The organism is Coleofasciculus sp. B1-GNL1-01, from assembly GCF_040220235.1.
Lineage (GTDB): Bacteria > Cyanobacteriota > Cyanobacteriia > Cyanobacteriales > Coleofasciculaceae > Coleofasciculus.
The window spans coordinates 1-52173 of record NZ_JAVJTO010000020.1; the positions used below are offsets into that span (position 1 = coordinate 1).

Consider the following 52173-nt stretch of genomic DNA (forward strand, 5'->3'; position numbering starts at 1 on the left):
TAAGTAGTCGGACAAAAGAAAACGGTACTGTGTTAAGTTTTGCAAATTGCCCTCAAACCCTTACTGTTCCCTGTTCCCTGTTCCCTGTTCCCTAATCTCAACCGTTCACTTTAATTGTGTCCACCTACTTATGACTAATAAAGGCTTTCTTGCATTATTTTATATTATAAATAATGGGACTATTATAAACGCCTCTTGGTGTTTAATGCATCATCGGCAACTCCTCACTTGGTAAGGGCACGGCAATGCCGTGCCCCTACAGGGATACATTTCTTACAGAGTTAAGCGAGTTTGAGAAGCGTAACGCACCTTAACCAGTATATCTGGTGTGGCTGCGTAAGTCCTGTTATTAATAATTATTCCTTCTTGCTCCCCTCTCCCCTGGTGGGAGAGGGGCTGGGGGTGAGGGGGTTGTGGCTTAAGTTAACACCTTGCGTTGCCTCTACAGGGATACATTTATTACAGAATTGATCAAGTTTGAGGGTAGGATTTGTATCATCACCGACAAACGCCTTGATCCCATTTCCCTAGACTATTTTGTATCAAGTCAGCTAATCGCAGATGTAGTCGATTGGATACGTGCGATCGCGGCAATAAATTCAAGTCTTTTAACTGAACTCAGACACGATCACACTCACCAAACTTATGGCTAAAATTCGCTGAGTTTTATCCTTGGATATACCCTAATGAATTCCTGGGTTCTCGCGCAATACTGCTTGGATAAGCGGTAATTTTGAATAGTTTACTCTAGCTTGCCTCAACTGAACCGTTATGGGGTACTTAGACAAAAAATTGTGCCAGAAACTGTCTAAGTACCGCCGTGATGGTGTCAATTACAAATCTCCAACGTAGGTGTCGAGGGCTTTAGCGGTTTCCACTAGAGGATGATGACTATCCACTAAAATCGGACTGTTGCCAGTCACCTCATCAATGGGAATGTTGACAACCACTCCATTTTGCCAAGCGACCATTTTTTGATAGTCATCCTTGGCAATTAAATCGACAGCCGCTTTGCCAAAGGAGGTAGCCAGCAAACGGTCTAATGCAGAGGGCGCACCACCCCGTTGAACGTGACCTAATACCGTCACCCGCGCTTCAATTGTATCCCCACTGAAGTGAGAAATCTGATCCGCGACATAATCTCCGATACCCCGCAGCCTGACTTCACCGAGGGCGTCTGTGTAGTAGCGTTCTTGACCCTCAATGGTTTTCGCCCCCTCAGCCACAACAACGATCGCAAAGCGGCGATTCCAGCGATCGCGCAGGTCGGTGATATGCTTACAAACACCACTAATAGAATAGGGAATCTCCGGGATCAGGATTACATCAGCACCGCCAGCAATCCCGGCATTTAGAGCGAGATGTCCGGCTTCGCGCCCCATCACCTCAACCACCATTACGCGATCGTGACTGGCGGCTGTATAGGAGAGGCGCGATAGGGCATCAACAATGGTGTTCACCGCCGTATCGAAACCAACGGCTAAATTGGTGAACGCCACATCATTATCAATCGTCTTGGGGACGCCCACAATATTCATATTCCCTTTATGGGCAAGCTGATTCATAATCGCCAGACTCCCATCACCCCCGATGACAATTAAGGCGTCCAGACCTAATTTCTGATAACCAGCAATAATCTGTTCGGCTTGAGCCTCGGTATCCCCTTTATTAACTGAACCGAGGATAGTACCGCCCGTACTGAGGAGTGGGTCGATCCCCCGACTATCTAGACCATGAACATTCAGTGAGACTGATTTGCCCTCCAATAACCCTTGGGTGGCGTAGGGAATGCCTAAAACTTCCCAATCATAGCTCAGGGTAGCATGTCTAACGGCAGCGCGAATGACCGCGTTTAATCCGGGACAGTCACCGCCACTGGTGAGTAGACCAATCCGTTTGCGAGTTTCCATAGGTCAATCTCAAGTTGTGTTCTATTGTGGATGTGAATCGTTTGAACGAAGGCTGTTTGATGCATCAAATCCAGATTTACTCCCCAGACAGTCTGACGACACCCTAGAACCACAACCACAGTTTTACTGTTTGGGATTAGAATCAAGCTGAATTAGGATTGAGTGCAAGTCCGCTTGAGTGGTGCAGTTGTGGCACTCGTCTTTTGAGAGTCGTTTGCCTCAAAAATGCTTGATCAGTGGTACGTCTAGGGTAGTCAGCGTTAACCCATATTGGCAAACAGGGTTCTAAATCCCTTCATGGCAAAAACCTCAACCTTTCCTGTGTTTGTGAACATCTAGTCCAAGATAGCCAATTTTCTGTGAGCTGAGAGTATCAAGCAGCACTGTGATTAAGACAATGATGATTAGAAAGCCCTGCTTCAATCCAAAACATGGCTCAACCAGGTCTTAGAGGAATTTCCTTTGTCATTAGATTAGAACCGCTTTCTTGACAAATGCACTTTATTGTGCATACATAAATACTCAAACTTTCTTCAAGAGATTTATGACTTGACAAAATTATCGGGCTTGTGTATTTTCTAGAGATTGAAAGAAAAACAAAAAGCAAAGACGTTAATGGCTTTCAGTACAACGACTAAGTGGAGAATAGTGATAGCCACAGGAATGGCTATTCTTACCTCCTCCATTAATTTAGGTGAAGCAAAGGCTCAATCCATCCCTAATCCCCAAACTGTTTTGCTCGCCCAAACCTTTGGCGGAATTGAACGACAAATAGCCCTTGAGGACGTACCCCTTCCAGTTATGGCGGCTGCGCGAACGGTAACGGGTGGTGAACCCACAGCGGCAAATATTGAAATGAAGCCGGATGGGTCTATTGTTTATGAATTAAGAGGTCAAAACCAGCAAGGCTTTGAATTCGTTGCTGATGTGACTCCCAATGGACAAATTATTGAGGTAGACGAAGAAATTGAGCGGAGTGCGGTTCCCGAAGATGTGATCAAAGCACTCAAACGGTGGGAACCCAACGCCTCCATAGTCAGTACGTGGCGCAGTACCCGTCTAGGACAATTTGTCTATGAAATTGTGCTTGATAATGATTTCTGGTTTGAAATTCCGGCGGATACGCAGCAAATCACTATTCATAGAGTACAGCGTTCATAAGTCGGCGGGAAACATTAACGTTAAAGGCTGGGGAGTGTCATTTATTCTTTCTCCTTTGTCCTGGGTAAGGATTTGAGGAGTATTGACTTTCCCCTACTTCGGTGAAAAATTGTTGCTCACGACACCAGAGACCTATGAAGACATTTACATTTGCGAATTGGTCGAAATTTATAGCTGTGACATTAACCGCAACGACTATTCCTTTGACGATAAGTGCTGTTTCTGCTCAAGTTCTTAAAGGGTTTGGCGCTTCGTTTCCTGAACCCCTTTACCAACGCTATAGCACTGAATACGAAAAGGAAACTGGCAAAACGTTTGAATACACAGCCATTGGCAGTGGCGGTGGGATTCGCAAATTTATGGAGCGAGCCGTAGACTTTGGGGCAACCACATTAATTCCCACTCCGATTGAGGAAAATCAAGTGGAAGATGGATTGCTGATGGTACCGACTGGGGGAGGGGCGGTTGCTATTGTTTATAATCTTAAAGATGTCCCCACGAATATTAAACTCTCTCGCGAACAACTTGCCAAGATTTTCACGGGTCAAATTGGTAATTGGAAACAGGTGAATCCCCGCTTTCCGAATAAAGAAATTCAAGTTATCGTGCGCTCAGACAGTAGCGGTGCTACCTTTGTTTTGACGAAATACTTGAATAAAATTAGTGGGGGAAAGATAGAAGCCAGCCGAGAACCCGATTGGGGATTTGATATTTTCGCGGCGCGTCCCCAAGATAGTGGTGTGGCGGCAGAAGTGCGGCGCATTGATGGGGCAATTGGGTATGTTCAATCGGGTGTTGCCCAGAGAAATAATCTGCCTGTGGCTCGGTTGGAAAACCAAGCGGGTCGTTATGTTAAACCGACGTTAGCAGAAACCAAGAAAGCTCTGGCAAATGTCACGTTTAACCAGGATTTTACTACGGACAATATTAATGATCCAGAGGAGGGTTATCCTTTAGTCAGTTTAACCTGGCTACTTATCTATAAAAGATATCCAAATCAAACCCTTGTCCAAGACACTCAAGACGTGTTGAGATGGATCATGACGCGGGGACAAGAGTTGAATCAAGAGCTAGAATACACCAGAATTCCAGAAGATGTCGCCCAAAAGGTGATCGAAAGAGTGAATACAGAATTGAAGGTTCGCCCCTATTAAAAACCTGACTTTTCAGCAGAATAAATTAGGGAAATGGAGAAGGTAGGGGCGGGTTTTACTACTATCTTTTCGGTTGCACCCAGATGGAATTAAACCCGCCCGACACAGGCGCCAAGTTCCCTCGATAAGCGCCAAGTGTCTGGCATTATAGGCAGTGAGTGAAACGTCAGATGAAAAACTCGGGTTGGGGATGAGGAGGACTAAAGGAAAAATCATGAACAAACAGAGTGCGCTATTGCCAGTAACATCAGCAATACTGGGTTATCATCTCCTAATTGTATCCCCAGTTTCAGCACAAGCTGATCCGATTAATCTGCCATTTCCTGATCCGCCGACAGCCTCAACACTTGGGTTGCCCATTGAAGACGATCGCCAACCGGATTCTTCCCTGGCTCAAATTACCCCAGTGAGTGAGTTGCGGGATGTGAGTCCGAGAGATTGGGCGTATGAGGCATTGCGGAGTTTGGTGGAAAAATACCGTTGTTTAAGGGGTTCAACTGACCAAACCTTTGAGGGCAATCGGGCGTTAACCCGTTATGAATTTGCGGCGACACTGAACCTTTGTTTGAGTCGGATTGAAGGGTTAATTAATGACGCCAAAACCAGTGGAATTACTGAAGACGATTTAGCCACGGTGCAACGGTTACAAGCCGACTTTGCCACAGAATTAGAGACAGTGATTACAGAAGTAGATACTCTAGATGCAGCCGTTATGCGTCTGGAGGATCAGACATTCAGTACGACAACAATTTTACGCGGCAGTGTAAATTTTAATATAGCCGGAGCGTTTGGCGATCGCCAGGCGGTTCCTAGGGGCGAAAAACCCTCAGCAGACTTGGATGAAACGCTCACCCTCTCATCCCGTGTTAGCCTTAGCTTCGATACCAGCTTTACGGGTAGAGATCGATTGCGAACCCGGATACAAGCTGGGAATGTGAATAATTTTGGCAGTAGCGTGACGGGAACCGATATGACTCGTCTGATTGGTGCGACAAATACGGGCAATGATGTGAGCATTGGTACCCTATTTTACGAATTCCCCCTCGGCGATCGCGGCATCGTGGCGATCGCGCCAGCGGCTGATTTTCCGACTCGGATTTTTCCGGCGCTGAATCCGGTTTCCTCTATTTCTAATTTTGGTGCGGAAAGCCCGATTTACTCCTTTGCCTTTGGTGCAGGAACCGTCGCCTACTACCAATTTACCGATGAACTTGCTGCTGGGGTGAGCTATTTAACCACGTCGGGTAGCAATCCAGATGAGGGACTTTTCAATGGTCAATATACGGCTTTAGGTCAGGTAACGTTTACCCCATCAGACGAGTTAAGCATGGCGTTAACCTATGGTCGATATTATGCCCCTGAACCCGGTTCAACGGTTAATATAACCGCGTCGAAGGGCAGTGAATTGGCTCAGTTACCTTTTGGTGAAAGTACCGCTACTTCCTCCAACGCTTTGGGCTTACAATCGACCTATAAGTTAAACGATCAGATGATTCTAGGTGGTTGGCTGAGCTACTTTCAGGCAAATGCGGAAGGTTCACCGACTGTGAGTGGTTTGAGTGGTTCATCCGGCGTCGATGCAGAGATCTGGAGTTGGGCAATTACACTGGCTGTGCTGGATGTGGGGAAATTAGGTAGTCAATTAAATTTTGTGGTGGGGATGCCGCCGAAAGTGACCGATAATGATATTGTTGAGCGAGAAGATGAGGATACCTCGTTGCATTTTGAATTATCCTATACTTATCCTCTAAGTGATCGAATTTCGATAACTCCCGGCTTGGTGATGATTACCAATCCTGAACATAATGCAAATAATGATACCCTTTGGGTGGGATTGATGCGAACCAGTTTTAGTTTTTAGGTTGACGGGGTGATATTTAGTCCAGAATTGTTAAGACTAGCAGTAGATGAATGAGCTACGCGGCAAACAGGCATTTATCTGTGATATGGATGGCGTGATTTATCACGGCAACCGCTTACTACCAGGAGTAGAGGAATTTGTGGACTGGTTGAAAGCGTCGGACAAGAAATTTCTGTTTCTCACCAATAGTAGCGAGCGATCGCCTCGGGAGTTGCGGGAGAAGCTGAAACGACTCGGTGTCGAAGTCCCAGAGGAGAATTTCTACACCAGCGCCTTAGCAACGGCGGCATTTTTGGCTCAACAATGTCCCGGTGGAAGTGCCTTTGTGATTGGGGAAGCGGGGTTGACAAATGCGCTGTATGATGCTGGCTTTTCCATGAATGATACCAACCCCGATTATGTAGTAGTCGGCGAGACACGCAGTTATAGCTTTGAGAAATTAGAACAGGCGGCGCGGTTAGTGATGAAAGGGGCAAAACTCATTGGTACCAATTCTGACTTAACTGGACCGAGTGAGAAAGGAATTGTCCCTGCGACAGGGGCGTTAATTTCCCCTTTGGAATTATCGACGAGGGCAAAAGCTTACTTTGTCGGCAAACCAAATCCCTTGATGATGCGTCACGCCCTGAAAAAGTTAGGCTGTCGTCGCGAAGATACAGCCATCATTGGCGATCGCATGGATACTGACATTATTGCCGGAATTGAGTCAGAAATTGAGACGGCGTTAGTATTGTCTGGAGTCACCCGCCATGAGGATTTAATCCATTTCGCCTATCGTCCCCATTATGTTTTGGCGGGAGTAGGAGATTTAGTCCCTTGATTAGCTATATCGCAAGTGATCAACCGGACACGATATAATGCCCAATCAGGGTTAACTATCCCCGTTATAATCCAGTCCGCGCAGGCGGACTACCCTTCGGGAAGGCTTCGCATACATTTGTGTAGCAGCGATTTCAATCGCTTACTGCATTCAGGTTGAACTTAATCCCATCACATCAGCGACAGCAGTTGTCGTTGGCTCAATTCCTCGCTGTAATTGGTTGTTGCAATGTTTAATCGCCGTATCCGGATCTTTTAGCCCATTCCCGGTTAGCACACAAACCACCGTTGCTCCCGTGGGAACTTGATCTTTCACTTTCAATAACCCCGCCACCGATGCAGCGCTAGCGGGTTCACAAAATATTCCTTCTTTTGATGCTAAGAGGCGATAGGCTGCCAGAATTTCCTCATCAGTAACGCTATTAAACTGTCCCTGACTGGCATCTTTTACCGCAACAGCTTTCTCCCAACTGGCTGGATTACCAATCCGAATCGCGGTGGCGATTGTTTCCGGATGCGCCACGGGTTCACCCAGAATCAACGGTGACGCGCCAGCCGCTTGGAATCCCATCATCCGAGGTAAGCGATCGCACTTCCCATGTTGATGATACTGGCAAAAGCCCATCCAGTACGCGGTAATATTTCCGGCATTTCCCACCGGAATACACAACCAATCAGGAGCATTCCCTAAATTATCAACAATTTCAAACGCGCCCGTTTTTTGACCTTCCAATCGATAGGGATTGACCGAATTCACCAACGTTACCGGATAATTTGCCGCTAACTCCTGGACAATTCGCAAGCAGTCGTCAAAATTTCCCTCAATTGCCAATACCTGCGCCCCATACACCAAGGCTTGCGCCAATTTCCCCAAGGCGACATACCCATCCGGAATTAACACAAACGCTTGCATATTACCCCGAGTCGCATAAGCCGCAGCCGAGGCAGAGGTATTCCCAGTACTGGCACAAATAACCGCCTTTGCCCCGGCTTCCTTTGCCTTAGAAATCGCCATGGTCATACCCCGGTCTTTAAAGCTACCTGTAGGATTAAGACCATCATATTTAACCAATACCTTGACTCCTTTGCCTACCGCTTCTGAAAGGGCAGGGGTGGGGATTAGAGGCGTATTTCCCTCCAAGAGAGTCACTACGGGAGTTGAGGCGGTGACGGGTAAATAAGACCGATACGTCTCAATTAGACCCGACCATTGACTAGGTTTAGTAAAAGTATCTGTAGTTTGAGGGGTATTGGTAGCAGACAGAGTCATGGGTAATTTTTTACTTGATGTTGGTCATATAATACAAATGACCCGAAAAAACGTTTGAGTGACCAGACATGCCATAGCACATCTGTAGGGGCGGGTTTCACCATTATCGCTGCTTGCCACCCAGATGTCACTAAACCCGCCCTAACTAAGTGCAAGAACTCTTCGACATAAGACGTAGCTTGCTTCTCGCGAAGCGAGTATGACATAAGACAAATGACAAATTCATCCCACGCCTATTGGTCATGGGATGAACTCAATCAATTACCGAGAACGGTTATGAGTGACCGATTCTTTGGATTTGTTATTCCGACGCTTCACCAGTTTCGGACGTTCTACTTTATGTTCAATCTCGATGGCGGCTAACTCCGGTTGCGTGTGATCGTAGACCATTTGCAAAGCGGCGGCAGCGATCGCGTGAGGGTCGTATTCTTCACTCAACTCCCGCACAATCGGCAGGAATGATGCCATACGTTCTCCGGTGAGTGCCTCGCGTAACTCATCTTGCAATTTCTCCAAGCGCCGCGCTTCGATCTGCGATCGCGTGGGAATCCGAGACACTTGTAAGTTCTGCCGGACTTTCCGTTCAATCTGGTGCAGTTTGCGCCGTTCAAAGGGTTGAATCAAGGAAATCGCGGTTCCGGTTTTCCCAGCACGTCCGGTACGACCAATCCGGTGAATATAACTTTCCACCTGATCTGGCAGGTCATAATTAATCACATGAGTGAGGTGGTCTACATCCAGACCGCGTGCGGCAATATCCGTCGCCACCACCCAGCGCACCTGACTCTGGCGGAATCGGGACAACAAACGCTCCCGTTGGCTTTGGCTGAGGTCGCCGTGATACTCATCCACACTATGACCAGCCGCTTGTAACTGGCTAGTGAGTTCCGCTGCTGACCGCCGCGTCCGCACAAAAATTAATGCTGCTTCCGGGTCTTCCAGTGCCAAAATCGGCTGTAGGGCTTTGGACTTTGAACAGCCCCGGGGGATCATATAAACCCGTTGCTCAATCCGTGCTGGGGTGGCTTTGGGTAGTTCTACAGTTACCGTCACCGGGGATTTGAGGAACTGATTGACTAAATCCCGAATCGCCTTCGGCATTGTTGCCGAAAAACAGGCAGTCTGGCGTTCTTTGGGGGCTTGCTTGAGGATTTTCTTGACATCATCGATAAAGCCCATGCTCAACATTTCATCGGCTTCATCTAAGACCACCCATTTGACTTGATCTAATTTCAGATCTCCTCGATCCAGCAAATCAATCACTCGCCCTGGCGTCCCGACAACCATTTGAGCATTACGTTGTAACAGACGAATTTGGCGATCAATGGATTGTCCTCCGTAGACGGTGACTATACCGACACGGCGCTTGCTGGTCAAGTCCCGAATGGCATCTGCCACTTGTCGGGCTAATTCTCGTGTTGGGGCAAGAATTAAGGCTTGTACGCCTCGGGCATTAGGATCAAGCTGTTCCAAAATCGGCAAAGAAAAGGCAGCGGTTTTCCCTGTACCGGTTTGAGATTGAGCGACCACATCTCGCCCTGCCAACAGTTCCGGAATGGCTTGAGATTGAATTTCCGTTGGTGTATCAAAACCTAATTTTTCCAGTTGATGGAGGCACTCTTCAGATAAGCCCAGATTATTGAATGAAAGGGTCATAATTTAACGGTTGTTGTGAGTTTTTCGTGATGGTTAAGGTCAGTCGTCAGTGATCAAGAATCTGGGTTAAGCCGTTGGCAATCGCCAACATTCCCTTACCCTGAATCGACTCTAGTTAACCGACAACTAACAGTGGACTAGGGACTACAGAACCATAGAGGTCATAGATGCCAGCATCGGTGATTTCTACTTCCACGATGGTCCCCAAGGGGGCTTCGCCTTGGACGTAGACTAATCCATCGACCTCGGGGGCAAATCGAGCTGAGCGACCGATCTGTTTTCCGGTTGAGGGGTTCTCTTGCTCAATCAGAACCTCAACGATCTTGCCCACTTCACCTTGGTTTTTCTTCAACGTAATCGGCTGTTGAACTGCCATCAGCGTCTGGCGACGCTCCTCCATGACGGCTTGGGGGACTGGATTGGGCAAGTTGTAGGCTGGTGTACCCTCTTCGGGAGAAAAAGTAAAGACACCAACGTGGTCAAACTCGTGATGCTGGACAAATTGCAGCAAATGGTTAAAGTGCTGCTCTGTCTCGCCAGGAAACCCGACGATAAAGGTAGTCCTCAGCACCGCATTTGGCAAGGCGGCTTTAATCTGATCAATAATCTGATCATTCACTCGCCCCTGCCAAGGACGGTTCATTGCACGCAGGACTTCTGGATGGGAATGCTGTAGGGGTAAATCCAAGTAAGGCAGAACATTAGGCGTTTCCTGAATTGCTGCTATCACTGGCTCGGTTAAACCCGTCGGATAGGCATAGTGCATCCGAATCCAGGGGATATCCACCTTACCTAATGCTCGCAAGAGTTCAGCTAACTTGGGTTCTCCATACAGATCGACGCCATAGTTGGTTGTGATTTGAGAAATGAGGATTAATTCTTGCACGCCTTGGGACGCCAATTGTTCAGCTTCCGCCACAATTGATTCAATCGTGCGCGATCGCTGGTTTCCCCTCAGATACGGAATGATGCAGAAGGCGCACCGATAGTTACATCCTTCTGCTACGCGCAGGTAAGCGACTCCTTCTGAGGTTGTGCGATAGCGCGGCGTTGTTTCATCCGCAATATAGCTGGGTTCGGCTGAAACGGCTTTGACCCGTTCTCCTGCTTCTACCCGTTCTATCACTTCGACGATGTTCTGATAATCGCCCGTTCCGACTACAGCTACAGCTTCTGGCAATTCTGCCAACAATTTCTCTTGGAAATGTTGTGCCATGCAGCCAGCAATAACAATTTTCTTATTGGCTTCTGCTAGCTCGACTAACGTGCGAACCGATTCTGCCCGCGCTGCCTCTATGAAGCTACAGGTATTTACAATAACATATTCGGCTAAATCTTCGTTGCTATCGACTGGGTAGCCCGCTTGAACCAGCAGACCCAGGATATGCTCCGTATCAATACGATTTTTTTCACAGCCTAAATGAGAAATGGCAATGGTTGGCTTGTTGCCCATGCGGTTATCTACTACAATCGGCACTAGAGTGGAGTAGCGCTTGATTTCCAGCGCTCCTAATCAGTAAGCATGAGTCGTGAGCAGTTCCCTGTAACCCTTGTGGAGAGAACCTCTCCTGAGTTCAGGCTGATTCAATCCTGATCACTTTATTTTTTCCCAGCTTTACTTGATTCATAGGGGCATAGTCTTAGAGTTTACCCACGCTCCACCAGTCCGGATGTTCTTTGGTTGCTCTAGTTTAACCCCGTTACTTATTTATATAAAATTTTATTAATATATGCAATACACTCGGTAACTTAATCTAACTTGACGCTTGACTGGGGGAAGGGCGACTATTAGCGAGCGTCTGCTGACGTTACCCTACTGAGCGGTTGGTGCTTAAGAATTAGGCGATGGTTAGGATTCTGAGAGATTTATGCTGTCATTTACCATGGTATATTTCATTTGTCAATCCATCGAATTAGTTAGATAGAGAATCTCTGTGGTTGTCAAACCTGAGTATATTCAAATTCTTGTGAACGGTTTTCAGGTAGATACGTGAACTTACAACAAATTTTCAAGACACCCAATCCCATCATTGGCGTTGTGCATCTGTTACCCCTGCCAACGTCTCCCCGTTGGGGAGGGAGTTTAAAAGCGGTGATTGATCGAGCCGAACAAGAGGCGACAGCACTGGCATCAGGGGGAGTTGATGGGGTAATCGTGGAGAATTTTTTTGATGCTCCCTTCACCAAAAACCAAGTCGATCCCGCTGTCGTCAGTGCGATGACCTTAATTATGGGACGGTTGATGAATTTGGTCACATTACCTGTGGGGATCAACGTGTTACGTAATGACGCCCAAAGCGCGATCGCGATCGCCAGTTGTGTCCAAGCCCAGTTTATCCGGGTGAATGTTCTCACTGGCGTCATGGCAACGGATCAAGGGTTGATCGAAGGACAGGCTTATGAACTGTTGCGGTATCGCCGAGAACTCGGTAGTGATGTACAAATTTTAGCCGATGTCCTAGTCAAGCATGGACGTCCCTTGGGATCACCCAATTTGACCACAGCGGTACAAGAAACCATTGAACGAGGGTTAGCCGATGGCGTCATCCTCTCCGGATGGGCAACGGGGAGTCCTCCCAGTCTAGAAGACTTAGAACTCGCCTCAGCCGCCGCCAATGGAACGCCCGTGTTTATCGGTAGTGGTGCTAACTGGGAAAATATTCCCACCTTAATGCAAGCCGCCGACGGAGTAATTGTCTCCAGTTCCCTGAAACGACGGGGACGAATTGAGCAACCCATTGACCCGATTCGCGTCAGTCAATTTGTAGAAGCGGCACGACGTAGTGTTAACACGAAAGCATCGCCGCAACCCATGTCTTCGGTCAAGTTACATTCTAAGTAAGAGTGAATCGTAACCTTTTCGATTGCTCCTGAAATTCCTAGTGCTGATTGATAAATATGAGACGCCGACGTTCTGCTCCCTGGATTCATCGCCAGTCTCGCCCGCTTATTGGTGCGATCGCGATTCTTGGTGCTTTAGATACGGCTTACCTTACCTTGGTGGAAACTGGGGTATTTAAAGAAGCCGTATGTCCCACAGGCGGTGTAATCAACTGTCAAGCTGTCTTAAGTAGTAGTTATGCTTGGCTTTTTGGTGTTCCCCTAAGCTTGTTTGGCTTTTTAGCCTACACTGCGATCGCGGTATTTGCCTTTGCGCCCCAACTTGTCAAATCCTCAGATAACAAAGACTTTCGCCGACAAGTAGACGATGGGAGTTGGCTGCTGATGTTTGCTGGCTCAACCGCCATGGTTGTCTTCAGTGGCTACCTTGTCTATCTCATGTCCGTTGTCATTGGAGCATTTTGTATCTATTGCCTGGTATCCGCCTTCTGCTCAATTGCCTTATTTGTGCTGACGATTATTGGGCGTGAGTGGGAAGATGTGGGACAACTGTTTTTCACAGGCATTGTTGTCGGTATGGTAGCGCTGATTGGCACCTTGGGTGTTTATGGCATGAGTGGTGAACAGACAACGGCTAGCGGAGTAGACAGCGGCGTGATTCCTCAGATATCCACTGCGCCTAAAGCCCCCTACGGCTGGAAAATAACCACCACCTCTGGCGAAGCGGAAATGGAACTCGCTCGTCATCTTACCGCCGTTGGTGCTAAAAAATATGGTGCGTTTACTTGTCCCCATTGCCACGATCAAAAGGAGTTATTTGGCAAAGAAGCCTTTAGCGAAATCGATTATATCGAGTGTAATTCGGCTGGGAAAAATCCGCAGCCTAAACTGTGCCAAGCCGCAGGAATAAAAGGGTATCCGACTTGGGAAATTAATGGTCAGTTGTATCCTGGGGTTCAGAGTTTGGAAACATTGGCAGATTTAACGGACTACCAAGGAAAACGCGACTTTAAGTATCGATTGCCTCGGTGAGACACATCCTCGTTCCCAGGCTCAGCCTGGGAACAGTCCTCTTGAGGCTCTGCCTCCCCTACTGGCTCAGGTGATATGATACAAATCGATTAATCTGATGACGCAAATAAATCGAGGGGGAGATGACCGTACATGTCATTAATACCCCCTTCAAAAGAAGATTGGCAGGAAACTAAAACACCACGATGCTCACCCGTATAGGAATCGATATAACACAATCCTGAATTGCCGTTATATTTGATATACACCGCTCCCTCAATCGGAGTCAGGTCAAGATTCGGTTGATACCCTAAAGCTTGAGCATAGGTTTTGAGCGCCGATAAACCCTGAGCCGCTGTATTCGCGCAAATACCAAAAATTTGATAATCTGAATGTTCGGCAAGTAACCCTAAGGCTTGCCGCAGTTTCTCTTTTTCGGAGTCTGACACCACAGGTTGACTCTCAATACAGTTGAAGGGTTCGAGGAGTGCTTGAGCGTCTGAGATGGTGAGAGGGGTAGAGTTTTGGGTAGACATAACTGGCGATGACACTAACGTGATCGATGATATAGCAAAAGGCTTCAAGGCAGAGGGTTCCCAGGCAGAAAGGGTGACAAAAGCGGATTTGGTATCACTTCAACATGATATTGATCACTCAATTTATGTAAAACCAATCACATATTTTTTGATTTATTATCACAAGTTATCAGAGATATCGATCAAGATTTAGTAAACATTTTTACGTAAAAATAATATTTATACATAAAAAAACATCAAAAGAAAAAATCTGCAAGATTTATGAATACTTGTCCCTGCTGCTCCCATCCCTTACTCCGGCACATTAGCCACCATCGCCTCTACTGGTTCTGTTCACACTGCTGGCAGGAAATGCCCAGCGTTGATACCACTCATCGTCAACCTGTCCAAGAACTAGAGCGGCTATTTAATCTGCCGACTGTCTCCAGTAAGACTAAATTAGTCAGTCACCTGTAGTACATATTTACTGAATTTATGCCCATTAGTCCAGGTAATATTTACTGTTCATGGCGTATTACCAGGAAACCTTGAGGGTATAGATCTCCCCAGAGGAGTTCTTGAATTATGGATTACCTACCCATCTGTTCATCAATTGCCGAAAACCTAACCACTTTTTTAGACAATCTTTCTTACCAAAATCAGTCAATCATCAATGGAAAAGCTGAACATGAAATTAATCACCAAGCGGGTGAAATTATCTGTTCTTGTTTAGCCGACTATCCCATCAACCTTTATCTCCAAGGAGAACACCCGAAGCTAAATCCTTACGCTGGCTATTCTATATTTGTCGATCCGATCGACGGGACATCCAACTGGTTACGTCAAGTGGGTGACCCGTCTTTAGTGATTGCCATCACATCAAAAACATTGGATGTGACTTTAGGAGATTTAGAATTTGCTTATGTACAAGGATTACGCACCGGAGACTGCTACTATGGAACCCGGAGCGCTGCCTATTTCAGAAGCGCTCACAGTCAAGACTACACTCAGATTTACTGTCACTCTCAAATCTCCCTAGAGGATGCGATCGCCTATTTGCGTCCCGGCTATCATCGGGCAAAAGAAGCATTGAGCGGCAGTTTCCCCTTGTGGATATGCTGTCGGGATATTCGCTCAATCGATAACTCAGCCATGGAATTTTGTGAAATCGCCCGAGGCGCTGCTGATTTCATGGTCGAATGTCGTCATGTTTCAGATAATTATAGTTTGCTCGCCTATCCAATTTTAAAATTAGCCGGCGGTTATCTGGTTGATTTTCGTGGCAATTCTCTGGCATCTCTCAGTCTGGAATCGGAATATATTGTCGATTATGTTGCCTGTGGTTCCGGCTATCTATTACGAGAAATTCTTCATATTATTCAGCGTTGGGAGCAAAACCACGAAAAAACGTTTTGTAACTTCTTGGGGGAAATTGAGCGAGAAAACCAAGTGTGGGGAAGTCAAATTGCTTGATTAGTCATTAGTCATTAGTCATTGGGCGCTGTAGGGGCACCATCCTTGCGCCCTGCCCCCCACATAAGATGAGAAACGCTATAGTACAGTCTAGATTGGGAAATCATAATCCGTAATTCGTATAATTCCAATGCTCAAACCCCTGTCCTTGACGACTGCACTATCCCTAACCCTGCTAACCTTTACCGCCGGATGTTCTCCTCAATCTAATCCCTCCCAACCTTCCGCCAACGAAAACGAGATCGATAGTGTCTCAGTCACCGAAAGTCCACCAGAAGCGGAATTGACACAAAAACCAGCGATTCCCTCACTCGCTTCCCCGGATAATCCTAATCCGGCGATTCAAGCGCAAATTGAGCAGTACATGAATGGTTTAGCCGCCAAAGGATTTGCCAAGGAAAATCATGGGATCTGGATTCAAGCGGGGGATACTCTGCTAGCGAATTATCAAGGTACGGTTCCCTTACCTGCGGCTTCTATCACCAAAGTCGCCACCTCCCTGGCTGCATTGCAAACCTTTGGTCCTGATCACCAATTCATTACCCTGATTGGCGCAACGGGTGCGGTGGAAAACGGCGTTCTCCAGGGAGACTTAGTGATTGAAGGGGGAGACGATCCATTCTTTGTCTGGGAAGAAGCGATCGCACTCGGTAATCTCCTGAATCAGATGGGTATTCAGCAGATAGCGGGGAATTTAATCATCACAGGCAAATTTTACATGAACTTTGAGTTTGACCCATTCAAATCAGGGACACTCCTCAGACAAGGGTTAAATGCTCAACTGTGGACACCTGAAGCCCAAACTCAGTATCAAACCCTACCCCCAGACACCCCCAAACCTGAAGTTGCGATCGCGGGTTCGGTACAAGTCTCCCCCACCCCTCCTAGCAACGTCCAACCCCTGATTCGCCACTATTCCTTCCCCCTGGCTGAACTGATCAAAAAAATGAATCAATATAGTAATAATAAAATGGCGGACATGCTCGCCAACTCCGTCGGGGGAGCGAATGTTGTTGCCCAACAAGCCGCCGCCGCCGCAGGCGTTCCTCAAGCGGAAATTACATTAGTTAATGGTTCTGGATTAAGCGATCAAAATAAGATTTCTCCCCGTGCAGCTTCCGGTTTATTTCTCGCCATTTCCCGATATCTTCAACCTTATAACATGAGCCTTGGCGATGTCTTGGCGGTTGTTGGACAAGATGAAGGTATTTTAAACGAACGTCCACTTCCCCCATTTGCTATTGTTAAATCCGGAAGTTTAAATAATGTCAGCGCTTTAGGCGGAGCTTTACCCACGCAGCAGCAGGGAATTATCTGGTTTTCGACGATGAATAGGGGTTACAACTTAGAAGGATTTCGCAACCAACAAGAAGCACTGCTGCAAAGTTTTATTAGCCAGTGGGGAGGCGTTCAATCATTGCCCGAAACCTTACAACCAAATCCAGAACGAGTCAATAAAACCTCTAGCAATGAAATTGTCAATGAATTATGAGCAAATAGAGAATGGGAAACAGTGACAAAGGACAAATAACAAATGGCAAATGACTAACTATGACATCCCAGCAACTTGACAACCGCTCTCAAGGTCTCGAAGCGCGAGTTGCAGCCTTAGAGTCAGAGCTAGCCCAGTTGAAGCAACTACTTGCTGGCTTGCTTGAGCAGGAAGAGCAGGAAACTCCTTGGTGGATGAAAGTGGCAGGCAGCTTTGAAAATGATCCCACCTTTGATGAAGCCGTTCGTCTGGGTCAAGAATGGCGGCAATCTATTGAGTAGCGAACGGGTAAACGGTAACAAAGGACAAATGACGAATGACAAATGACGAATGACGAATGACAAATGACTAATTTTCAGATTGGTTCGGCAATAGGGAAGAAGGAGAATCTGGGGGAAGGGGATGTTTCCAGACATTGCGATCGCGAGATTGTAGCTTGCTCACCTCAACCGTAGCCCCTCGCTGTTCTAATTCTCGCCCCTGAGCCGCCGACAACCCCGCATTTTGCTTAAATATTGCTCCCTCAACCTTCGCACCACTCAGATTAGCATTGAAAAGATTTGCGCCTGTGAGATTCGCTTGTCTTAAATCTGCATTCGTCAAATTGACATGACGCAAAAACGTCTGACTCAAATCGGCTCCCCTGAGATTTAAATGACTTAAATCAGCACGACTCAAATCAGCGCGGCTCAGATTTGCCCCTTCTAAATTAGCATGACTGAGGATAGCACGACGCAATCGCACCTCCTTTAAATTAGCTCCCCTTAACATCGCCTGATTCAATTGAGCATTGTTAAGATTAGCTTGGCTTAAATCAGCTCTGAATAGACTGGCTTCGCTTAGATTCGCCTGTTCTAAAATTGCTCCCTCTAAAGTGGCTTGATCCAACTGGCTGTGCTGTAAATCTGCACCCGTTAAATTCGCCTGACTTAGGTTCGCCTCACTCAAGTCAACCTCACTTAAATCCCCTTCCCGGAGGCTAGTTTGTCGTAAATTGGCATTTTTGAGATTGGCACCCGTGAGAATTGCCTGATTCAAATTTCCATGGCTGAGATCCGCCTGTTGGAGGTTGGTATGTCGCAGTTTCGCCCCCATCAGACTGGCGCGACGCAGATTAATGTTTTGCAAATTGGAACGACTCAAATTGGCGTTATTTAAGTTAGCGCCATTGAGATTGGCAGAATTCAAGTCAGTAACCGTTAAATCAGCCCCCATGAGTATGGCACTACTTAAATTAGCGCCTCCCAATTTAGCTAGACTCAAATTTGCCTCACTCAGATCCGCACTGCTCAGATTCGCTTCCCGTAGATCCGCCGCACTCAAATCACTATTGCGAATGTCGGCTCCCTTGAGATCACTCCCCCGTAAATCAGCGCCTTTCAACTGGCAAAAAATACGGTATGCCTCCAACTCAGAAACCTCAGATTCGCCCTTCTTAATTTTGACAACATCAAATTGCACGTTCTCGGTATAAATGGCAAATACAACATTAAAAATGTCCAAAAAATGAATAAACAAGCGACATTCTGTTTCCGGATATTTTTCGTAATAGCGAATTAGATTGGCAATACAATTATCTAAATGAGTGCGAACATAATTACACAATAAAATAATTTTGAGCAGGAGAATTACAATTGTCAGAGGACTACCTTGGCTGGTGAGAGTGATAAAGAGCGGGGAGGGTTCCTGCCCATTTTCTGTGGTTAAAAATTCCAAGGTGCGCCGACAGGTTCGCAGTAATAACTCCATGGTCGTCGTTTCCTCATTGTATGACTCATAGAGGATCTCAAGTTTTTCAGTCAGGGTCTTTTTGAAAAAATCAATCGACTGGTGAGGACTCGTTGAACTGAGTAAATAGTCGATTAATTTCTGCTTAAAGTCTCGATAAGTAAGCGTTTTGCTCTGCTGAACAAACAAATCAGCCGTATGAGAATAACTGTGCAGAAACTTACGCGATATCAGTTGTTTGAGCAGGCGAATGATTCCATTGCCCAGTCGAGTAGGATTCGGCGGCGGTTCCTTTTTAAAGGTTGGCGAATTACAATGCACGGTGTACATTGCTAGCTCAAATTTAAACTTCTCTTTTAACCGTTTTGCAGTTTTCTTAGCTAATTCCCGCTGCTCAACTGGATTTTGAGAATCTAAATATTGCGGTAATAATAAATAATAAGCATAGCGATGACTCCACCCTCGACGTTCGGTACGGCTTGAGGTAAAGACTTTAAGTTCTTGATAGTCCTGGCTTTCAATAAAATTAGCAATCCACGTTCTCAAACGATTCAGGATCTGAGATACAGTAGATTTAACTGAGTCCACCTTAGCCAGCGTTTGAATCAACTCCTCTATCGAGTCTGAGCGCCGACTTGCCAACCAATTGTTAATTAAAATATAGCAAGACCGTTTCAGAGTATTTCTGAATTCTTGCTCATTCTTTTGCTCAAGCAGCTCATACATTGAGCGAGCAACGTCTGGATTTTGTGTACACTCACTGGAAAAAAATAACTGCTTAAAGTCCTGCAAAACAGTTTCAGGAGGGTCATTTTCCACTCGTTCGAGTAGGAATTGAAAAATAACCTCCTGAGCTTGCTGAATCCGTTGCTGCTTTGATTCTCCATCAGCCGAAGAATCGATTTGCTGATTGTCTGGTATGATGCGCCCCTCCATAAAATAGGCAAAATCTGAGTTGGCTAATCCTGGTGGTTATTTGTCTCTACTCCTCCATAGCGGCGACAGTCTCTGCCTCTAGTTTAACCTTTTCCCCAAATATCCTTTATCGGAAATATTTATTCTAACCAAAATCCGTAGCATCTTGGGGAGCAGGCGTACAGGGGAGATGGGGGAGATGGGGAAGATGGGGAAGATGGGACAGAGAATTTACAAAGGATGAATGACCAATGACCAATGACGTCCTCACCGTTAACTTTAAATTTTCCCACCTACTTACCCAATAATTGCACCCTGTTGTTTGAGTTCTCGCTTCATTGGCTCAGAGAGTCCAGAATTATTTCCAAATCGAGTTCCCTTAACCTTCACATCCGTGAGATTTGCATTAAACAGGTTGGCACCAATAAGATTAGCATGATTGAGATTTGCCCCCGTCAAATTAACGTGACGTAGCAAAGCTTTACTCATATCGCTTCTACTGAGGTTACTATTGCTCAAATCTGTGCGAGTTAAGTTCGTTTTCTGAAGATTAGCATGACACAAACTGGCATAACTGAGATCCGCCCGATCCAAGTTAGCACTACTTAAATTGGCGTGGTTTAGCTGAGTCCAATTGAGTTGAGCGCATCTAAGATTAGCATCCCTGAGATCTACATCCTTAAGATTGGCTTTACTGAGATCAGCATTGCTCAGATCAGCATAGCGCAGGTTGGCATTCACTAGATTCGCAGAATTCAAGCTAGCATTACTTAAGTCAGCACTACTCAGATCGGCTTGCTGGAGATTAGCACGACGTAGTTTAGCACTTTTTAAAGTTGCACAGCATAGATTAGCTTGTCGCAAGTCAGAACAACGTAGATTGGCTTCACTGAGACTCGCACCGCTCAAATTAGCCTCTTGAAGCATCGCACCGCTTAACTCCGTGCGATCAAGCATCGCACCGCTTAAGTTTGTCTGACTGAGTTTGGCAAGACTCAAGTCGGCTTTGCTCAAATCAGCCCCCGCCAAATCAGCCTCCCGTAAATCTGCTGCTCTCAGATCCATATAACGGATATCTGTTCCTCTTAAATCAGCGCTCCGCAGATCCGTTCCTTTCAATTGAGAAAAGACGCGATAGTTATCAAGATCCATAACATAAGCATCTGGCTCATCGTCATGATCACTAAGTTTAACGATGTTATATTGAGTGTCTTCGGTACAAATAGCAAAAATAATCTTGAAAACTTCCAAGAAATTAATCAGCCACTGACAGTCTTTTTCAGTAGAATTTTCGTAATATCGGATTAATTGAGCAATACAAACATCAAGATGCGTTTGAGCATATTTACAAATTAAAATGATTTTTAGGAGAATCACGACTAAGGTTAAAGGGTTGCCACGATTCGTTAACAAAATAAATAGAGTCGAAGGTTCTCGACCATCTTCAGTTGTTAGAACCTCAATCATTCGCCGACATGTTCGTAGTAGTAAGTCACCACTAATCGGTTTAAGATGATGATTTTCATAAAGACTATCTAATCGAGCAAATAAATACTGATCGAGTATTTCCGAATAAACAGGAGTATTAATTAAAAACAACAAATACTTTTTTAAATCCTGTTTAAAGTCTTGGTAGCTTTGATTTTCAACGTATTGGTTTAAATGATCAGCATAACTTCGGCAATTAACCAAGAGTTGCCGAGAGCTTATTTTTTTAATCAGTTGGATGACGTGAGGACCTAGACGAGTTGGATTACTAATTTTTTTATCGGAGTTAAAATTAGGAGAATCATATCGAGCCGTATACATGGCTAGATCAAACTTAAATTTTTTCCTCAGCCGTCTAGACAAATTTTTGGCAGTTTCTCGCTGTTCAATTGGATTGCGAGAGTCCAGATATTGAGGAACTAATAAATAAGATGTATACCGATGACTCCAGTGCTGTTGTTCGGCTTCAGATTCAGCCGTATAGGGAGCCGAAAATAATTTCAGTTCTTGATAATCGTGGCTATCAACAAAATTAGCAACATACCCTTTTAGCCGACTCATGGAAGGGGATAGAGTTGTCGGCTTAAGCGGAGGCTCACCAACTAAGTGAATCAGGTTTTGAATAAAATCATAACGGCGTTTTGAAGACCAGTTATTGATTAAAATATAACAAGATCGTTTTAAAGTATTCCTGAATTCTTGGTCATTTTTACTGGCAACAATTGTATCAAGTGCCGTTTTTACATGAGATTCACTCGGCTCTTTACCAAATACAAATAATTGGCGAAACTCTTGTAATACAGTTTCTGGAGGATTGTGATGAACAATTTTGATCAAAAATTGATAAATAACCTCCTGAGCCTGCTGAATATTGAAGTCAGACCCAGAAATGTCCTCACCTGATACATTCAATTGTTCGCCTTCTGGCAAGATGCGCCCCGTCATGATCCAAAAAAATGTTGACAATAATTATAGGATTAAAATTTTGTCATCGTTATAGTTTAGTAGCATACGGAATAGACAATACAGCTCGGATCAGCTCTAATTCTTCTCCCTCTCCTCCTCTAGTGCAAGAAGATAGAAATAACTGAACAGCTACTAGCTCCCCCAGCGTCTTAGAACTCTCTTCTTAGCCGAGCAGTATAGGGGCGTGCAAGGGAGATTTTCGCGGGTCAGTACTGACCACCCCACTGCACTAGCCAAATTTTGCCGACGGGAGAAGGAGCAACTGCGATCGCATAAGTAAGTTAGCTAACCCTTGCTAAGACAAGTCTATTCTTCATCATACCTTAGTCTAGCTTTCTGGAACGTCGCCCAAAAGCGGCTATCCCTCCCACCGTCTTGGCTGGGGTAGTAAGGATAGCCATTGTGTACTGTCTTCACCGTTGATGGTTCAGACCAGATTCTTCGCTTCGATATCATACGACAGGTTAGAACGCAACTTGGTATCAAATCCTATAGCCCGGATGAAAACTGTTGCTTGGGCCACTGATACTTCGTTCTTGACTTCAGGGATTCAGCTTGACGACTACCTCCCACATTTCCCAAGGCGGTATTTCCTTTGCTCTTACTACTTTGTAACAACTGGTGAGCCATTAACACCATTAATGATTCAAAAACTGACGTTTTTTCATTCGGATTTAGTGTAACAATGGGCGGTCGGTTTTTGTCATTCATAAAGCCGAGGGCAAAGGCAACATGCTCTTGTCCCAAAGCGCCAGGTAAATCCATACAAGTTAGACCGATTATCATCGGAATTTGGACTCGGCTGTTCATAAACGAGATAATTTCGCGAGCATCATTAAAAGAGCTAGAACGATTGGCTGCTACCAGTAAAATATAGGCATGAGCGCGACGAATCAATAAATCCCACATAAAATCAAAGCGCGATTGACCGGGAGTCCCATAAACTTGTAACTCCATATCCCGACCTAAAATTCGCGTACCAAAATCGAAAGCAACAGTTGTGCGTTTCTTCATTAACGATGTGTTATCTGTCGCTTTGCGTTCTGTGTCAATTACTGTCGTTTGACTAAAAGTTCGCACAAACGTCGATTTACCAGCACCTACTGTTCCGGTTACGACAAGACGCATTGTTTCCATTATATTTTCTCCGCAGTATTTCACCTAAGTTTATGAACGTCAGATCCGTTAAGCGAGTAACTTCCTTACAGCACACCACTGTAAAAACATATAAAATTACCCGGAATTGCACTACAGCCGAAATTAATTAGCTAACCTTTAGTGTTGTCTAACCATTTAAACGGAACTGGCTCCGGCGGCAATGAGTCGCTTAAATAGACGTTCAGTCCAGCCTGTTTCTTGAAGTACGGCGGCTGCACTGACTTCAATGTAGGCTTGCTCAATGAAGGCTAAATCGATCATACAAATTCGACTGAGTGCTTCTTGCAATTCAGCAGGTTTGTCATTGGCTTTGAGTCGTTTGTCTATATCTCGTATCACCGTTGCCATCGCCGGAACAACATGTTGAGGTCCAATGCCAATTCGCACATGCACTAAGCCAATCCGCCAACGACGTTCAGCATAAGCATTCCCCCAGTCATCCATACCCGTAAACATTTCGTAAAACCACTGAACAAAGGTTTCCCGGAGCCGATGGATGCGATCAGGTGTGTGATTTAAAATTGCATTCATTTCTGGATCGCTGCCTAAGTAAGCGTAGAACTGTTCGGCTACCTCTGGTGCAATTTCTTTTCCCCAATCAGCATGGGATTTCAAGAGGGATTTATCGGTTTCAGTGAAATGAATCCGAAATTCCATCTTTTGCAAAAAATCATAAGCGTTCAGGGTCATATTTTTCTCTGATCTGGAGTTTAGGGTAAGTCTCAAAATAGAGTCTTCTCTAGTTTTAGCAATTTTTCTAGAGTATTGTCTGCTTGGTTTATGATAAAACTATGAATATTTTGAATGAATGGTAAAAGGCAGATAGCATCAGGTTTATTATGTGTACGTGCTTGTTTAAGCCGTTCAATCTATCCTACTCTTTATGGCGACAGCTATCCCATTCATGCTATTCAAGCTTTTCCATAATTTTCTCCCAAATCCGGACGATCTGGTAATTTTTTGGCGTTAAGCCTGTATAGTTTTATGAAGCTAATTTTTAGAGTTGTGTAGCTCTAAAAACGAGCCAGTAGATTAGATGTTTCACCCTGTTAACATAATGATAGACAGAATTAAACTCATTATCAGGATAAATGCGCCCCCCCAATAAAGAATGAGACGCTGAGGCTGAGGCGTCTGAGTAGAAGAAGAAGTTTCAACGCTTTGTCCTTTAATCGACTGTAACCATTCAGCGACTCGTTGAAACTTGGGCAAGTTTGGATGAAGTTTTGTTAGCGAGTCTTGCCATAACTGAATAGCTTGTTCTGGCTGATTATTTTGAGCAGAGAAAATACCCATATTGGCTAACGTCTGACCTTCTCGGTAGCGATCGCGTAACTCTTGGAACATGGACAGACTCTGCTGATAGCAATCGATCGCGTCCTGGTTCTGCTGCTGCTGAAAATACACATTCCCCAGATTACTGAACGTCTTTGCCATTCCGGGGCGATCGCTCAACTCGTTAAAAATACCCAAACTCTGCTGATAACATTGGTTCGCCTTTTCCCACTGACTGGCTAACGAATACACATTTCCCAAATTAATCAGTGTCTGCGCCTCTTTGTCGCGATCGCCTAATTCTCGGCTGGCTGCCAAAGCCAATCCATGAGTGCGTTCCCAGTCTCCCCAGTACCCATGGGTATTAAAGAAATTAACCAAATTCTGAGCTAGAGACACCACCACATCCCACGCCTCCGCTTGATGCGCCCACTCCACCGAGGCTAATATATTCGGTCGCTCGATTTCAAACCAGTATAGAGCCGTCAACAACCAACGACGCTCCGTAGGTACTTGCTCTTTACCCTTAACCACAGATTGAACCAACTGGCGACGAGTTTCTGGATTAATCGCCAAATCCACCATTTCAGCCGTCTCCAGATACCAGCGACTCAGGCGTAATCGAGCCGCTTGTCGCACATCCGCAGGTTCTTGCTGCGCCAACTGTCCTCGGGCAAACAAGCGCACCACATCATGGAAACGGTAACGCCCTGGACTCACTGGGGTGACAAGCTGCCATGCCACTAACGTATCAAAAGAGTGCTGCGCGATCGCAGATTCCACCTCTAACAACCTTGGCGCAACTTCTGCCTTAAAATTGACACCGACTAAAAGTCCCAGTAAACGGAACAAACGCGCCGATGCTTCATCCAGTGACTGATAACTGAGGATAAGGCTAGGGCGCACCGACAAATCACTCAGGTGCATTTGTGCCAGTCGCCGTTTTTCATGCTTAAGTTTACTAGCATAATCAGCCAGTTGCCAGTGGGGGGATTGGCGCAGAAAACCCCCTGTAATCCGTAGCGCCAACGGCAGATAATCGCACTGAGCCATAATCTGTTGAGTGGCGTCTGGTTCAGCCGCGATTACCTCTGCACCAATAAGATTTTCCAGGAGCGATCGCGCCTCGGGTTCACTCATCATCGGTAACTCGACAATCGTCGCCTCCTCCAACCCGTTAATCTGGCGGCGAGTCGTAATTAAAACCGCACAAGTGGAACATTTAGGGAGTAAAGGACGAATCTGAAACTCATCGCGGGCGTTGTCCAGGATAATTAATACCCGTTTCCCTGCTATCACAGAATGATACAGTTGAGAACGTTCACTCAAACTTTGAGGCATCGACTGATCCTCCACACCCCAAACCCGCAGAAACCCCGCAAGTACGTCTAAGGGGTCGAGAGGTTGTCCTTCACTTCCACGCAGGTTGATATAGAGTTGAGCATCGGGAAACTCAGATTGTAACTCATGGGCAACTTGCACTGCTAAAGCCGACTTGCCCACACCTGCGACACCCGTGACGAGTGCGATCGCCGCCTGGGATTCTTGACCCAATGTTGCCTGTCTTAGCACCTGGGTTATGCGTTCGAGTTCCCCTTGGCGACCTGTAAAATCAGCCAGTGGCAGCGGTAACTGATAGATCGAAGTCGGGTGAGTCAACGTTTGCTGATAAATCTGTTTTGCTTGACTGGGGTCAACCGTCACCGCATCTTGCACTAAACCATGAAAGTGCAATTCATATCTTGATTTATTTCCACTCATCGATTGCTGCTATATAAAACTAACAATGACCCTCATACTTCAGCCTAGTCACCCTAACCTAAGCTGGAAATTGGTTTGGTCTTACCGATAATACAGACTGACAACGACCTGTTATCACCTGCCATATCCTCAGTTTTTTCTCCGGGCAAAAATATAGACATTCCCCTAAATCTATCCTGACTCAATTTTTTATAAAACGCCAGATATAAGTGTTACATCACTCAAATTGGTTTGATTTTTATCTTCAATCAAATAAAATTAGCGGACGACCCGGTAAGATTAATGACCAACTGAAGTCTACTCAATTTACTCGGATCGCCCGATACTAAAGCTGGCAAGTTTTAATGTTTTGCCAACGTTAATTCGTAGAGTAAAGCCGCCGCAGCACCTCCTAACAATGGACCAACCCAATACACCCAAATATTACTGAGTCCTCCCCCTAATAAAGCCGGTCCTAAGTGTCGTGCGGGATTCATTGCCCCCCCACTAATCGGACCGCCAGCGAGGATATCTAGAGCTACCGTTAATCCGATAAATAATCCCCCAATTTGGGGGGCGCGTGGATCAATAGCTGTGCCGAAAATAACAAAGACTAAGAAAAACGTCAGAAAAAACTCCATCGTTACTCCACCAATCGGACTGACTCCCGATCCCAAAGCTGGCGTACCCATACTGACAGCATTGAGAACCTGGTTGGGAATACTCAGCTTGATCAAACTAGCGGCGAAAATCGCGCCTAAACACTGGCAGAGAACATATCCACCTGCATTCTTGGGATCAATTTTACCGGTTAGCCATGCTCCAAATGTCACGGCGGGATTGAGATGTCCACCACTGACGGCGGCTGTGGCGGTAACCATTACAGCGATGGTTAAGCCATGGGCTAAAGCAATACCCGTTAGTCCGGCGGCTCCTTTAGTGATATGGTTCGCTGCGATCGCGCCAACTCCAATGAAGATTAAGGCAAACGTACCAATAAATTCTGCAATGAATGCTTTTCCTTTCATCGCTTTAATTTCTCCTACAGTACATCGTGTTAGCTGGCTGATCAACGTTGGCTTGATTTGATGATGCCAACGAGAACGTATCTAGTCATAGATGTTTTGTGATTGATGTCCCTGTAATGGAGATGTAACACCTCGATTGTTTTCGCAACTGAGTGGGTGAACCGATGTTCAACTCAGGTTAAAACCCATCGTGTAAAGCTTGAAACTGGATTGGTACACGGGTTTAGGTAAAATCGAAAGAAAAACGAATATCCTCCTAATTGGTTAATTTTCAAGAGAGAGACGCTGATTTTTTGCGTCCCACTCGGAAAATAGTTGTACCGATTCACCTGGAAACTTACTGTAATTTTTATCGACATCCCACTCATGAATTGAGTTGTAAGACTAACTCAGGCTACATCTTAGCTTAAGATTGGGGTGATAATAAATTACAGTTCCTTTTTAAAAGTCATCGACTTATAACGGAATAGACTACCTCATCGCCACTTTCAAGTCATCAACGATACGCTGAATCTCTAACTGTAAAACACCCTGTTTGGCATCTTTCCCGGCGAGGACGATTAAAACAGCATCGTTACCACAATTGGTCAAAATGCTAAACCCTTCACCACTGGCAACGCTGATTTGATCCATGCCGCCTTTAGCGAGTTCAGCTCCAACTTTCTCACCCAGAGACAGCATCGTAGCTGACATGGCAGATACCCGCACATCATCAATACCACCGGGTAAACTGGATGCAAGTGGCAAACCATCTGGAGTTACCACGGCAGCTCCCTCAACATCAGAGACTTTATAGACAAAGTTTTGGAGGATACGAGTCATTTTGTCAGCATCAATCGGCATTTTTTTGCTCCTACGTATTTTCAGAGATTTAAGTTCAGTAACTTATTAGTCTTTGATTGACTGAAACAAACTGACAATGTTTATTTCTATTAAGTTCTTCATTAAAACAATCTTAATTCCGGATGTTTTTTGTTAATTTACAAGTTCTTTAAAGATAGTTTTTTAGCAGTAATTAACGCCCAAGTGAGTCTATCATTGGCAATTTTTATTGCCAATAATAACCTTGTATTAAATACTACAATTAAGCTAATTAAAATCAGTAGTTTGAAATTTTTATCGGCATAACACTAAGACGTTTAAGAACTTCTGAGTGAGAATTACAGCACTTTCCGCTCTTATGGGATACGTTTGATCCCCCTAAATCCCCCTTAAAAAGGGGGACTTGAACGGTAGCAGGGTGTGTTAAGTGGGTGGACACAATTAAGGTTAACGGTTGAGATGAGGGAACAGGGAACACCTCGACCCTTCGACAGGCTCAGGGCATCGCTTACCTCGACTCCGCTCGGTAACACGCTCGGTGTGTCACAGGGAACAGAGAACAGTAGGGTGATTTACTTGCACTTAATACAGCCATTACCCCTGTATTTTGCCGATTGAGTCGTTCAAATTCAATTGATCATTCCATAAGTAAGCGAGGGTAATTTGGGCAGAGAGAACAGTTCCGTAGTATTCACCCTGAAAAAATTGACGAGACAAAGCTAACCTCAGCGCAAGTCGGTGAGGTTGGCGTAAGGGAAGCCTACCGTTCAAACAAATAAGCTTAACTTAGTCATGACAAAAGACGTTTGGCTTTTATCGTGACGTGAAATAGAACATCTTTACTGATGTTTTACTTCCGCGTAGCGGTACTTGTTAAGTGACCTAGAAGCTAAAAACTATTTGGTCAATAAGTGGGTCGTTTATGTTTGCCAATTTACACTAGCGAACAAATTTTATTACCTGAGAAGTTTAGGTTTGTACTACATGTGTATAACATGTTTTACGTTATCTAAACCCTAGTGCGATCGCTAAACAATTGTCAATACAGTTAAGTATTCTTTTTTTACTTAAAGCCATAATTTTTTTTTATTTATAAGTGTTGTCATAAAGCTTACTCCCCTCCCCGTAGAAGATTACCTATTTTTATCTCCCCCAACTCTCCAGACGCTTCTTGCATCGCGAAGGGAACAGGGAACACCTCGACTTACCTCGACTTACTTCGGACTTCGGCGTGAGGCTTCGACGGTGAGCGCTCAGCCGAACCGCGCTCAGTCGAACGCTTCGCTCAGTAACACGCTCGGTGTGTCACAGGGAACAGGGAACAGTAAGGGTTTGAGGGTCATTTACAAAACTTGTCGGAGCGTGCTGTTTTCTTTTGTCCGACCACTTAGCGCTCCCCAAATGCTCCCCGTTCTCTAACCAACCCATGAAAAAACCCGGTTAAAACCGGGCAACACTACCATTTGATGGAAAACTTATCCAGTCATTAAGCTATGTTGACAAATTTTTGAATACCAAGTGGAGTACTACTTTGTAAGTTCATAGTCACAGGTGAGTGGGCAAGCTGCAAAAATTGACTTATGAAGAATATTCTGCTCACCATGTAACCAGCTTAACCAACGGACTTCCTTCGGATTGACGCCCTTAAAGGTTAATACAGCAGCGCCGAACAAAATACCAAAAACATTCGCGCCAATCAAACCAACGGCGACAAGCAAAACGGCACTAATTGGCAAAAGTGATTGTAAGGAAATCGCCATAATTGCTCCAAGCGCCACCATTAAGACAATCAGCGGAAACCCTGCCACTAAGAGACTTACGGTTAGGGTAAATGTCCAAATTAAGAAGCCTGTGACCTTTTCGTTGAGTGAATACGTCTTTGTTAAGTTTTCACGGGTTGTCATTTCCATGGACGTTCCTCCTATCGGGGGTAAAAAATGGTCTTTATGTAACAAACCTTTAATCAATTTCTGTAATGTAAGAAATTACGAAGGTAAAAACCAGTATAGTGAACTTCTCCGGAGAAATGAGCTTTTTTTTAAAAAAATTTACAATCAGGGTAGACTATTTATGGATCGCTGAGAAGATCAGACCGACAAGTGAGTTCAAGCCTTGATTCCAGTTCATCTCTGCCTATAGATAGATATTACTGAGCTGTTTAGCCTCCAAACCCTTCAAGGGTATGCCCTTAGCGCCTTCATAACTTGAATATGACCAATCCCCTAGATTGATTTTGTTAACATTTCTTATGGTTTTGTGCCATGCTTCTCATAAACGCTCGGCTAACTTCAAAATTAAGTATCTGGACATACAATTCTGTACACTGTACTAAGAAATGTTAATCAGCGTCTACTTCCCCTCAATCCAAATAAGCAAGATCCCCGACTTCTCCAAGAAGTCGGGGATCTGTATAACTACCTAGATAGGCGAATCCATTAAGACAGAACCATCCGCAATTCACCCAGAGTGCGCTTGATGTCCAGCATCAACAGTCCTTGCTTCGCCGTTTTCGTCGCCAGGACTAGAAACACGGTATCTTCACCACAACTGGTGAGGATACTTAAGCCCAGATCACCCTCGACATAGATACGATCAATTGCACCGCGAACTAATTCTTTACCAATCCGTTCCCCTAAGGAAAGCATCGCCGCCGACATTGCAGAGACTCGTTCGTCATCCATACCACTGGGTAACGTTGTCGCCAGAGGTAAACCATCAGGGGTGACAATCGCAGCCCCTTCCACATCAGACGCGGCGGAAGCAAAGTCTTTGATGATCATTCCTAGTTTTTCGGCGTTAATCGCCATTTGCATACTCCTTATTAAATTTCCAACAGTCTTTGCAGTAATAGATACTGAAAGCTGAGACGGCTCCCGTTCCTCCCGACACTGTTACTCTTTGAGTTCAGGACGAACATTCCTGTTGATTTCACCCATAATGGTGTACTCAAACAGATCACAGCTACCACCTTGTAAGAGTGATTCAATTTGATTTCCCTGCAAGCGCTGATCTAAAAAGGCTTCGAGAAATCCTTGAATCGCCCCCATGGTGAAAGAAGCTACCCGGGTTGAGCCTTGAAGTTCACCGACGGAGTCAAAGGTTTCGCGAGTATAGACTTAGTAGACATCGCCGTCTTTGATTATCTTGTCAATGACGCACAAACGAGATCCCTCTTTGCCCAAGGCTAGCTGGGCTTTTTCCGTAATGTCTTCCAGGGACACGGAGGCATCCTTGTCTACCAAATTGAGCTTTTCGGCTAGCTCTTTACCCCGTTGGCGACCTGCAGAAAGCATGGCGATCGCCGCCGCTTTGTCACCTAGGGCATCCTCGATACCACTAACGATCGCCTTCATTTCTCCAATACTGCCAAAGTCTCCCAGTTCTTGACGTGGATCTTTCGCTGAATCTGCCATAGTATTTTCCTCATTTGATGTTCAATTTTCGTTGTAATTAAGAGTTCAACTGTTCAGACAAAAATATGTTTCAACAGCCAAATTCTGGGAGGGGTCTTAGGAAATAATTCCTGTTCTTGTTATAGCAGTTAATTACCGAAATATCTGAAGAATAAATGGTTTCTTAATTAATTTATGCAAATAATTTAATTGTAAATAAACTCCCTAAATAAAAACAAATAAAACAAAAAAATAGCAAACAATCGAAAATACACCAAAAACAAATTAAGCAACAGAAAGATAATATAGCAATCCTATTTAGGTCGTGGCAATTTTCAAAAATGAAACCCTTGCTATACCTGGGTTTCGAGCATTTTGCTTGTTGCATCCTATTTAGGATTGCTATATAGCAATTCTAAATAGGTCTTGAAAAAGAAGAAAATAGAAAAAAGCTTTGAAACTCTTTCCCATTGCCCATTCCCCATTCCCCATTCCCGAAAATTATCAGATTTTTGGACACGACTCAAATAGGATTGCTATACCCGATTCAATGGTAAAATCTATTCCATGATTTTAGCTGTGTCACACCAGTAGGGACACGACATGTCGTGTCCCTACTAATGGTGATTGAGAGGCTAAGATAGGCTTGCAGCCTTATGCTTTTCTTGGTTAGCTAGGTGATCAATCAATCACGATAGAACCATCCGCAATTCACCAACGGTGCGCTTGATGTTCAGCATCAACAGTCCTTGCTTCGCCTCTTTCGTCGCCAGAACCAGAAACACGGTATCTTCACCACAACTGGTCAAGACACTAAAGCCCTTTTCACCCTCGACATAGATACGATCAATTGCACCGCGAACTAATTCTTTACCAATCCGTTCCCCTAAGGAAAGCATCGCCGCCGACATTGCAGAAACCCGTTCGTCATCCATACCACTGGGTAACGTTGTCGCCAGAGGTAAACCATCTGGAGTGACAACCGCTGCTCCTTCGACGTCAGACGCGGCGGAAGCAAAGTCTTTGATGATCATACCTAGTTTTTCGGCGTTAATCGCCATTTGCATACTCCTTGTTAAATTTCCAACAGTCTTTGCAGTAATAGATACTGAAAGCTGAGATTTTTTTGGTTCCCCCCAACGCTGTTACTCTTTGAGTTCAGGACGAACATTCCTGTTGATTTCACCCATAATGGTGTACTCGAACAGATCGCAGCTACCACCTTGTAAGAGTGATTCAATTTGATTTCCCTGCAAGCGCTGATCTAAAAAGGCTTCGAGAAACCCTTGAATCGCCCCCATGGTGAAAGAAGCTACTCGGGTTGAGCCTTGAAGTTCACCGACGGAGTCAAAGGTTTCGCGAGTATAGACTTTGTAGACATCGCCGTCTTTGATTATCTTGTCAATGACGCACAAACGAGTTCCCTCTTTGCCCAAGGCTAGCTGGGCTTTTTCCGTAATTTCTTCCAGGGACACGGAGGCATCCTTGTCTACCAAATTGAGTTGTGTTGCTAGCTCTTTACCCCGTTGGCGACCTGCAGAAAGCATGGCGATCGCAGCGGCTTTTTCACCCAGCGCATCCTCGATACCGCTAACGATTGCCTTCATTTCTCCAATGCTGCCAAAGTTTCCCAATTCGTGACGTGGATCTTTCGCTGAATCTGCCATAGTAATTTCCTCATGTAATGATCAAAATTTGTTGGCATTAAGAGTTTAGCTGTTCAGATACGAACAGGTTTCAACAGCCAAATGCTGGCAGGGGTCTTAGGAAATAATTGCTTTTTTTGTTTTAGCAGTTCATTTTCAATATGTCTGCATACTAAACATTTTTTAAATTAATTAAATAAAGAATTTATGGTCAAATTAACTCTCGCTGTGATCCCCAAATATTTAAGGTATTCATTTTATTAAAAACAACTATAAAAACAGTGTTTTTTATCCATATTCTCTCATAATACAATCATTATAAATTAATTTTAGCGATAGTTTGTTTAATTTGTAATCTCAACAGTGGAATAGCTGATCGGTTGAGTTGACGTCTGTTAAGTCATTGGACAAAAGAAAACAGCATGCTCACTAAGTTTTGTAAACAAGGCTTCCCCATCTCCCCCAGCTCCCCCAGCTCCTCTTAACCGAGAAGTATTGGGTAGGGTGGGCAATGCCCACCCTACATTCCTGGAGCCTTCTGCCTTGCTGCGGTCAGCTAGGGTCAATTACGACAGAACCATCCGCAATTCACCCAGGGTGCGCTTGATGTCCAGCATCAACAGTCCTTGCTTTGCCGTTTTCGTCGCCAGAACCAGAAACACGGTATCTTCACCACAACTGGTGAGGATACTTAAGCCCAGATCACCTTCGACATAGATACGGTCAATGGTACCGCGAACTAATTCTTTACCAATCCGTTCCCCTAAGGAAAGCATCGCCGCCGACATGGCAGAGACTCGTTCGTCATCCATACCACTGGGTAACGTCGTCGCCAGTGGTAAACCATCAGGGGTGACAATCGCAGCGCCTTCAACGTCAGAAGCTGCTGAAGCAAAATCTTTGATGACCGTTCCTAATTTTTCGGCGTTAATCGCCATTGTGATACTCCTTGTTAAATTTCCAACAGTCTTTGCAGTAATAGATACTCAAAGCTGAGATTTTTCCTGTTCCCCCCGACGCTGTTATTCTTTGAGTTCAGGACGAACATTTCTGTTGATTTCACCCATAATGGTGTACTCGAACAGATCATAGCTGTCACCCTGTAAGAGTGATTCAATTTGAGTTCCCTTCAAGCGCTGATCCAGAAAGGCTTCGAGAAACCCTTGAATCGCCCCCATAGTAAACGTAGATTGCCGATCTGAACCTTGGGATTCACCAACAGAATCAAAGGTTTCGCGAGTATAGACTTTGTAGACATCGCCATCTTGGATAATCTTGTCAATGACGCACAAGCGAGTTCCTTCTTTACCTAAAGCTTTCCGGGCTTTTTCTGTGATTGTTTCTAGGGATACGGAGTCATCCTTGTCTACCAAGTTGAGTTTTTCGGCTAGCTCTTTACCCCGTTGACGACCCGCAGAAAGCATCGCGATCGCCGCCGCTTTTTCGCCCAGCGCTTCTTCGACACCGCTGACGATTGCCTTCATTTCTCCAACGCCGCTAAAGTTGCCCAGTTCTTGACGTGGGTCTTCTGGTGAGTTTGTCATAATACTTTCATTTTTTGACAGCACAATTTGTTAGCATCCAGAGTTTAGCTATTCAGATTAATCCATGTTTACATAGCTAAATCTCGTGAGGAGTATTGCCTAACAACTTATGGTTTTACTTTAACGTAAAAACACTGCAATTCAATGTATATGTTAGATTTTTTTAATTAATTTAATATAGATTTTATGCTTAAATATACTTTCAATATAATATTTTTTTGATTAATTTATTTTGCCTATAAACAACCATTATTTTACTGTCACACATCTCAATTACTATGACATATACGATTAACAAATAACAGTAGCCAATAATTAAATAAGATTGTTTTTGTGTACTAATGAACGATGATTTGGTTTCGTGAATGACTTAAATTACTAGAGCAAACCCCCTTTTTAATTTAAAAGAGGGGGGTTTTGGAGAGAGATTCCGATATTAAATTGGTGAACAGTAAGCTATTATGCATTTAAATGAGGTATAGGTAGTAAGCAAAATGCTTAATCTTAATGTAGTGAGCAAGATGCTCACACTACGATAAGAATTTTGCAATTCTTGACATTAAGGTTTAAATAAGTGGTCAGACAAAAGAAAACGGCACGCTCATTAAGTGCAAGTAAATCACCCTCAAACCCTTACTGTTCCCTGTTCTCTAATCTCCACCGTTAACTTTAATGAAAGTCCACCTACTTACCAAATAGCTTATTACTCCTCACCTGCAAGGTGGATATGTCAATCAACTACGACAGAACCATCCGTAATTCACCCAAGGTGCGCTTGATATCCAACATTAATAATCCTTGCTTCGCCGTTTTCGTCGCCAGAACCAGAAACACGGTATCTTCACCACAACTGGTGAGAATACTTAAGCCTTGATCACCTTCGACATAAATACGGTCAATGGTACCGCGAACTAATTCTTTACCAATCCGTTCCCCTAAGGAAAGCATCGCCGCTGACATCGCAGAAACCCGTTCGTCATCCATACCACTGGGTAACGTCGTTGCTAGAGGTAAACCATCTGGGGTGACAATTGCAGCACCTTCCACATCAGACGCAGCTGCTGCAAATTCTTTGATGATCATTCCCAGTTTTTCAGCATTAATAGCCATTGTGATACTCCTTGTTCAATTTCAAATAGTCTTTGTAGCGATAGATACTGAACGAAAACTCGAACCCTTTTAACGATTTAATGCAGGAAGATCCGCGTACTCTAACACATCAAAATCCCCCCCCCGTAAGACGGATTCAGATTGAGTTCCCCGTAGGCGCTTACCCAAAAATGCTTCGAGAAATCCTTGAATTGCCCCCATGGTGAATGTACATTGCCGTGATGAGCCTTGAGATTCGCCGGCTGAACAAACAGTTTCGCGAGTATAAACTTTGTAGATATCACCCTCTTGGATAACTTTATCAATGACGCATAAACGAGTTCCATCTTTGCCCAAGGCTTCCTGCACTTTTACGGTCACATCTTCCAGGGACATCGAGGAACCCTTGCCTACTAAATCTAGGTCTTCGGCTAACTTTTTACCCCGTTGGCGACCCGCAGAAATCATCGCGATCGCGGCAGCTTTTTCGCCCAGCGCTTCTTCGACACCGACAACGATTGCCTTTAAGCAAACAATGCTGCTAAAGTCTCCAAGTTCTTGACGTAGTTCATTCTGTGCAATTGCCATAATATTTTCCTCGTTTGATGCTAAAAATGTTGACACCGAGAGTTTAGCTGTATAGAAACAATGTTTTTATACAGCTAATTTTTTGGTTAGTTTTAGGTAATAATCCCTACTTCTGTTTTAGCAATTAATTCAAAAACTGTCTGTAGTTTTCTATGATATTTTTATGAAGCATATATAAAGCCTATAGCCCAGTATATTTTTAAGTAAAAATAAATTGTATTGGCGCAATCCATCCCTACACCAATGCAACGTTGTCAAAGGATAAATCCTATGACAAAAATAAATTGAATTGAGTAATCGTTCGTTTAATTTCTAATTTCAACAGTCCTGGTTTAGCTGCCTTACTCGCTAAAACCACAAAAACAGCATCTTCCCCGCAACTGGTCAAAATACTTAAGCCATGGTTACCTTCCACACAAATGCGAGCAATAGTTCCCCGAGCCAGTTCGTTACCAATCCGCTCACCCAGCGACAACATTGCTGCTGAGATTGCCGATACTCGTTCATCATCCATATCAACTGGCAAACTAGCAGCTATGGGTAAGCCATCTGGAGTAATTATTGCTGCACCTTGCACATCAGGGGTATTGCTTACAAAGGTTTGTAAAATACGCCCTAATTTGTAAGGATTAATCGCCATAGCTGTGAAAATCGTCATTCGTCATTTGTCATACTCGAAGAGCGCAAGAAGCAAGCTACGTTTTGGGTTTGATGCTTGTTTACACAACAAGCGAGAGCGTGCCGTTTTCTTTTGTCCGACCACTTAAGTTTATATTTACTATTCCTCAATTCAAAAGATTTTTTCAGGCATTTTATATAATAAAATATTTAATATTTATTAAAAACATGAGCAATATTTCTTGACTAGGAATATGTCATGCTCTCAAAAAAACTATGAATTTTGTCTAAACAATTTGATCAGTCAATACTTTTAATGCCGTTAATACTGAGAATTTTACTCGAGGATTAACCTTCAAAACAGGTGAACAATCTTGGTTGGTGGCAATGCCTAAATGTTTGACTATTTCTTCTGTCGGTATAGCCCCAAAACAATCAGTATGAGTTAGACCAATAACCATCGGTACTTGAACGCGATCGTTCATAAAAGCTAAAATGTCTTTAGCGTAGGAAAAACTATCTGCTTGATTAGCCTTCACCAGTAGAATATAAGCATCAGCCCCTTTAATTAAAATATCCCACATAAAATCAAAACGGGTTTGACCGGGAGTCCCATATATATGCAAGTTTTTCTGGGCATCTAAAACTAATTTGCCAAAGTCAAAGGCAACGGTAGTTTTATCCTTAAACAAGGATTCTCTTTCCGAATTACTAACCTTACGTTCTATTTCTACAACATCAATTTCACTAGCTGTACGTACAAAAGTAGACTTACCTGCTCCTACAGTTCCGGTTATAACTATACGTATATTTTCCATGAAATTTATTTGAGCATTTTTTGTTGTTACTTTTATTGGCTGGCATAACGGGAGCATAAACAATTACTACATAAACTTTGTTTTATTGACCTCCATAAATCAAAAAACAAAATTACCTTGATCGTGATTTTGAAGACTACTCTTGTTGTTTGATGTGGAAGGAAAAACAGAAAATGCTAGAGTTGAGCAATGTCAGGATATTTCTGGCTATTATTTGCAATTCATTACAGCCTTTTAATAGTACCTGACAATTGTGTTTTACTTTTTACAGTAAGATAGACTTAAGGTCACCAAGAGTCCGTTTTATTTCCAACATCAAAAGTCCTTGTTTGGCTTGTTGAGTGGCTAAAACCAGAAAGACAGCATCTTCACCACAACTGGTCAAAATACTCAAGCCTTGGTTACCTTCAACATAGATGCGATCGATTGCACCTCGAACCAGTTCTTTACCAATTCGTTCACCTAAAGATAGCATCGCCGCAGACATGGCTGATACCCGTTCATCATCCATATTACTAGGCAAAGTAGTTGCTAGAGGTAAACCATCTGGAGTGACAATAGCCGCCCCTTCAACATCATTCGTCGCCGAGACAAAATCCTTAAGAATATGTCCTAATTTTTCAGAATTGATCGCCATTGATTGTTTTACTCCTGCTGAAATTTGAGAGATTGCTAATACAGTTAAGCGTTGAGTTACATCGAAGCTGCACCTGTGGAAATGAGGCGCTTAAATAAGCCTTCTGTCCAGCCAGTTTCTTGAAGTACGGCGGCTGACGTGACTTCAATGTAGGCTTGTTCAATAAATGCCAGATCAATCATGCAAATTCGACTGAGGGCATCCCGTAATTCTTCATTTTTGTCTGCCTCTTTTAGCTTTTGACCTACAGCATTAACCACAATTGCCATGGCTGGAACCACATGTTGCGGTCCAATGCCAATCTGCACATGCACTAGACCAATTCGCCAGCGGCGATCGGCATAAGTATTACCCCAATCATCCATACCTGTAAACATTTCGTAAAACCATTCAGTAAAAGTTTCACGCAGGCGATGCATCCGTCCTTCTTTGGCATTCAAAATTTCGCTCATTTCTGGATCTCGTCCCAAATAAGCATAGAAATGATTTGCCATTTCTGGAGCGATGTCTTTGCCCCAAGTCGCGTTGGCTTTGAGGATTGCTTTGTCTTCATCGGTAAAGCTAATACGCTTTTCCATTTTTTCCATAAATGCATGAGCATCTAAGGTCATAGTTTTCTCCTACCAGCATGAATTTTTAATCTTCTTCATTAATAACAAATAATTTTTGTGTTTGTCCATGTTTTTTTGTATTGTTTTAGTAAAGAAACTTTGATATATAAAATTAAGCAGCACAATTTATTTAAATGCCCAATTAAAACTAAAGCATGGCATTTAAATAAACTGAACACACCCCCGTTTATTAGGGTGATTGAATTCAAGAGTATTCAAGTATTAGGAAATAGATGGCAAATAGAATGAATGCTATCGTACCTTGCTAGGCTCATGCCGAACTTTATCAGCCTAAACTAATGCTGTATTAACACTAACACGCCTACACAAACTAAATCTGCCTCAAACCTTTGCCAATGACAAAGGACAAAAGACATCACGTTCCTGACATTACCTTTTTTCGTGGGTTAGCAGATAAGTCCGGAGCGTTAGCTCAAATTAGTATTGTGGTCATCTCTAGTCTTGTCTCCAGATATACAGTTTCGCTTATGTATATTTTTATTATTTGTCATCATAATTTAAGGATACTTTGCTTTTATTGCACGGAAGGGGGAGAATTCAAAGCCCTGAAGGGGTGACAAGCTCGCGTCAAAGGTAGGCAGGGTGTGGGGTATGGGGTGTGGGGTGTGGGGCTTCTCGGTAAGGAACACTACACCCTACACCCAGTAGTACCTTCAAGTCCCTTGTCACTCCCTCAGTTCAAAGCCCCTCCCCGTGGTGGGGAGGGGTTTTGGGAGGGGTCTGACCCCTCAATGACCAGCAATATCCTTATAGGGGAGGGCGAGGGAGGGGCTGACGCCCCAGTTAATTGACCAGTAGTATCCTGGAAAAAGTCGGGGTGTGGGTAAGAGACTTACCGAACTAGCCCAAACTGACTTTAATCTGGGTAACAGTTCGACTTATATCCAAGTTGAGAGCGCCTTGTTTGGCATCTTTCCCAGCCAGAACGATGAAAACGGCTTCTGGACCGCAGTCGGTCATAATGCTGTAGCCGTCATCACCTTCGACTAAAATGCGATTCGTTTGACCTCCCAAGAGTTCTTTGGCAATCCGTTCACCCAGAGACAGCATGGTAGCAGACATGGCGGAAATCCGCTCTTCAGCCACTGAACCCGGTAAGCTAGACGCCAGGGGTAAACCATCCGGCGTGACAATCGCAGCACCGACCACATCAGCTGTTGTCGAGACAAAATTCTGAACCAGATGACTCAGTTTTTGAGTATTGATTCCCATTCTTGTGTTTCTCCTTAACGTTAATAGAGGACAATGAAGTTAAGTTGTGTAACGAAAACAAGCATGGCTGACTGGTTCGATGTTATAGTTACCTACTTCTGGGTTTTAGCCCAAACGGTAAGGCTACCCAGTCAGCTCACGATGAGCATAAGGCGGCTAAGAGAAGATTTGCTGAGTGTGATAGCAGAGCAATCCTCTTAGCTGCTTTTTGTCGAATTACTCAACAGTAATAAACTCGAACAGGTCGTAAGAGTCACCTCGAAGGACAGACTGTGTTTGTGAACCCTTCAATTTCTGCTGTAGCAGTTCGGTTAAGACGCCCCAGACCAAACCTAGGGTAAAGGTACATTTGGGAGGCTCTCCTTCAGTTCCGCCGATCGCGCAGAGGGTTTCTGTGGTGTAAACCTTGACAGTGTCGCCTTCTTGGGTAATCTTGTCAATGATGCACAAACGAGCACCCTCTTCACCCAAAACCTCGGCAATTTGCTTAGTCGCATCTTCCAAGTTTTGGGTACTCCCTTTAAATCCCAACTTTTCCGCTAGTTCTTGTCCGTGCTTACGACCAGCAGCAGTCAGAGCAACGGCTGTCGCCTTTTCACCTAAGGCGTCAGTCATTCCTTCAACTAGAGCGCGGAACGATTCAATACTGCTGAATTGTCCTAATTGATCGCGTTTGAGTTCTAACACGTTGACTCCTTATTTTTGAAAATACATGAGTAGAACACTTTATCAACCAAGAAAGTGTTTGGCTAAACAATGCTTACAAGTCAAATATCCTAGTTTCAGGATTTTTTATAACTGAAATCCTAACCATAGATCTTGGCTTTTTTTAGAAGCATTGCTCCTTTGTTTCTACGAATAACATACAAAATAAATCAATGTCATCCGGAAACTTGGGTGTTTTTTTTCACAGCCATAGACATTGCCAGAGCAATTTATTAGAATGACTATAGTCCGTTTTCTTTAATTAAATTCTTTACTTAAAGTATTTCCATTTCAAATATAAAGTAAATATAATCTTTTGCGAAAACATTTAATGTATCCTTAAAAAATAATAACCAAGATGAATTAAAGATCCATTTAAATTACATATTACCTGTTTCCTGTTCACTGTTCCCTAATCTCAACCATCAACTTTCATAAAAGTCCGATGACATAGTGCCATGGCAAATCTCTGGCGATTACGCCTGCCTCTGTCTCTCTGTCCCTCTTTACCAAAACGTTTCGCTCTATTGTAAAATCGCTTCCTGTTTGATTGTATTACATGGAATACATTTGGCAAATATTGACACTGCCTCAACTCATAAACTATAATAAACGTGATAGAATTTAGAGGTTTGTACACCCAGGGTATACCCTCTCTATTTTTCTCTGAACCAAAAATTTTAGCATCGAACTATCAAGGTTGTGTTTTAGGTTGATCAAGAAAAATTTGCTCAAATAAATGGGTTTTTAAAAATTAAAATCTGTTGCCCAGAGTGAATTAATGCTCAATTTTAAAACTGAGACAATCCTGATTAAAATCTGTTGCTCAGAGTAAATCAACCATCAGGGCAAAAACTGAGACAATCGTCAAGATTTTGAGAGTCTTCAGAAATACAGCCCAGGATTTGTAGAAAAACTAGCTAGTGCAGCGTACTTGAATTTAGCCAATACCCCTGAGTTCAGCATCGCTACAGGTGTTCATTTTTCGGAAAACCCTGTAACCTGTATCCCACCTCATTACGTTATCAGCCGTTGGCATCGAACTCAGGTTAATACAACGCCGCAATTAAGCGGTAAGGTGAATTATGTTTGAACTAATCGTGCAAAACGAGATTGTCGGGGAAATCGTCTTTAGTATCGCACCCGATGGATTTGGTGTGATTAATCTCATCGAAGTTAAGCCTAACTGTCGAGGTAAAGGATTCGGAAATCAGCTTTTAAACGAAGCGATCGCTCAACTTAAATGCCAAGGCGTTAAAGGAATACGTCTGACTCCAATCAAAACCAAGAATCCTTTTATCGTAGATTGGTACAAAAAGAAAGGATTTGTCTTAAACAGAGACAGGATGCTTTTAACGTTTTAACGGGTAATACTGAGAGTTTAATGGGCGCAAGGCTTTGCGCCCTTTCAGTTTCTGGGTGCGAGGCTAATCTCTTCAATTAGGTGTGCCATGCCTATTTAGGAGCTGCTGAATAAGTGTTGTGCTGAGGGGAAGCGGGGGAAGCCGGGGGAGATGAGGGAGATGAGGAGATGAGGGAGATGAGGGAGATGCTGCTTTTTAGGTAAAAGTGCAAGGTTTTTGACCGAAGAGACACCAAAACGAAAGCACTTATTGGGTCAAAAAATGGCTTTCCACCCTTGTGTGGTATACCATCTACACTCATGCAGTAAGCCCTACCTATCCATAACTAATGTAGAGACGTAGCATGCTACGTCTCTACAAATAGCGGCTTTTATCCTTTTAGAACTCTCCTGGAAGAGAATGAAAAGCCGCCCTCTTCACAGATTAGGTGAGTACAGTAAACTCAAACAAGTCGTAACTATCACCCCGGAGTACAGATTCCGTTTGAGTTGCCTTTAGTTTCGATTGAAGTAGTTCCCCTAAGACTCCCCAAACTAGACCGAGTGTAAAAGTACACTTGGGAGGAGTTTCCTCAGTTCCACCGATAGCACAGAGGGTTTCTAAGGTGTAGACTTTGATCGAATCACCGTCCCGAACAATCCGATCAATGATGCAAAGACGAGAACCTTGTTCTCCCAAAAGTTCCGTGATTTGTTTGGCGGCATCCTCTAAGTTTTGTTCCGAACCTTTGAAGCCCAACTTTTCAGCAACTTCCTTACCGTGCTTCCGACCCGCAGAGGTCAGTGCTACGGCTGTAGCCTTGTCCCCTAAAGCGTCTGTCATGCCTTCCACAATCGCTCGGAAGGATTCAATGCTGCTGAGTTGTCCTAGTTTATCGCGTTTTAGTTCTAACACATTTGCTCCTTACTTTTAGGATAGATTAATGAGATGTGTTCTTCATTTATCTAGGTGTTTAGTTATACAGAAGTAATCCTATAAGTTTCTTAATGTTCGGGCGTGATTAACAACCATGCCTAAACTAAAAAACTCTTAAGAGTTTACACTCATTTTTACATCTGTAATACTTTTAAACCATACTAAGCTTAGCTTAGAACTCCGGAAAAAGCCCAAGATTTTCTGGTTCTATCAATCAAAAAAATAAAACGAAATATTGTTAGGTACAAAATAATAAAAATTGAATAATTCATTTCCTCGCAAGTTTCCAAAAATATATCAACTCTAACAAATAACGTTAAAGTTTTAGGTCAGTGGGGTCGTTTGCGAATAAATTTGGATATTTCGACGTTGCATCGCTTGTACAAATAACTCCGTTGCCAGCGCTTGTTCAACCGACCAAACACCGGGTTTACTGAGTTGACCTGCCAAGATACACTGGGCAATGCTGCCTGTACCCGCACCAGCCGCCGCTGCCGTATTTTCATGTACCAAGGTGGAGACAATCGTGATCGGTTTGCCAGCCTGGTAACCTGTGACTTGAGCGCGAATGGCAATTCCAATGCCACTGATGCGATCGCTAAATTGGGTCATGCGGTAGCTGAGTTGGGATAAATACTCGATATTTTCGGGTTTCCTTAACCAATTGGTGGGAAACAGATGGGCGGTGATCCAAGTGAGGTGGTTATAAATATCGGGAATTGAGCCAAACTTGGTGATCACCGTTTTCACGGGGAAGGAATTGACAAGGGTAACGGTTTCGGGTACATCAAACCAATAGACGCCAACCTTGCCATAAGGTTGAGGGAAATGAACCGTTTCGCGATCGCTATAGGGTTTTACCTGACGCCACTGGTTATCAATCCACGCTTCAAAGGGTTCTGTTAACCCTAGAAACGTGGTTCGCAGAACGGTTACGCCAGCGCCACCGGAACCCGCTACGCCATAACTCAGGTGAATGGTTTCTGGCTGATCCAATTGTTCCACCGCCTGACGCACCATGCTATTGGAGATTCCCGGAAAAACCCCAGTATTGATAATCGCCGTGACACCCGCCGCCGCTGCTGCTTCGTGATAGGCGAAGGCTTTGTGCATAAAGGTACGATTATCACTTACATCCAGATAATTTACGCCCATCTCGATGCAGGTTTTGAGAACCGAGGCGTCGCGATAGAGAAAAGGACCCGCACAATGGATAACCAGATTATGAGACGCGATCGCATCCCTTAACCCATCGCGATCGGCTAAATCTAGGGTGAGAAACTGCACCTGCGGTTGAACCTGTGGCGAAAATGCTGTCTCTGATGCCCTGTGACGCCCTGTAATCGTAATTTGTGCTTGGGTATGGGCAATGAGATCTTGCATAACATTGCTGCCGATACGTCCTCGTCCTCCCAGAATCAAAACTTGGTCTGTCATTGCCCAATTTAGTAATATCCTTACTGAAGCTTACCAAGTCCTTTACCCCTGAGATCAAGGTTGTCGCTACCTTGGATGTCAAAAGTCATCTATTCAAACCTCAACAGTCTTCAGATTTGATCTAATCCGGTAAGACGTCCTTCACGTTTAGTGGCGGGATGAATTGCCAGAAAAGATGGTAGTATCTGTACATACCGTCGGGCGGACGGAAATTCACGCTTGAGGAGTACGGAGCATACCGTAGACATGAGTGTATAAGACCACAGTAAGGGAAACCTGAACGGCAATATTCAGCCCAAGAATCCCTCGCTTTTAGCGAAGGGAGCGTCAAAGTAAACGTGCTTACCGAAAAAATCCGGATGGATACGGCTGGACTCGGTAAGGAGTGACGTATCTCTGCCCAAGTTGAGATACATCCCATCCCTGACCAATGCAGATAGCTGATCCAAGGAAAACAGAATGAAGTTACTCAAGAGAGATATCTCTATAATCTCTCCAGAGGATAAAAACTGCCTAAAAACGACATCTCTTCTCAGTCCAAAAGTTTGGCTGATTTGAATTGTCGCGGCTATACTGGCAAGGTCTGGATATTTCTGTAACGGCAGTCATAAGTAGTATATGAGTCCTGTGGTTAAAGTTGTTCAACCCTCTGGTATCTTAGATGGCACAAAAGCCGGTCAATTTCGTCAAGAGATTAGCGACCTTGTGCAATCGAATGCCGACATCGTATTGATTGATTTTCAAGACGTTACCTTTATGGATAGTTCGGGCTTAGGGGCGCTAGTTCTTGCCCTTAAGACCGTTCGTGCTGCTGGGGGAAAGCTCTTTGTTTGTTCAGTCAACGAACAGATCAAAATGTTATTTGAACTGACAAGCATGGATCGGGTGTTTGAAATCTTTCCCACACGAGAAGCGTTTGAGGAGGCTGTCTCTTCTAGTGCATAATTCTCTGGGTTAGCCCAATTTGGCGAAGCCCAGTAAGAATCCCCGTGCGGAAGGGGGAGTGTTAAGCTCCTAAGTAACTGATCACCTTTTAGTAACAACCCGCCAGGAATGCAAATCCTTGGCGGGAAACTCTTCTATGCAAATATGGGGTTCTATGGCTAATACCCAATCCGTTTGGGGAATTTTGACATGGGTATTAGTAGCGAGCAAGATGCAAAGCCTGCGGCATGGCTTCGCTAAACGCACTACAAGGCTTTCGCCGTTATTGATATTAAGGTTTAAATGCCGAACAGCTTATTTACAAAACTTAATGCGAATGGCGCTGACTGGTATGCTGGTGGGTTTCGACTTCGCTCAACCCACCCTACTGGCGTGACCCACCTAAAATAGGACTTTGTTTGTAGTGAGAACTTTAGTTCTCTCTCCGCCTATCTGGAGAGGGCTGAGGTTCCCTCACTACGAACCCAATCTATTGCACCAAATTAGCTGGGTCAAGCCACTACGGTATATCAAGGTTTTATTGAGCCAAAAATGCTGAGCGTGCCATTTTAACTTAAAGGGGAGAGTCAACCCAAATTGAGGGCGGGAAACCCCGACGTCAGCCGTTCCTTCGCCAGCTTAGGAAGTCGGGGAGCCTATCTAGTCAAAGTTAATTTCTAGCAAAGACAAATCATCATCGAAAAAGTCTTTGGGGTTTAATATGTCAACGCCCTCTAAGATCGAGTTTAGATTACACGAGCTATCTATTCTACACTCACCCAGAAGTTTGACGAATGAGTCAAGTCCCCAGATATTACCATCAGGTTGGTGAATCTCGTAAATCCCATCGCTGAAAATGTAAAGGGAACTGGATTCGCTGACGTCGCAGCTATCATCAACATACTCAGCCTCAAGCAGCATACCTACAGGCAGTCCCGTTGTCTTCAAGAGATTGACCTCCCGACTAGACGATGGCTTACCCGAAAATAAGACAGCCGGTGGATGTCCAGCACTGGCATAAACAAGTTGACGCTTTGCCCGATTATAGACTCCATACCAGATAGTAAAGTATTTATCGTTGCGTGCTGTCATCTGAAAGGTTTGGTTTAACCCTCGCAGAACGTCGCTGGGTTGGTAATAGTCAATATTCGGCAGGGTGCGTGATCTCAATAGATTTAACACCGAAAGCGTTGGTAAAGCGGCTCTCAAGCCATGCCCAGCCGTATCTAACAGATAAATTGCCAGGTGTTCTGAATCCAACCAGTAGTAATCGAAGCCATCACCTCCTAATTGCCGAGATGGAATGAATCGAGACTCAATAGTCACAGGCGGTTCAGTCATCTGGTCTGGCAGAATGGAACGGACGTACTCCGCCGCTTCTGCGAGTTCCATTTCCAGCAACTGTTTTTGGTGCTGCAAATCGCGGCTTAGTTCATGCAATCTCAAGCCGGAACGTACTCGCGCCTGCAACTCAGCGATTTCGATTGGCTTACAGATAAAGTCATCCGCCCCAGCATCCAGTCCCTTGACGCGATCCCCAACGGAACCGAGAGAGGTCAGCAGGATAAACATAGTCGTGGATAGTGCTGGGGTTGCCTTAATTTGACGACAGACTTCTAGTCCGTTCATCCTTGGCATAATCCAATCACAAATGACCAACGCCGGACGCAACTGCTGCACAAGTTCAAGACCCTCTTCGCCGTTACTAGCGATGGTGACGTCATAACCTTGGTTATGAAGCGTCCGTTTCAGCAGTATTTGAATGGCAGGGTCGTCATCAATAATTAGAATTTGGGTCATGGCATCGAGATAATACAAGTCACTCAAGGAGATTGCAGATGCACGCGCTTACAACAAGAAGAAAGACTCGATGAAGCTATGGGTACTTTCATGAGAAAGTGATAAAGATCGCAATGTCAGTGAATAAATGGTAGAGCAAGGGATAAATCTAGGGTAGACTGGATTTTTTCACAGGGAGTATCTGTTCATTTTAATTCTGGCTTTGATGTCGTTGATGTGAAAGGCTTTGAGCAGTTGAGAGAGCTTCAAACATTTAGCAAGCAATTTCCTTCCGACCTGAATGCGTTAGACCAGGTTTTATCCTGGTTTGGGGAGCTTCACCCCTCCTCAATCGAAACAAAAGTCTGGTTACAGTGCAAACTAGCGCTTGCGGAAGGATACACGAACGCGGTGAAATATGCCCACAAAGACTTACCGCCCAGCGTTTCCATTGAGGTTGAGGTGATTTTGGCGCAATCGCCCCAACGCCTAGAGATACGGGTTTGGGACTCTGGAGCGCCTTTTGATTTTGAACGGCGACTCCGCACTCCGTCGTCCTTGCCTAATGACCAGGCTGAAGGAGGGCGAGGATTGGCTATCATGCAAAAAATTGCCGATAAGCTCAGTTATACACGCATGGATGATAACCGCAACTGTTTGACGATTGTTAAATTTTATTAAAAATCCCGGCAGCCCGGTGTCGGGAAGCAGGGGAACGGGGATACCAGGTGCAGGGTGCATATTTCAGCCGTAGTCGTCTACGTCTGGGGCAAAGAGACCGGGAAAAAATTGATCGGCTTTCCGATAAGCGAAAACCCAGCTTGAGAAGCTGGGTTACTGTTTAGGCTTTACCTTCAATTGCTCTATCTGCTCCGAATAACTGAATCAAACTGGGTTAAATCTAGCTTGATGCTCACTAGAATTCAGGGGCTTACCTGGTGAATCACCATTTAGCGACCGCTGCCGCGATTGTCATCGTTGCCCTTAGCATCAAACGTAAGACGCTTGGCTGATTGATTGGATAAAATGACTACGCTTTCACGTTTTCCCCTAAAGTAGGATGCTAGTGAAAACTTGCTTCTGTTGTTGCACATCGCTTGTAGATCTCCGTGTCCAAGTTGCTACAGCCTTTTTTCCAATCGACAGCGTGCAAATCAGGACAAACCCTAAAATTGGGAGTAGGATGGGCGGGGGCTTGGGGAGATGAGGGAGATGAGGGAGATGAGGGAGATGAGGGAGATGAGGGAGATGAGGGAGATGGGGGAGCTGGGGAAGCTGGGGCAGAAAAAATTCGATTTAGAAGTTATAGCAGCTATAGCAGCTACCTTGGCAGGGAAAGGACATTCTTTACTATTCCCTGTTCCCTGTTCCCTAATCTCAACCGTTAACTTTAATGAAAGTCCACCTACTTAGCGCTGTATCAGAGCAGTATTGGTATGCCAATGTCAGGAATCCATTCAGGAGGATGTCAAAATAGAACTACTGCACACTGAACCCAGTTGGGTACAGTGTTTTTCGTCCCGTCCCCCTGTCGTCACCTATTGGAAAGAGCGAGTGTGAACGTTTCGACCCCGAAGATAGACCTTGACCCCAAAAATCTGTTTCCGTTTCCTCTGGATCAATTTCAGCTCCAAGCGATCGCGGCGCTGAATGCGAATCGCTCGGTTGTTGTCTGCGCCCCCACAGGTTCTGGGAAAACGTTGATTGGGGAGTATGCTATTTACCGCGCTTTGTCAAGAGGAGGGCGAGTTTTTTATACCACTCCCTTAAAAGCCCTCTCCAACCAGAAGCTGCGAGATTTTCGTGCTACGTTTGGTGCGGAAAATGTGGGTCTGGTTACGGGCGATGTTTCCATTAATCGGGACGCGCCAATCTTGGTGATGACCACGGAAATCTTCCGCAATATGCTGTACGGCACACGCATTGGGGAAATTGGTACGTCCCTAGAAGGGGTGGAAGCGGTGGTCTTGGATGAGTGCCATTATATGAATGACCGACAACGGGGTACGGTTTGGGAAGAGTCGATTATTTATTGTCCTCCAGAAATTCAGCTTGTTGCCCTATCCGCTACGGTGGCGAATTCCGATCAACTAACGGACTGGTTGAACTTAGTTCATGGCGCAACCGAGCGCATTTATTCCGACTTTCGACCGGTTCCCTTACAATTCAGCTTTGCCAACCCGAAGGGCATTTTTCCCCTGCTAGACTCTAGCCAAACGAAGTTAAATCTTCGTCTCAAACCAAAACGCAAAAAAGGGAGAGGACGGGGGGGACGCCCAGAAAGCCCCAGTAATGCCTTTGTGCTGGCGCAACTCCAGCAACGGGATATGTTACCTGCGATTTATTTTATTTTCTCTCGTCGCGGTTGCGATCGCTCGGTGGAGGAGTTGGGAGAGTTGTCTCTGGTGAATGCCAAAGAAGCGGCTGAATTGAAACAGCGCATTGACGAATTTTTACGTCGGAATCCAGAAGCGGGTCGGGCGGGACAAGTAGCCCCCTTGTATCGCGGCATTGCTGCCCATCATGCGGGGATTTTACCGGCTTGGAAGGGGTTTGTAGAAGAACTGTTTCAATTAGGGTTGGTTAAGGTGGTGTTTGCCACTGAAACTCTAGCAGCGGGAATTAATATGCCCGCTCGCACGACAGTGATTTCTACCCTCTCCAAACGAACCGATCGCGGACACCGACTGCTGACAGCATCAGAATTTCTGCAAATGGCAGGTCGAGCCGGACGCCGGGGGATGGATGCCACGGGTTATGTGGTCACATTACAGACGCCGTTTGAAGGAGCAAAGGAAGCGGCGTATCTCGCCACCAGTCAGGCTGATCCCTTAGTCAGCCAGTTTACGCCCAACTACGGGATGGTGCTGAACTTACTCCAAACCCACACCCTTCCAGAAGCCAAGGAGTTGGTGGAACGCAGTTTTGCACAATACCTGGCGACACTGTACCTCCAACCCCAGCAACAAGCGATTACGGAGTTAACCACAGAACTGGCAAAATTAGATATTCAACTAGCACCCGTTGACTTAAACGCCCTGGGGCGATACGAAAAACTCAAGGAACGGCTCAAAGAAGAACGGCGATTACTCAAAACCCTACAACGGCAAGCTCAAGCCGCACAAGTGGCGGAAATTGCCCAAATTATCCCTGAAGCGCCCTTGGGTACGCTACTTTCGCTCAAGGGCAAGTATATTCCAGTTCCGGAACCGATTCCGGCGATATTAGTCGCGAAGGAAAAAGGGCGGGGACAATCCCCTTATTTAGTCTGCTTAAGTGCCGATAATCGCTGGTATATAGCCACAACCGCCGATTTGGTTGGGGTGCATGGGTGGTTAGAAATGATTGATTTAAGTGTGCTGAACCCACCCGCTGAACTCACACTCAAGCCCGGTCAAACGAGACGGGGGACACCAGACACCGAAGCGATCGCGGCTCAAATTCCCACTGATATAGAACCCATGGTCGCACCTGAAGTTGAGGCGCAGCAGCATCGAATGGATGCGGTAAAAGCCCAACTCGAAGATCATCTGGTGCGACAATGGGGGAATCCGTCTCAACTGATTAAGCGTCATAAACGCCGTTTAGCTCTACAAGAGGAAATCAATGAGCGTCAAACCCTTTACCGAGAAAATCAAGCTCAGCACTGGCAAGAATTTCTCAACCTGATCGAAATTTTAAGGACATTTGGTTGTCTGGAAGATGTTAAGCCGACATCATTAGGGCAAGCAGCCGCAGCGATTCGCGGAGATAACGAACTGTGGTTGGGGTTAGCGTTGATGTCTAGTGCGTTTGATCAGTTAGATCCGCACCACTTAGCCGCCTGCGCCTGCGCTTTGGTGACGGAAACGCCACGTCCGGATAGCTGGACGAATTATCCCCCTTCAGAACCCGTACTGGAAGCATTAGATAGTTTAAAACAAACTCGCCGTCAGTTGTTTCAAGTCCAACGTCGTTATCAGGTGGCTCTGCCGATTTGGTTAGAACGGGATTTAATTGGGTTAGTTGAGCAATGGGCATTGGGTGTGGAATGGACACAGCTTTGTGAGGATACCAGTTTAGATGAAGGGGATATTGTCAGATTGTTGCGCCGCACGGTCGATTTTCTATCTCAAATTCCTCATGTACCGTTCCTATCGGATGTCTTAAAACGGAATGCTATTCGAGCCATTCAGTTATTGGATCGCTTCCCGGTTAATGAATTGGGTTAGTTAGGGGCTGCTAGAGGGAGTCTTGGGGTGGGGGAAAATGGGGGAAATGGGGGAAATGGGGAAAAAGAAAGTTCTACATTAGACGGTAACTTGGTATTGTAAAGTTTCAATAACAAGATAGTCAGATATAGTCAGATTTGGTAATGTATAGACATGAAATTATCAGACTATGCCAAAAAAGCAGGAATCAGTTATCGAACTGCCTGGAGGTGGTGGAAACAAGGAAATTTGACAGGTTATCAATTGCCGTCTGGTACGATTATCATAACTTCGGAGGCGATTGAGGACAACTTGAAACCTGACTTGATAGCTTGTATTTATGCAAGAGTTTCCAGCGCCCAAAACAAAGATAATCTAGATCGACAAGCAGAGCGGTTAA

The 52173-nt window shown here is 44.7% G+C and carries 47 protein-coding genes and 1 pseudogene; 18 read left to right on the forward strand and 30 right to left on the reverse strand.

From position 1 onward, the window contains the following. Nucleotides 1–431: 431 nt before the first annotated feature. On the forward strand, nt 432–653 hold the full coding sequence (locus RID53_RS04540) for an NACHT C-terminal alpha/beta 1 domain-containing protein (protein ID WP_446386985.1): 222 nt from the start codon (nt 432–434) through the stop codon (nt 651–653). Between the two features lie 180 nt (nt 654–833). Here RID53_RS04540 and RID53_RS04545 read toward each other — a convergent pair whose 3' ends face one another. Next, a complete protein-coding gene (locus RID53_RS04545; RefSeq protein WP_446386986.1) occupies nt 834–1910 on the reverse strand; it encodes an ATP-dependent 6-phosphofructokinase in 1077 nt (358 codons plus the stop codon). Nucleotides 1911–2525: 615 nt separating this feature from the next. Between RID53_RS04545 and RID53_RS04550 the strand changes: the two genes are divergently transcribed. The 4 genes from RID53_RS04550 (at nt 2526) to RID53_RS04565 (ending at nt 6906) form a co-directional block, all read left to right on the forward strand. Then, nucleotides 2526–3071, forward strand: a complete 546-nt coding sequence (locus tag RID53_RS04550; RefSeq protein ID WP_446386987.1) for a hypothetical protein — start codon at nt 2526–2528, stop codon at nt 3069–3071. A 134-nt stretch (nt 3072–3205) separates the two neighbouring features. After that, nucleotides 3206–4225 (forward strand): phosphate ABC transporter substrate-binding protein PstS, encoded by a 1020-nt coding sequence (gene pstS, locus RID53_RS04555; RefSeq protein ID WP_446386988.1) that lies wholly within the window; start codon nt 3206–3208, stop codon nt 4223–4225. Between the two features lie 214 nt (nt 4226–4439). Further along, the gene (locus tag RID53_RS04560) at nt 4440–6086 is read left to right on the forward strand and encodes an iron uptake porin (protein ID WP_446386989.1); all 1647 of its coding nucleotides are present in this window, start codon (nt 4440–4442) and stop codon (nt 6084–6086) included. A 46-nt stretch (nt 6087–6132) separates the two neighbouring features. After that, a complete protein-coding gene (locus tag RID53_RS04565) occupies nt 6133–6906 on the forward strand; it encodes an HAD-IIA family hydrolase (RefSeq protein ID WP_446386990.1) in 774 nt (257 codons plus the stop codon). 150 nt (nt 6907–7056) lie between these two features. Here RID53_RS04565 and thrC read toward each other — a convergent pair whose 3' ends face one another. The 3 genes from thrC to rimO all read right to left on the reverse strand — a co-directional run bounded on the left by thrC (nt 7057) and on the right by rimO (nt 11284). Continuing rightward, nucleotides 7057–8175 (reverse strand): threonine synthase, encoded by a 1119-nt coding sequence (gene thrC / locus RID53_RS04570; protein WP_446386991.1) that lies wholly within the window; start codon nt 8173–8175, stop codon nt 7057–7059. A 261-nt stretch (nt 8176–8436) separates the two neighbouring features. After that, entirely contained in the window at nt 8437–9831 is a 1395-nt protein-coding gene (locus RID53_RS04575; protein ID WP_446386992.1) for a DEAD/DEAH box helicase, read from the reverse strand. Nucleotides 9832–9946: 115 nt separating this feature from the next. Next, a complete protein-coding gene (gene rimO / locus RID53_RS04580) occupies nt 9947–11284 on the reverse strand; it encodes a 30S ribosomal protein S12 methylthiotransferase RimO (protein WP_446386993.1) in 1338 nt (445 codons plus the stop codon). Nucleotides 11285–11821: 537 nt separating this feature from the next. On the opposite strand from rimO, the gene btpA reads away from it, so the two are divergent. Both btpA and RID53_RS04590 read left to right on the forward strand, forming a co-directional pair. Further along, nucleotides 11822–12673: a photosystem I biogenesis protein BtpA gene (gene btpA, locus RID53_RS04585; RefSeq protein WP_446386994.1), complete on the forward strand. Its 852-nt coding sequence runs from the start codon at nt 11822–11824 to the stop codon at nt 12671–12673. A gap of 56 nt (nt 12674–12729) precedes the next feature. Then, nucleotides 12730–13704, forward strand: coding sequence for a vitamin K epoxide reductase family protein (locus tag RID53_RS04590; protein WP_446386995.1), 975 nt, complete (start codon nt 12730–12732; stop codon nt 13702–13704). Nucleotides 13705–13793: 89 nt separating this feature from the next. Here RID53_RS04590 and RID53_RS04595 read toward each other — a convergent pair whose 3' ends face one another. Next, entirely contained in the window at nt 13794–14219 is a 426-nt protein-coding gene (locus tag RID53_RS04595) for a DUF1824 family protein (RefSeq protein ID WP_446386996.1), read from the reverse strand. 261 nt (nt 14220–14480) lie between these two features. Between RID53_RS04595 and RID53_RS04600 the strand changes: the two genes are divergently transcribed. The 4 genes from RID53_RS04600 (at nt 14481) to RID53_RS04615 (ending at nt 17444) form a co-directional block, all read left to right on the forward strand. Next, the gene (locus RID53_RS04600) at nt 14481–14675 is read left to right on the forward strand and encodes a hypothetical protein (RefSeq protein WP_446386997.1); all 195 of its coding nucleotides are present in this window, start codon (nt 14481–14483) and stop codon (nt 14673–14675) included. Nucleotides 14676–14783: 108 nt separating this feature from the next. Further along, nucleotides 14784–15671: an inositol monophosphatase family protein gene (locus RID53_RS04605; protein ID WP_446386998.1), complete on the forward strand. Its 888-nt coding sequence runs from the start codon at nt 14784–14786 to the stop codon at nt 15669–15671. Nucleotides 15672–15801: 130 nt separating this feature from the next. Beyond that, nucleotides 15802–17163, forward strand: coding sequence for a D-alanyl-D-alanine carboxypeptidase (locus RID53_RS04610; RefSeq protein ID WP_446386999.1), 1362 nt, complete (start codon nt 15802–15804; stop codon nt 17161–17163). Between the two features lie 59 nt (nt 17164–17222). Further along, nucleotides 17223–17444, forward strand: coding sequence for a hypothetical protein (locus RID53_RS04615; protein ID WP_446387000.1), 222 nt, complete (start codon nt 17223–17225; stop codon nt 17442–17444). 67 nt (nt 17445–17511) lie between these two features. Here the strand turns inward: RID53_RS04615 and RID53_RS04620 are convergent, their stop codons facing one another. The 22 genes and pseudogenes from RID53_RS04620 to RID53_RS04725 form a co-directional block, all read right to left on the reverse strand. Then, a complete protein-coding gene (locus tag RID53_RS04620; protein ID WP_446387001.1) occupies nt 17512–19827 on the reverse strand; it encodes a pentapeptide repeat-containing protein in 2316 nt (771 codons plus the stop codon). 276 nt (nt 19828–20103) lie between these two features. Then, complete coding sequence (locus tag RID53_RS04625) at nt 20104–22239, reverse strand: pentapeptide repeat-containing protein (protein WP_446387002.1); 2136 nt, start codon at nt 22237–22239, stop codon at nt 20104–20106. Nucleotides 22240–22749: 510 nt separating this feature from the next. Beyond that, complete coding sequence (locus tag RID53_RS04630) at nt 22750–23397, reverse strand: GTP-binding protein (protein WP_446387003.1); 648 nt, start codon at nt 23395–23397, stop codon at nt 22750–22752. Nucleotides 23398–23553: 156 nt separating this feature from the next. Continuing rightward, nucleotides 23554–24108 carry a protoglobin domain-containing protein gene (locus RID53_RS04635; RefSeq protein WP_446387004.1) on the reverse strand — a complete coding sequence of 185 codons (555 nt, stop codon included), beginning with the start codon at nt 24106–24108 and terminating at the stop codon, nt 23554–23556. Nucleotides 24109–24459: 351 nt separating this feature from the next. Next, nucleotides 24460–26454, reverse strand: coding sequence for a tetratricopeptide repeat protein (locus RID53_RS04640; RefSeq protein WP_446387005.1), 1995 nt, complete (start codon nt 26452–26454; stop codon nt 24460–24462). A 341-nt stretch (nt 26455–26795) separates the two neighbouring features. Then, nucleotides 26796–27461: an MIP family channel protein gene (locus RID53_RS04645; RefSeq protein WP_446387006.1), complete on the reverse strand. Its 666-nt coding sequence runs from the start codon at nt 27459–27461 to the stop codon at nt 26796–26798. A gap of 471 nt (nt 27462–27932) precedes the next feature. Next, nucleotides 27933–28304 carry a roadblock/LC7 domain-containing protein gene (locus RID53_RS04650; protein WP_446387007.1) on the reverse strand — a complete coding sequence of 124 codons (372 nt, stop codon included), beginning with the start codon at nt 28302–28304 and terminating at the stop codon, nt 27933–27935. A gap of 1505 nt (nt 28305–29809) precedes the next feature. After that, nucleotides 29810–30193 (reverse strand): hypothetical protein, encoded by a 384-nt coding sequence (locus tag RID53_RS04655; protein ID WP_446357200.1) that lies wholly within the window; start codon nt 30191–30193, stop codon nt 29810–29812. 525 nt (nt 30194–30718) lie between these two features. After that, entirely contained in the window at nt 30719–31090 is a 372-nt protein-coding gene (locus tag RID53_RS04660) for a roadblock/LC7 domain-containing protein (RefSeq protein WP_446387008.1), read from the reverse strand. 84 nt (nt 31091–31174) lie between these two features. Next, nucleotides 31175–31696, reverse strand: a pseudogene (locus RID53_RS04665) (hypothetical protein). Nucleotides 31697–32364: 668 nt separating this feature from the next. Continuing rightward, nucleotides 32365–32736 carry a roadblock/LC7 domain-containing protein gene (locus RID53_RS04670; protein WP_446387009.1) on the reverse strand — a complete coding sequence of 124 codons (372 nt, stop codon included), beginning with the start codon at nt 32734–32736 and terminating at the stop codon, nt 32365–32367. 84 nt (nt 32737–32820) lie between these two features. Then, on the reverse strand, nt 32821–33342 hold the full coding sequence (locus RID53_RS04675; RefSeq protein WP_446387010.1) for a hypothetical protein: 522 nt from the start codon (nt 33340–33342) through the stop codon (nt 32821–32823). Nucleotides 33343–33887: 545 nt separating this feature from the next. Beyond that, a complete protein-coding gene (locus tag RID53_RS04680) occupies nt 33888–34259 on the reverse strand; it encodes a roadblock/LC7 domain-containing protein (RefSeq protein ID WP_446387011.1) in 372 nt (123 codons plus the stop codon). Nucleotides 34260–34343: 84 nt separating this feature from the next. Further along, nucleotides 34344–34865 (reverse strand): hypothetical protein, encoded by a 522-nt coding sequence (locus RID53_RS04685; RefSeq protein ID WP_446387012.1) that lies wholly within the window; start codon nt 34863–34865, stop codon nt 34344–34346. Nucleotides 34866–35603: 738 nt separating this feature from the next. Further along, the gene (locus RID53_RS04690) at nt 35604–35975 is read right to left on the reverse strand and encodes a roadblock/LC7 domain-containing protein (RefSeq protein ID WP_446387013.1); all 372 of its coding nucleotides are present in this window, start codon (nt 35973–35975) and stop codon (nt 35604–35606) included. 69 nt (nt 35976–36044) lie between these two features. After that, entirely contained in the window at nt 36045–36542 is a 498-nt protein-coding gene (locus RID53_RS04695) for a hypothetical protein (protein ID WP_446387014.1), read from the reverse strand. A gap of 268 nt (nt 36543–36810) precedes the next feature. Further along, nucleotides 36811–37182 carry a roadblock/LC7 domain-containing protein gene (locus RID53_RS04700; RefSeq protein ID WP_446387028.1) on the reverse strand — a complete coding sequence of 124 codons (372 nt, stop codon included), beginning with the start codon at nt 37180–37182 and terminating at the stop codon, nt 36811–36813. Between the two features lie 265 nt (nt 37183–37447). Continuing rightward, nucleotides 37448–37978 (reverse strand): GTP-binding protein, encoded by a 531-nt coding sequence (locus RID53_RS04705; RefSeq protein ID WP_446387015.1) that lies wholly within the window; start codon nt 37976–37978, stop codon nt 37448–37450. A 265-nt stretch (nt 37979–38243) separates the two neighbouring features. Then, on the reverse strand, nt 38244–38615 hold the full coding sequence (locus RID53_RS04710; RefSeq protein WP_446387016.1) for a roadblock/LC7 domain-containing protein: 372 nt from the start codon (nt 38613–38615) through the stop codon (nt 38244–38246). Between the two features lie 56 nt (nt 38616–38671). Continuing rightward, nucleotides 38672–39226, reverse strand: a complete 555-nt coding sequence (locus RID53_RS04715) for a protoglobin domain-containing protein (RefSeq protein WP_446387017.1) — start codon at nt 39224–39226, stop codon at nt 38672–38674. An 861-nt stretch (nt 39227–40087) separates the two neighbouring features. Beyond that, on the reverse strand, nt 40088–40459 hold the full coding sequence (locus tag RID53_RS04720; protein WP_446387018.1) for a roadblock/LC7 domain-containing protein: 372 nt from the start codon (nt 40457–40459) through the stop codon (nt 40088–40090). A gap of 216 nt (nt 40460–40675) precedes the next feature. Next, complete coding sequence (locus tag RID53_RS04725; RefSeq protein WP_446387019.1) at nt 40676–41146, reverse strand: hydrocarbon-binding protein; 471 nt, start codon at nt 41144–41146, stop codon at nt 40676–40678. A gap of 1103 nt (nt 41147–42249) precedes the next feature. Here RID53_RS04725 and RID53_RS04730 point away from each other — a divergent pair. Next, the gene (locus tag RID53_RS04730) at nt 42250–42528 is read left to right on the forward strand and encodes a GNAT family N-acetyltransferase (RefSeq protein WP_446387020.1); all 279 of its coding nucleotides are present in this window, start codon (nt 42250–42252) and stop codon (nt 42526–42528) included. Between the two features lie 423 nt (nt 42529–42951). On the opposite strand, the gene RID53_RS04735 is transcribed toward RID53_RS04730, so the two are convergent. Together RID53_RS04735 and RID53_RS04740 are read right to left on the reverse strand one after the other, a co-directional pair. Further along, on the reverse strand, nt 42952–43422 hold the full coding sequence (locus RID53_RS04735; RefSeq protein WP_446387021.1) for a hydrocarbon-binding protein: 471 nt from the start codon (nt 43420–43422) through the stop codon (nt 42952–42954). Between the two features lie 345 nt (nt 43423–43767). Then, a complete protein-coding gene (locus RID53_RS04740) occupies nt 43768–44880 on the reverse strand; it encodes a saccharopine dehydrogenase family protein (RefSeq protein WP_446387022.1) in 1113 nt (370 codons plus the stop codon). Between the two features lie 618 nt (nt 44881–45498). On the opposite strand from RID53_RS04740, the gene RID53_RS04745 reads away from it, so the two are divergent. Beyond that, nucleotides 45499–45825, forward strand: coding sequence for an STAS domain-containing protein (locus tag RID53_RS04745; RefSeq protein WP_006101943.1), 327 nt, complete (start codon nt 45499–45501; stop codon nt 45823–45825). Between the two features lie 154 nt (nt 45826–45979). Further along, nucleotides 45980–46201, forward strand: coding sequence for a hypothetical protein (locus RID53_RS04750; RefSeq protein ID WP_446387023.1), 222 nt, complete (start codon nt 45980–45982; stop codon nt 46199–46201). Between the two features lie 263 nt (nt 46202–46464). On the opposite strand, the gene RID53_RS04755 is transcribed toward RID53_RS04750, so the two are convergent. After that, on the reverse strand, nt 46465–47604 hold the full coding sequence (locus tag RID53_RS04755) for a PP2C family protein-serine/threonine phosphatase (protein ID WP_446387029.1): 1140 nt from the start codon (nt 47602–47604) through the stop codon (nt 46465–46467). Between the two features lie 216 nt (nt 47605–47820). Between RID53_RS04755 and RID53_RS04760 the strand changes: the two genes are divergently transcribed. From RID53_RS04760 to RID53_RS04775, 4 genes are all read left to right on the forward strand, one after another. Beyond that, the gene (locus tag RID53_RS04760; protein WP_446387024.1) at nt 47821–48264 is read left to right on the forward strand and encodes an ATP-binding protein; all 444 of its coding nucleotides are present in this window, start codon (nt 47821–47823) and stop codon (nt 48262–48264) included. 428 nt (nt 48265–48692) lie between these two features. Next, nucleotides 48693–48971, forward strand: a complete 279-nt coding sequence (locus RID53_RS04765) for a hypothetical protein (protein ID WP_446387025.1) — start codon at nt 48693–48695, stop codon at nt 48969–48971. Nucleotides 48972–49139: 168 nt separating this feature from the next. Next, the gene (locus RID53_RS04770; protein ID WP_446387026.1) at nt 49140–51794 is read left to right on the forward strand and encodes a DEAD/DEAH box helicase; all 2655 of its coding nucleotides are present in this window, start codon (nt 49140–49142) and stop codon (nt 51792–51794) included. Nucleotides 51795–51947: 153 nt separating this feature from the next. Next, on the forward strand, nt 51948–52173 hold a 226-nt coding region (locus tag RID53_RS04775), incomplete at its 3' end, for an IS607 family transposase (RefSeq protein WP_446387027.1).

Excerpts from the sequence above, each read along its gene's own strand:
- RID53_RS04545 (WP_446386986.1), bottom strand. The coding sequence starts at position 1,910 with ATGGAAACTCGCAAACGGATTGGTCTACTCACCAGTGGCGGTGACTGT.
- RID53_RS04550 (WP_446386987.1), top strand. The coding sequence starts at position 2,526 with ATGGCTTTCAGTACAACGACTAAGTGGAGAATAGTGATAGCCACAGGA.
- pstS (WP_446386988.1), top strand. The coding sequence starts at position 3,206 with ATGAAGACATTTACATTTGCGAATTGGTCGAAATTTATAGCTGTGACA.
- RID53_RS04560 (WP_446386989.1), top strand. The coding sequence starts at position 4,440 with ATGAACAAACAGAGTGCGCTATTGCCAGTAACATCAGCAATACTGGGT.
- RID53_RS04565 (WP_446386990.1), top strand. The coding sequence starts at position 6,133 with ATGAATGAGCTACGCGGCAAACAGGCATTTATCTGTGATATGGATGGC.
- thrC (WP_446386991.1), bottom strand. The coding sequence starts at position 8,175 with ATGACTCTGTCTGCTACCAATACCCCTCAAACTACAGATACTTTTACT.
- RID53_RS04575 (WP_446386992.1), bottom strand. The coding sequence starts at position 9,831 with ATGACCCTTTCATTCAATAATCTGGGCTTATCTGAAGAGTGCCTCCAT.
- rimO (WP_446386993.1), bottom strand. The coding sequence starts at position 11,284 with ATGGGCAACAAGCCAACCATTGCCATTTCTCATTTAGGCTGTGAAAAA.
- RID53_RS04590 (WP_446386995.1), top strand. The coding sequence starts at position 12,730 with ATGAGACGCCGACGTTCTGCTCCCTGGATTCATCGCCAGTCTCGCCCG.
- RID53_RS04595 (WP_446386996.1), bottom strand. The coding sequence starts at position 14,219 with ATGTCTACCCAAAACTCTACCCCTCTCACCATCTCAGACGCTCAAGCA.
- RID53_RS04600 (WP_446386997.1), top strand. The coding sequence starts at position 14,481 with ATGAATACTTGTCCCTGCTGCTCCCATCCCTTACTCCGGCACATTAGC.
- RID53_RS04605 (WP_446386998.1), top strand. The coding sequence starts at position 14,784 with ATGGATTACCTACCCATCTGTTCATCAATTGCCGAAAACCTAACCACT.
- RID53_RS04610 (WP_446386999.1), top strand. The coding sequence starts at position 15,802 with ATGCTCAAACCCCTGTCCTTGACGACTGCACTATCCCTAACCCTGCTA.
- RID53_RS04615 (WP_446387000.1), top strand. The coding sequence starts at position 17,223 with ATGACATCCCAGCAACTTGACAACCGCTCTCAAGGTCTCGAAGCGCGA.
- RID53_RS04620 (WP_446387001.1), bottom strand. The coding sequence starts at position 19,827 with ATGGAGGGGCGCATCATACCAGACAATCAGCAAATCGATTCTTCGGCT.
- RID53_RS04625 (WP_446387002.1), bottom strand. The coding sequence starts at position 22,239 with ATGACGGGGCGCATCTTGCCAGAAGGCGAACAATTGAATGTATCAGGT.
- RID53_RS04630 (WP_446387003.1), bottom strand. The coding sequence starts at position 23,397 with ATGGAAACAATGCGTCTTGTCGTAACCGGAACAGTAGGTGCTGGTAAA.
- RID53_RS04635 (WP_446387004.1), bottom strand. The coding sequence starts at position 24,108 with ATGACCCTGAACGCTTATGATTTTTTGCAAAAGATGGAATTTCGGATT.
- RID53_RS04640 (WP_446387005.1), bottom strand. The coding sequence starts at position 26,454 with ATGAGTGGAAATAAATCAAGATATGAATTGCACTTTCATGGTTTAGTG.
- RID53_RS04645 (WP_446387006.1), bottom strand. The coding sequence starts at position 27,461 with ATGAAAGGAAAAGCATTCATTGCAGAATTTATTGGTACGTTTGCCTTA.
- RID53_RS04650 (WP_446387007.1), bottom strand. The coding sequence starts at position 28,304 with ATGCCGATTGATGCTGACAAAATGACTCGTATCCTCCAAAACTTTGTC.
- RID53_RS04655 (WP_446357200.1), bottom strand. The coding sequence starts at position 30,193 with ATGGAAATGACAACCCGTGAAAACTTAACAAAGACGTATTCACTCAAC.
- RID53_RS04660 (WP_446387008.1), bottom strand. The coding sequence starts at position 31,090 with ATGGCGATTAACGCCGAAAAACTAGGAATGATCATCAAAGACTTTGCT.
- RID53_RS04670 (WP_446387009.1), bottom strand. The coding sequence starts at position 32,736 with ATGGCGATTAACGCCGAAAAACTAGGTATGATCATCAAAGACTTTGCT.
- RID53_RS04675 (WP_446387010.1), bottom strand. The coding sequence starts at position 33,342 with ATGGCAGATTCAGCGAAAGATCCACGTCACGAATTGGGAAACTTTGGC.
- RID53_RS04680 (WP_446387011.1), bottom strand. The coding sequence starts at position 34,259 with ATGGCGATTAACGCCGAAAAATTAGGAACGGTCATCAAAGATTTTGCT.
- RID53_RS04685 (WP_446387012.1), bottom strand. The coding sequence starts at position 34,865 with ATGACAAACTCACCAGAAGACCCACGTCAAGAACTGGGCAACTTTAGC.
- RID53_RS04690 (WP_446387013.1), bottom strand. The coding sequence starts at position 35,975 with ATGGCTATTAATGCTGAAAAACTGGGAATGATCATCAAAGAATTTGCA.
- RID53_RS04695 (WP_446387014.1), bottom strand. The coding sequence starts at position 36,542 with ATGGCAATTGCACAGAATGAACTACGTCAAGAACTTGGAGACTTTAGC.
- RID53_RS04700 (WP_446387028.1), bottom strand. The coding sequence starts at position 37,182 with ATGGCGATTAATCCTTACAAATTAGGGCGTATTTTACAAACCTTTGTA.
- RID53_RS04705 (WP_446387015.1), bottom strand. The coding sequence starts at position 37,978 with ATGGAAAATATACGTATAGTTATAACCGGAACTGTAGGAGCAGGTAAG.
- RID53_RS04710 (WP_446387016.1), bottom strand. The coding sequence starts at position 38,615 with ATGGCGATCAATTCTGAAAAATTAGGACATATTCTTAAGGATTTTGTC.
- RID53_RS04715 (WP_446387017.1), bottom strand. The coding sequence starts at position 39,226 with ATGACCTTAGATGCTCATGCATTTATGGAAAAAATGGAAAAGCGTATT.
- RID53_RS04720 (WP_446387018.1), bottom strand. The coding sequence starts at position 40,459 with ATGGGAATCAATACTCAAAAACTGAGTCATCTGGTTCAGAATTTTGTC.
- RID53_RS04730 (WP_446387020.1), top strand. The coding sequence starts at position 42,250 with ATGTTTGAACTAATCGTGCAAAACGAGATTGTCGGGGAAATCGTCTTT.
- RID53_RS04740 (WP_446387022.1), bottom strand. The coding sequence starts at position 44,880 with ATGACAGACCAAGTTTTGATTCTGGGAGGACGAGGACGTATCGGCAGC.
- RID53_RS04745 (WP_006101943.1), top strand. The coding sequence starts at position 45,499 with ATGAGTCCTGTGGTTAAAGTTGTTCAACCCTCTGGTATCTTAGATGGC.
- RID53_RS04750 (WP_446387023.1), top strand. The coding sequence starts at position 45,980 with ATGGCTAATACCCAATCCGTTTGGGGAATTTTGACATGGGTATTAGTA.
- RID53_RS04755 (WP_446387029.1), bottom strand. The coding sequence starts at position 47,604 with ATGACCCAAATTCTAATTATTGATGACGACCCTGCCATTCAAATACTG.